General features: G+C 49.3%; 62 protein-coding genes and 1 pseudogene (2 of these 63 cut by a window edge). 20 read left to right on the top strand and 43 right to left on the bottom strand.

The annotated features are described in order from the left end of the window. Together ligD and ku are read right to left on the bottom strand one after the other, a co-directional pair. Window positions 1-710 carry the 5' end (the start) of a DNA ligase D gene (gene ligD / locus KJB30_RS11295; protein ID WP_214299206.1) on the bottom strand. 1,792 nt of this gene lie to the left of the window's left edge, so the window shows 710 of its 2,502 coding nt (coding positions 1-710); its start codon is at window positions 708-710; the stop codon falls past the left edge of the window. Between the two features lie 68 nt (window positions 711-778). Then, on the bottom strand, window positions 779-1,558 hold the full coding sequence (ku, locus tag KJB30_RS11290) for a non-homologous end joining protein Ku (protein ID WP_214299204.1): 780 nt from the start codon (window positions 1,556-1,558) through the stop codon (window positions 779-781). A gap of 193 nt (window positions 1,559-1,751) precedes the next feature. On the opposite strand from ku, the gene KJB30_RS11285 reads away from it, so the two are divergent. Further along, complete coding sequence (locus tag KJB30_RS11285) at window positions 1,752-1,913, top strand: DUF1328 domain-containing protein (RefSeq protein ID WP_214299203.1); 162 nt, start codon at window positions 1,752-1,754, stop codon at window positions 1,911-1,913. Further along, window positions 1,874-2,926, top strand: a complete 1,053-nt coding sequence (locus KJB30_RS11280) for a DUF535 family protein (RefSeq protein ID WP_367618972.1) — start codon at window positions 1,874-1,876, stop codon at window positions 2,924-2,926. Before KJB30_RS11285 ends, KJB30_RS11280 begins: the two co-directional genes overlap by 40 nt. A 5-nt stretch (window positions 2,927-2,931) precedes the next feature. Here KJB30_RS11280 and KJB30_RS11275 read toward each other — a convergent pair whose 3' ends face one another. After that, on the bottom strand, window positions 2,932-3,201 hold the full coding sequence (locus KJB30_RS11275; RefSeq protein ID WP_214299201.1) for a hypothetical protein: 270 nt from the start codon (window positions 3,199-3,201) through the stop codon (window positions 2,932-2,934). A 14-nt stretch (window positions 3,202-3,215) separates the two neighbouring features. Here KJB30_RS11275 and KJB30_RS11270 point away from each other — a divergent pair, with 14 nt between their 5' ends. Together KJB30_RS11270 and KJB30_RS11265 are read left to right on the top strand one after the other, a co-directional pair. Continuing rightward, complete coding sequence (locus tag KJB30_RS11270; RefSeq protein ID WP_214299200.1) at window positions 3,216-3,770, top strand: hypothetical protein; 555 nt, start codon at window positions 3,216-3,218, stop codon at window positions 3,768-3,770. Between the two features lie 113 nt (window positions 3,771-3,883). Then, complete coding sequence (locus KJB30_RS11265; RefSeq protein WP_246545641.1) at window positions 3,884-4,837, top strand: YihY/virulence factor BrkB family protein; 954 nt, start codon at window positions 3,884-3,886, stop codon at window positions 4,835-4,837. 79 nt (window positions 4,838-4,916) lie between these two features. Here the strand turns inward: KJB30_RS11265 and KJB30_RS11260 are convergent, their stop codons facing one another. Continuing rightward, complete coding sequence (locus KJB30_RS11260; RefSeq protein WP_214299199.1) at window positions 4,917-5,105, bottom strand: hypothetical protein; 189 nt, start codon at window positions 5,103-5,105, stop codon at window positions 4,917-4,919. Between the two features lie 261 nt (window positions 5,106-5,366). Between KJB30_RS11260 and KJB30_RS11255 the strand changes: the two genes are divergently transcribed. The 8 genes and pseudogenes from KJB30_RS11255 to KJB30_RS11225 all read left to right on the top strand — a co-directional run bounded on the left by KJB30_RS11255 (window position 5,367) and on the right by KJB30_RS11225 (window position 9,898). Then, a complete protein-coding gene (locus KJB30_RS11255) occupies window positions 5,367-6,038 on the top strand; it encodes an FAD-dependent oxidoreductase (RefSeq protein ID WP_214299198.1) in 672 nt (223 codons plus the stop codon). Next, window positions 5,966-6,247 (top strand): annotated as a pseudogene (locus KJB30_RS18465) (FAD-dependent monooxygenase); the annotation flags it as partial. The gene KJB30_RS11255 and the pseudogene KJB30_RS18465, both read left to right, overlap by 73 nt. After that, entirely contained in the window at window positions 6,248-6,574 is a 327-nt protein-coding gene (locus tag KJB30_RS18460) for a hypothetical protein (protein WP_246545640.1), read from the top strand. A 20-nt stretch (window positions 6,575-6,594) separates the two neighbouring features. Further along, window positions 6,595-7,311, top strand: a complete 717-nt coding sequence (locus tag KJB30_RS11245; RefSeq protein ID WP_214299195.1) for a methyltransferase domain-containing protein — start codon at window positions 6,595-6,597, stop codon at window positions 7,309-7,311. 76 nt (window positions 7,312-7,387) lie between these two features. After that, window positions 7,388-8,224 (top strand): M23 family metallopeptidase, encoded by an 837-nt coding sequence (locus KJB30_RS11240; protein ID WP_214299193.1) that lies wholly within the window; start codon window positions 7,388-7,390, stop codon window positions 8,222-8,224. Between the two features lie 78 nt (window positions 8,225-8,302). Next, the gene (locus KJB30_RS11235) at window positions 8,303-8,521 is read left to right on the top strand and encodes an outer membrane protein assembly factor BamD (protein ID WP_214299191.1); all 219 of its coding nucleotides are present in this window, start codon (window positions 8,303-8,305) and stop codon (window positions 8,519-8,521) included. A 7-nt stretch (window positions 8,522-8,528) separates the two neighbouring features. Next, the gene (locus KJB30_RS11230) at window positions 8,529-9,530 is read left to right on the top strand and encodes a glycosyltransferase (protein ID WP_367618971.1); all 1,002 of its coding nucleotides are present in this window, start codon (window positions 8,529-8,531) and stop codon (window positions 9,528-9,530) included. 77 nt (window positions 9,531-9,607) lie between these two features. Continuing rightward, entirely contained in the window at window positions 9,608-9,898 is a 291-nt protein-coding gene (locus KJB30_RS11225; RefSeq protein WP_214299189.1) for a DUF2288 family protein, read from the top strand. A gap of 347 nt (window positions 9,899-10,245) precedes the next feature. Here KJB30_RS11225 and KJB30_RS11220 read toward each other — a convergent pair whose 3' ends face one another. From KJB30_RS11220 to KJB30_RS11155, 14 genes are read right to left on the bottom strand one after another with little or no spacing between them, the layout of a single operon-like run. Beyond that, window positions 10,246-11,703 (bottom strand): NADH-quinone oxidoreductase subunit N, encoded by a 1,458-nt coding sequence (locus tag KJB30_RS11220; protein WP_214299187.1) that lies wholly within the window; start codon window positions 11,701-11,703, stop codon window positions 10,246-10,248. 42 nt (window positions 11,704-11,745) lie between these two features. After that, window positions 11,746-13,335: an NADH-quinone oxidoreductase subunit M gene (locus KJB30_RS11215; protein ID WP_214299185.1), complete on the bottom strand. Its 1,590-nt coding sequence runs from the start codon at window positions 13,333-13,335 to the stop codon at window positions 11,746-11,748. A gap of 36 nt (window positions 13,336-13,371) precedes the next feature. Beyond that, window positions 13,372-15,378 (bottom strand): NADH-quinone oxidoreductase subunit L, encoded by a 2,007-nt coding sequence (nuoL, locus tag KJB30_RS11210; protein ID WP_214299183.1) that lies wholly within the window; start codon window positions 15,376-15,378, stop codon window positions 13,372-13,374. Between the two features lie 56 nt (window positions 15,379-15,434). Beyond that, window positions 15,435-15,737 (bottom strand): NADH-quinone oxidoreductase subunit NuoK, encoded by a 303-nt coding sequence (gene nuoK / locus KJB30_RS11205; protein ID WP_214299181.1) that lies wholly within the window; start codon window positions 15,735-15,737, stop codon window positions 15,435-15,437. Between the two features lie 17 nt (window positions 15,738-15,754). After that, window positions 15,755-16,258, bottom strand: coding sequence for an NADH-quinone oxidoreductase subunit J family protein (locus tag KJB30_RS11200; protein ID WP_214299179.1), 504 nt, complete (start codon window positions 16,256-16,258; stop codon window positions 15,755-15,757). Between the two features lie 11 nt (window positions 16,259-16,269). Next, window positions 16,270-16,674 (bottom strand): NADH-quinone oxidoreductase subunit NuoI, encoded by a 405-nt coding sequence (gene nuoI / locus KJB30_RS11195; RefSeq protein WP_214299177.1) that lies wholly within the window; start codon window positions 16,672-16,674, stop codon window positions 16,270-16,272. A gap of 39 nt (window positions 16,675-16,713) precedes the next feature. Next, window positions 16,714-17,769: an NADH-quinone oxidoreductase subunit NuoH gene (gene nuoH, locus KJB30_RS11190; RefSeq protein ID WP_214299175.1), complete on the bottom strand. Its 1,056-nt coding sequence runs from the start codon at window positions 17,767-17,769 to the stop codon at window positions 16,714-16,716. 55 nt (window positions 17,770-17,824) lie between these two features. Beyond that, window positions 17,825-20,290 carry a molybdopterin-dependent oxidoreductase gene (locus tag KJB30_RS11185; protein ID WP_214299173.1) on the bottom strand — a complete coding sequence of 822 codons (2,466 nt, stop codon included), beginning with the start codon at window positions 20,288-20,290 and terminating at the stop codon, window positions 17,825-17,827. A gap of 56 nt (window positions 20,291-20,346) precedes the next feature. Further along, entirely contained in the window at window positions 20,347-22,128 is a 1,782-nt protein-coding gene (gene nuoF, locus KJB30_RS11180) for an NADH-quinone oxidoreductase subunit NuoF (RefSeq protein WP_214299171.1), read from the bottom strand. Between the two features lie 40 nt (window positions 22,129-22,168). After that, window positions 22,169-22,681, bottom strand: a complete 513-nt coding sequence (locus KJB30_RS11175; RefSeq protein WP_214299169.1) for an NADH-quinone oxidoreductase subunit NuoE family protein — start codon at window positions 22,679-22,681, stop codon at window positions 22,169-22,171. Window positions 22,682-22,708: 27 nt separating this feature from the next. Then, on the bottom strand, window positions 22,709-23,881 hold the full coding sequence (nuoD, locus tag KJB30_RS11170) for an NADH dehydrogenase (quinone) subunit D (RefSeq protein WP_214299167.1): 1,173 nt from the start codon (window positions 23,879-23,881) through the stop codon (window positions 22,709-22,711). Window positions 23,882-23,928: 47 nt separating this feature from the next. Then, the gene (locus tag KJB30_RS11165; protein WP_214299165.1) at window positions 23,929-24,414 is read right to left on the bottom strand and encodes an NADH-quinone oxidoreductase subunit C; all 486 of its coding nucleotides are present in this window, start codon (window positions 24,412-24,414) and stop codon (window positions 23,929-23,931) included. A gap of 42 nt (window positions 24,415-24,456) precedes the next feature. Continuing rightward, window positions 24,457-24,972 (bottom strand): NADH-quinone oxidoreductase subunit B, encoded by a 516-nt coding sequence (locus KJB30_RS11160; protein WP_214299163.1) that lies wholly within the window; start codon window positions 24,970-24,972, stop codon window positions 24,457-24,459. Further along, a complete protein-coding gene (locus KJB30_RS11155) occupies window positions 24,963-25,319 on the bottom strand; it encodes an NADH-quinone oxidoreductase subunit A (protein WP_214299161.1) in 357 nt (118 codons plus the stop codon). Before KJB30_RS11155 ends, KJB30_RS11160 begins: the two co-directional genes overlap by 10 nt. 262 nt (window positions 25,320-25,581) lie before the next feature. Here KJB30_RS11155 and hemL point away from each other — a divergent pair, with 262 nt between their 5' ends. From hemL to atpE, 5 genes are all read left to right on the top strand, one after another. Beyond that, complete coding sequence (hemL, locus tag KJB30_RS11150; protein ID WP_214299159.1) at window positions 25,582-26,868, top strand: glutamate-1-semialdehyde 2,1-aminomutase; 1,287 nt, start codon at window positions 25,582-25,584, stop codon at window positions 26,866-26,868. A 79-nt stretch (window positions 26,869-26,947) separates the two neighbouring features. Further along, complete coding sequence (locus KJB30_RS11145; protein ID WP_214299157.1) at window positions 26,948-27,181, top strand: AtpZ/AtpI family protein; 234 nt, start codon at window positions 26,948-26,950, stop codon at window positions 27,179-27,181. Next, complete coding sequence (locus KJB30_RS11140) at window positions 27,168-27,548, top strand: ATP synthase subunit I (RefSeq protein WP_214299155.1); 381 nt, start codon at window positions 27,168-27,170, stop codon at window positions 27,546-27,548. The genes KJB30_RS11145 and KJB30_RS11140 overlap by 14 nt, the downstream gene beginning before the upstream one ends. 4 nt (window positions 27,549-27,552) lie before the next feature. Continuing rightward, entirely contained in the window at window positions 27,553-28,242 is a 690-nt protein-coding gene (gene atpB / locus KJB30_RS11135; protein WP_214299153.1) for a F0F1 ATP synthase subunit A, read from the top strand. A gap of 59 nt (window positions 28,243-28,301) precedes the next feature. Then, on the top strand, window positions 28,302-28,577 hold the full coding sequence (gene atpE / locus KJB30_RS11130; RefSeq protein ID WP_214299151.1) for an ATP synthase F0 subunit C: 276 nt from the start codon (window positions 28,302-28,304) through the stop codon (window positions 28,575-28,577). 74 nt (window positions 28,578-28,651) lie between these two features. Here the strand turns inward: atpE and KJB30_RS11125 are convergent, their stop codons facing one another. The 18 genes from KJB30_RS11125 to larB all read right to left on the bottom strand — a co-directional run bounded on the left by KJB30_RS11125 (window position 28,652) and on the right by larB (window position 48,392). Beyond that, window positions 28,652-29,410, bottom strand: coding sequence for a fibronectin type III domain-containing protein (locus KJB30_RS11125; RefSeq protein ID WP_214299149.1), 759 nt, complete (start codon window positions 29,408-29,410; stop codon window positions 28,652-28,654). Window positions 29,411-29,425: 15 nt separating this feature from the next. Next, window positions 29,426-30,196, bottom strand: coding sequence for a hypothetical protein (locus KJB30_RS11120; protein ID WP_214299147.1), 771 nt, complete (start codon window positions 30,194-30,196; stop codon window positions 29,426-29,428). Between the two features lie 5 nt (window positions 30,197-30,201). Beyond that, the gene (locus KJB30_RS11115; RefSeq protein WP_214299145.1) at window positions 30,202-31,062 is read right to left on the bottom strand and encodes an ExeA family protein; all 861 of its coding nucleotides are present in this window, start codon (window positions 31,060-31,062) and stop codon (window positions 30,202-30,204) included. Between the two features lie 4 nt (window positions 31,063-31,066). Beyond that, window positions 31,067-32,443, bottom strand: coding sequence for an argininosuccinate lyase (gene argH, locus KJB30_RS11110; protein ID WP_214299144.1), 1,377 nt, complete (start codon window positions 32,441-32,443; stop codon window positions 31,067-31,069). 56 nt (window positions 32,444-32,499) lie between these two features. Further along, window positions 32,500-33,654 (bottom strand): hypothetical protein, encoded by a 1,155-nt coding sequence (locus KJB30_RS11105; RefSeq protein WP_214299142.1) that lies wholly within the window; start codon window positions 33,652-33,654, stop codon window positions 32,500-32,502. Next, complete coding sequence (locus KJB30_RS11100; protein ID WP_214299140.1) at window positions 33,647-34,111, bottom strand: NUDIX domain-containing protein; 465 nt, start codon at window positions 34,109-34,111, stop codon at window positions 33,647-33,649. The genes KJB30_RS11105 and KJB30_RS11100 overlap by 8 nt, the downstream gene beginning before the upstream one ends. Before the next feature lie 4 nt (window positions 34,112-34,115). Beyond that, window positions 34,116-35,339, bottom strand: coding sequence for an argininosuccinate synthase (locus tag KJB30_RS11095; RefSeq protein ID WP_214299138.1), 1,224 nt, complete (start codon window positions 35,337-35,339; stop codon window positions 34,116-34,118). Window positions 35,340-35,399: 60 nt separating this feature from the next. After that, the gene (gene argF / locus KJB30_RS11090; RefSeq protein WP_214299136.1) at window positions 35,400-36,320 is read right to left on the bottom strand and encodes an ornithine carbamoyltransferase; all 921 of its coding nucleotides are present in this window, start codon (window positions 36,318-36,320) and stop codon (window positions 35,400-35,402) included. A gap of 37 nt (window positions 36,321-36,357) precedes the next feature. Beyond that, window positions 36,358-37,548 carry an acetylornithine transaminase gene (locus KJB30_RS11085; RefSeq protein ID WP_214299134.1) on the bottom strand — a complete coding sequence of 397 codons (1,191 nt, stop codon included), beginning with the start codon at window positions 37,546-37,548 and terminating at the stop codon, window positions 36,358-36,360. A gap of 41 nt (window positions 37,549-37,589) precedes the next feature. After that, on the bottom strand, window positions 37,590-38,474 hold the full coding sequence (gene argB, locus KJB30_RS11080; RefSeq protein ID WP_214299132.1) for an acetylglutamate kinase: 885 nt from the start codon (window positions 38,472-38,474) through the stop codon (window positions 37,590-37,592). A 29-nt stretch (window positions 38,475-38,503) separates the two neighbouring features. Then, a complete protein-coding gene (locus KJB30_RS11075) occupies window positions 38,504-39,628 on the bottom strand; it encodes a hybrid sensor histidine kinase/response regulator (protein ID WP_214299130.1) in 1,125 nt (374 codons plus the stop codon). Window positions 39,629-39,659: 31 nt separating this feature from the next. Then, the gene (gene alaS, locus KJB30_RS11070; RefSeq protein ID WP_214299128.1) at window positions 39,660-42,296 is read right to left on the bottom strand and encodes an alanine--tRNA ligase; all 2,637 of its coding nucleotides are present in this window, start codon (window positions 42,294-42,296) and stop codon (window positions 39,660-39,662) included. 70 nt (window positions 42,297-42,366) lie between these two features. After that, window positions 42,367-42,843: a regulatory protein RecX gene (locus KJB30_RS11065; protein ID WP_246545639.1), complete on the bottom strand. Its 477-nt coding sequence runs from the start codon at window positions 42,841-42,843 to the stop codon at window positions 42,367-42,369. Next, window positions 42,830-43,984 (bottom strand): type IV pilus twitching motility protein PilT, encoded by a 1,155-nt coding sequence (locus tag KJB30_RS11060; RefSeq protein WP_214299123.1) that lies wholly within the window; start codon window positions 43,982-43,984, stop codon window positions 42,830-42,832. The genes KJB30_RS11065 and KJB30_RS11060 overlap by 14 nt, the downstream gene beginning before the upstream one ends. Window positions 43,985-43,994: 10 nt before the next feature. After that, window positions 43,995-44,999, bottom strand: coding sequence for a recombinase RecA (recA, locus tag KJB30_RS11055; protein ID WP_214299122.1), 1,005 nt, complete (start codon window positions 44,997-44,999; stop codon window positions 43,995-43,997). 200 nt (window positions 45,000-45,199) lie between these two features. After that, window positions 45,200-46,462 (bottom strand): competence/damage-inducible protein A, encoded by a 1,263-nt coding sequence (locus tag KJB30_RS11050; protein ID WP_214299120.1) that lies wholly within the window; start codon window positions 46,460-46,462, stop codon window positions 45,200-45,202. Then, window positions 46,459-47,640 (bottom strand): nickel pincer cofactor biosynthesis protein LarC, encoded by a 1,182-nt coding sequence (larC, locus tag KJB30_RS11045; protein WP_214299118.1) that lies wholly within the window; start codon window positions 47,638-47,640, stop codon window positions 46,459-46,461. The genes KJB30_RS11050 and larC overlap by 4 nt, the downstream gene beginning before the upstream one ends. 2 nt (window positions 47,641-47,642) lie before the next feature. Next, complete coding sequence (gene larB / locus KJB30_RS11040; protein WP_214299116.1) at window positions 47,643-48,392, bottom strand: nickel pincer cofactor biosynthesis protein LarB; 750 nt, start codon at window positions 48,390-48,392, stop codon at window positions 47,643-47,645. Between the two features lie 108 nt (window positions 48,393-48,500). On the opposite strand from larB, the gene KJB30_RS11035 reads away from it, so the two are divergent. Then, a complete protein-coding gene (locus tag KJB30_RS11035; RefSeq protein WP_214299256.1) occupies window positions 48,501-49,784 on the top strand; it encodes a 3-isopropylmalate dehydratase large subunit in 1,284 nt (427 codons plus the stop codon). Window positions 49,785-49,889: 105 nt separating this feature from the next. Then, a complete protein-coding gene (locus KJB30_RS11030) occupies window positions 49,890-50,417 on the top strand; it encodes a 3-isopropylmalate dehydratase small subunit (protein ID WP_214299114.1) in 528 nt (175 codons plus the stop codon). 107 nt (window positions 50,418-50,524) lie between these two features. Here KJB30_RS11030 and KJB30_RS11025 read toward each other — a convergent pair whose 3' ends face one another. Both KJB30_RS11025 and KJB30_RS11020 read right to left on the bottom strand, forming a co-directional pair. Next, the gene (locus KJB30_RS11025) at window positions 50,525-51,529 is read right to left on the bottom strand and encodes a DUF3187 family protein (RefSeq protein ID WP_214299112.1); all 1,005 of its coding nucleotides are present in this window, start codon (window positions 51,527-51,529) and stop codon (window positions 50,525-50,527) included. Then, a complete protein-coding gene (locus tag KJB30_RS11020) occupies window positions 51,522-53,216 on the bottom strand; it encodes a methyl-accepting chemotaxis protein (RefSeq protein WP_214299111.1) in 1,695 nt (564 codons plus the stop codon). The genes KJB30_RS11025 and KJB30_RS11020 overlap by 8 nt, the downstream gene beginning before the upstream one ends. Window positions 53,217-53,448: 232 nt before the next feature. Between KJB30_RS11020 and KJB30_RS11015 the strand changes: the two genes are divergently transcribed. Further along, window positions 53,449-53,637, top strand: a complete 189-nt coding sequence (locus tag KJB30_RS11015) for a twin-arginine translocase TatA/TatE family subunit (RefSeq protein WP_214299110.1) — start codon at window positions 53,449-53,451, stop codon at window positions 53,635-53,637. Window positions 53,638-53,715: 78 nt separating this feature from the next. Here the strand turns inward: KJB30_RS11015 and KJB30_RS11010 are convergent, their stop codons facing one another. The 5 genes from KJB30_RS11010 to hemE all read right to left on the bottom strand — a co-directional run. Continuing rightward, window positions 53,716-55,020, bottom strand: a complete 1,305-nt coding sequence (locus KJB30_RS11010; RefSeq protein ID WP_214299109.1) for a pyridoxal phosphate-dependent aminotransferase — start codon at window positions 55,018-55,020, stop codon at window positions 53,716-53,718. A 40-nt stretch (window positions 55,021-55,060) separates the two neighbouring features. Continuing rightward, window positions 55,061-55,633: an SH3 domain-containing protein gene (locus KJB30_RS11005; RefSeq protein ID WP_214299108.1), complete on the bottom strand. Its 573-nt coding sequence runs from the start codon at window positions 55,631-55,633 to the stop codon at window positions 55,061-55,063. Between the two features lie 72 nt (window positions 55,634-55,705). Next, complete coding sequence (locus tag KJB30_RS11000) at window positions 55,706-56,173, bottom strand: WbuC family cupin fold metalloprotein (protein ID WP_214299107.1); 468 nt, start codon at window positions 56,171-56,173, stop codon at window positions 55,706-55,708. Then, complete coding sequence (locus KJB30_RS10995) at window positions 56,173-56,526, bottom strand: VOC family protein (protein ID WP_214299106.1); 354 nt, start codon at window positions 56,524-56,526, stop codon at window positions 56,173-56,175. Before KJB30_RS10995 ends, KJB30_RS11000 begins: the two co-directional genes overlap by 1 nt. Before the next feature lie 27 nt (window positions 56,527-56,553). Next, window positions 56,554-56,711 carry the 3' end of a uroporphyrinogen decarboxylase gene (gene hemE, locus KJB30_RS10990; protein WP_214299105.1) on the bottom strand. The gene runs 865 nt beyond the window's last position, so the window shows 158 of its 1,023 coding nt (coding positions 866-1,023); its start codon lies off the right edge, out of view; its stop codon occupies window positions 56,554-56,556.

Here is a 56,711-nt window from a genome sequence, read left to right as displayed (position 1 = left end):
TCAGGATCATCAAATGCATTCACAACAGGGGTTGCCAGCATCGGTGCAACATGATGCGGCATCGGATCAGGAGGATCTTTGCGGTCTTGGTGCATCGCAGCTTTTGGTGCGTGGGCAGGGTCTTGCACTTTGAGTTCTTCCACCGTTTCATTACTGACAACCGAACGGTCCTTGAGAGTAATGTCCTCCGGCGTGGCAAAAGCATCATGTTTTTTGAGAAGCAGCCATGAGTTGCCTTTGCCCCCCGTGCGTGCATCACGCTGTATCTTCACCAGGGCAAATTCTCCCCGCAGCTTTTGTCCATGCAGAATGAACTTGATATCCCCCTTATTGAGTCCATTGCGAATGGCCGTTTCGCTGGCCGGCCTGTCCTGTGTGCCTGCCGCATGGTAGGTCCCCTGATCCCAGATGATTACCTCTCCGGCCCCGTAATTTCCAGGGGGTATGACACCTTCAAAGTTCCGGTATTCATAGGGATGGTCCTCAACCTGCATGGCAAGACGCTTGTGAGAGGGGTCAAGGCTTGGCCCTTTGGGAATTGCCCAGCTTTTGAGAACACCATCCAGCTCTATCCGGAAGTCGTAGTGTAGATGTGAGGCAGCATGTTTCTGGACCACGAAGCGCAAACCGGCTTCCGGTTTCTCTATCAGTGCGGGAGGTTCCTTGCTGCGGGAGACGTTTCTTTTCTTTGTATATTCTTCAAGACTCATCATGGCTCCGGTTTCAGATGTGCTATGGTTCCGGAGAAAGGGAGGGAGGAAGGATCAGCAACTGCTGGTCAGGCAGCTTTCTTCTGTTCTTTTTTGAGACTCTCTTTCAGAAGAGCCATCAGATCTATGACCTGAGCTCTCTGAACCTGTTTGACAGGTGGCTTCCTCTCAATGTGACGGGCTTTCTCCTCTATCAGGGTCATCAGTTCCTCTTTGTAGGTGTCCTTGTACTGGGCAGGATCAAAGCTTACCGACAGCTGGTCTATGAGCGTCAGAGCCAGCTTGACCTCCTGCTCTTTGATGTTTTCTCCCGCCGGAAGATTAAGTTCATTGAAACTGCGCACCTGGGTATTGTATCTGACACCGTTCAGCAACAGCATATTGTCCAGAGGCTTCACAATCCCCAGATTAGGCCGGTTCCTGAGCACATAGGAAGCGACCCCCACTTTGCCCGATTGTTTCAAGGCCTCACGTAACAGTGCATAGGCCTTGGTTCCGGTTCGCTCAGGTTCAAGGTAATAGGGCTTTTCGAAATAACGGCAATCGATTTCCTTTTCGTCAATGAAGTTAATGATATCGATTAAATGATTCTTTTCAGCATGCAGGTTTTCAAAATCCTGATCCGTCAGTACGATGTACTCGCCTTTGGAGTATTCATATCCCTTGACAATGTCGCTGTTGGAAACCTCCTTGTTATCATCCCGACAGACTTTTAAATACTTTATGGAACATAGGTCATCCTTTCGGAGCATATCCAGATCGACTGTAGCACTGTCCGAACCACTGAAGAGTTTTACCGGAATATTCACCAAGCCAAAGCTGATCGAACCTGACCACATTGCTCTCATATCGGTCCTCCTTTAACTCTGTTACTCGCTTAAAAAATCACAACCAGTAGGTACAAGAATTTTAACATAATTCCCCGCATTCTTCCTACCCATCCCTGGCGAGAATTTCGGTATGGCTTGAAATGGGATGTTCCTCTGATAGTATTGATTATAGATAGCAAATATTCCATCAAAGATTCCACTGGAGGTATGTATGCTGAGGTGGGGAATCATATTTTTTATAATAGCTTTGATAGCGGCTTTTTTCGGTTTCGTTGGAGTTGCAGGCGTCGCTATCGATATTGCTAAATTTTTGTTCTATGTTTTCCTTGTGTTATGCATCATTTCCTTTGTTTTCGTGCTGGTAAAACGCTGAACAAGAAAAGCAGAATACATATGAGTACCCTCAGATGCTTGGCAAGCTGCTTAAAAGCTCATAAAAATACTGGAATTATCAAATCATCTTTAAGGAAGTTACAGCAGTTGTTTTTATTTTGCGTCAATTTTAACGGGTATCTGGCCATAAGGAAAACCCTCTGCAGCCCTGGATTGTGCTGCATAATGCGGCACAATCCCAGGACACCCTTCAAGTTTGTCGGCAATTACATATCCCTCTCCCTTTCATGCACGAGCAGACTCAGTATGCTTCTGCATCATTATCGATTTATCGATACCCATTATGTTACCGCATTTTCATCCGACCTTCTCAAGGAACAGATCAACCTGTGGGAAACACAACGAGTTGATGACACCTATACTGTCGGTCTCACAATTTCCGATCACGACCTGGAGGGGGATCTGTCCCTGGTCCTGAAAAGAAACATGCAGAAGGTGTATGTGCTCTCCTTTACAGTTGTGCCGGGGGAGATAATTCAGGGATCAGGACATACCTTGTTCGTAAGTCGTATTCAGGGAATTAAAAATCCTGACATAGTTCGAACTGCGACCAAGGCACTCGGCGATGTATCTCCTCCAATGATATTGCTGACAGCGGCCAGAGCTATTGCCATGGCATCCGGGATCAGTTGCTTGGCCGGTGTCAGTTCTGCGACGCAGATTACTGTAGGCGAAGAAGACTCGCCCGAACAGGGATGCTACTTCAACTACGACGAGTTTTGGCACTCAAAAGGGGGCCTCAGAATGGACAACGGCCTCTTCCGGCTCAGCGTCGCCCCGCATAGCAAACCGGATGATGCCATAACAGGCAAACATCGCACCCGGACATTGCGCAAGCGCCGATTTAGCGATGAACTGCTGGAGAAGTGCCGGGAAAAGTTTGAACTGACCTATCTCAAGAAGGCCGAGACTGAAGCCGTAAAAACCAGCTGGTCAATGCACGTGGCCACACCTCTGGTAGCCTTAGTCACAGAAGCTCTTACGATCTGCTGAAAGATTCATTTTTTGATTGAACCTTCTCCTCTTTCCTTAAACAAATTCGGACAGACCCCTACTTTCAGGTGGCTGTGCGTGTGGTAAAAATTAAGCAACAGAGCCATGTTCTCTGCATCCAACTCATAGACAGGAGGAAGTTCGATGGAAAAAGCAAAAAGAATGATCTTTACAGCAGCCGCGTTGGTCGCTATTTCGGGATTTGCTTTCAGCGCCGGAGCTACCGGCAGCGGTTCAGGTCGAATGGGAAGCGGATCAAGCACCGGAAGTGGCACAGGTGGCTCCACCTATGGTACAGGCTCTGACTCGGGCAGCGGAACAGGCGGTTCCACTTCCGGCGGCATGGGTGGATCCAGCACTGGTAGCGGTACTGGCGGATCAACATATGGCACAGGTTCTGATTCAGGCAGCGGCACTGGCGGATCAACCTATGGAACGGGTTCTGATTCAGGCAGCGGCACTGGAGGTTCCACCTATGGAACGGGCTCTGATTCAGGCAGCGGCACTGGAGGCTCCACCTATGGAACGGGCTCTGATTCAGGCAGCGGCACTGGAGGCTCCACCTACGGCACAGGTGAATCTACCTACGGCACCGGTGGTTCCAGCGGCAGCGGAACAGGCGGATCAACCTATGGAACAGGCTCTGATTCCGGCACCGGTAGCGGTACTGGTGGTTCAACCGATGGGAGCAGCCGTGTTAGTCCCGGCGGTGGCAACAGAGGTGGGGCAGCGTATGGAACCAGCCCCGGCTACAGCACCGGAGCCACCGGAACAGGCAGTGGGACCGGACAACCTGCATATGGTGGCGGCATGGGCGGAAAAATGGACAATTATTCTTCCATGAGCGGTTCCAGAGGAATGAAGAAGAAGTACTAAACGGGATAAGCACCTGAGCGATGGCCTCCATGTGAGGCCATCGTCCTTTCTGGCAAGTAAAGAACTGTTTGAAATTTTAGATTGAGGGAGGTTTCCATTTTCTCCATACGTTCCTATTTCAAACTGGGCCGAATCAGCTATCTGACTTTGGCAAAAAAGGTGTACCACGAAGTTGTTAATGACGGATGCGCAGAATATGCCGCAGCCATGGCTTATTATCTGTTGCTGGCTCTTTTTCCGTTTTTCCTTTTCCTGACCACCCTGCTTGCCTATCTGCCTCTGCCGGATTTCCTCGAATCCATTTTAACGACCATCAAGCGAGTGCTGCCTAATGAGGTATTCGCCCTGTTGCAGGACAACATCCGCAAGCTTTTCTCCGACAAAAAGGGGGGACTTCTGTCCCTCGGATTTCTCCTTGCGATGTGGACATCCTCTAATGCTGTAACTGCAATTATGGAGGTAATGAACAGGCTCTACGAAGTAAAGGAGGGGAGGCCTTTCTGGAAGGTGCGGCTGATCGCAATTTCGTTGGTGATTCTGATTTCCGTACTATTCATTATCTCTCTAGTCCTGCTGATGTTTGGCCCGAAAATAGGAGATTACATTGCAAATCTTGCACAGCTTGGAAATGTTTTCCAGGTTTCATGGGATGTTCTGCTTGTACCCGTAATTCTGTTTCTGCTGATACTGGCCCTGGCTGTTATTTATTACCTGACTCCTGATGTAAAACAGGACTGGAAGTGGATCAGTCCCGGCGCGGTTTTCGCCATTCCCAGCTGGGTACTGGCCTCTTTGGCTTTTTCCTACTACATTAACAATTTCGGCTCCTATGACAAGACCTATGGCAGTATCGGCGCAGTTATAATACTGCTGCTGTGGCTTTATATCAGCGGCTTCATCATTTTGATTGGAGCCGAGATAAATGCGGTTATTGAACACGAATCGCAGGAAGGGAAAGATCCAGGGGAAAAAGTGGAGAATGAATCGGAGCATCGCCAGGATCGTTCCGGCGGTACACCCGACGCCTCGATATGAATGTCTCAAGCGCTAGCGAGGCTGCCAAGGGCGATCCAAGTAAAATCCCCACTGTGAATTCGTTCCCTGGCAGCAATAATTATTTTTGATTCCGGTGCGGAAGACCCTCAATCAAGGATCGAGCCTCCCTGACAGATCGTTCCATTGCCCGCAAATCTCTCTCCATCTGTTCGAAATTGTCCTCATTGAGATGAGATGCCTGCTCCCTTAAAGATCCAATATGCAGTGCCAGCACTTCCCGCACCCGTGATGTTTCCATTCGCGTCATGACGACTCTCCTTTGCCTTGCAAACTCAAACTGTGGACAATTTCGTGAGGCTGACCTGGCTGATCCTGGTGCTGAGGTGGGAATTTACTTGCTCTGCCATTACTATTCCTCCTCATATGCCTGGGTTATCTCTTTGTTTAAGTATATCCCCGAGGTATGGAAGTGCAATTGAGCTGGCCAACCGGGTCTGCAGAGACATAAGTCTTTCCGCTCCATCTGTTGCCATAGCCCTGTGCTCTTCTATACTTTGATATGGGGGTAATGATGCTAGACATCGATGTCATAGTAGTCGGCGCGGGACCTGTTGGCATGGTTGCAGCCCTGCTTGCGGCGAATGAAGGTCTGGAAGTTTTGCTGCTTGAGAAGTCAGACAACCGGCACGTACAGTCCCGTGCAATCGGGATTACACCTCCCTCACTTGAGATATTGCAACACATAGGTCTGACGGATCTCTTACTTGATAAGGGAATTTCCGTACGGTTTGTCCGGATCCACGATGAAACCAGACTGCTTTGCTCATTGGATTTCAGCCAATTGCCCGATACGTTTCCCTTTGTGCTTGCTATCCCTCAGCACAGGACCGAGACCCTTCTGGAGGAAGCAATTGCGCGTGTACCTTCCATCCACCTGCTGAGAGGTCACACTGTTGAGGATGTTTTCATTCAGGGAGAACAAGTGGAGGTGTACGGTGGGCACAGCCAGGGGGGGCGGTTTCATTTTATCTGTCGCTGCCTCCTTGGGTGTGATGGTGGCAGAAGTATCACCAGGGAGGCTTTGGAAATACCTTTTGATGGGGCTTCAGATTCTCAAACTTTTCTTATGGGGGATTTTGAAGACAACGGCACCAGTGGCGACGATGCGTGTTTTTTTTTACGCCACGCGGGTCGGTGGAATCATTTCCCCTACCCGGAGGGCAGCGCCGTTATGTTTTGAGAACAACATCACCTCCTATGCCCGCTTCTTCAAGGGATTATCTGCACAGAGAGCTGAAGGCCCGAGCAGGAATTGCCATTGGAAACGCACGTCAGACATGGGTGAGCAGCTTCGGTGTCCAGCGATATCTGGCAGGAACTTTTACCAGGAACCATGTTTTCCTGTGCGGTGATGCTGCCCACCTCATGTCACCTGTTGGAGGGCAAAACATGAACACTGGGTTTGCCGATGCCGAACTGGCTTGCTGGCTGACGCGATTAGTAATCGAGCGGGCAATACCGTTTGAACAGGCTGGTTCGCTTTACAACCGCGTACGCATGCAAGCAGCCCGCACAGCACTTCGGCGAGCTCATTACATGATGATGGCGGGCACATCAGGAGGATATATCTGGTCTGCTATACGCAATTCATTTCTGACTGCTGTTTTCCAGACACCACTGCGCAAAAAGTTGCTGCGGCAATTTAACATGCTGTCGATCCCTTTCCGCAATCTGGACCATTACAAAACTGTTTTTAAAGCAGAACTAAAACTTTGACACTGCTGGAGGATTGTTTGATGGGTATTATTCCTGACCTTAGAGAGAGGAATCTGACTGACAAGGAGGATATGGATCTTGCAGAGGCCAATGTAGCGACTTTACTGCGCACTGTACGACGGTTCAGGTTGATAAACATGCTGTTCAGCGCCAGCCGTAAAATCTTGCGTGATCATGTTTTCAGCATCATGGAGCGTGACCGACAACGGCACTATACATTGCTGGATGTAGGTGCAGGAGGGTGCGACATTGCGGTGTGGTGTGTACAGGAAGCTCGCCAGCGCAATCTCAGGCTCAAGGTAACTGCATTGGATAACGACCTACGGATCTTGCCCGTTGCGCAGCAGGCTGTCCGGACATATCCGGAAATTACTTTACAAGTTGGAAATGCACTTGAGCTTGAGAAGCTGGGGATGTTTGACTTCATTTTTTCAAATCACTTTCTTCATCATCTTGGATGGGACGAAATCAAGCTCCTTCTCATGCAGGCACTTACTCACACGCGACTTGCCCTGGTCATGAACGATCTCAGACGCACCCACTGGTCTTACCTGGGATGTTCACTTCTGCTTCCTTTTTTTAGCCACGGCAGCTTCGCATTTAAGGACGGGAGACTGTCTATCAGAAGAGGATTTACTGCCAGTGAACTCATTGATTTGATGGATTCCAGCTTCCCCGAAGTTAGGTATATTGTGAAGGAGGTCTTTCCTGCAAGGATAGTAATTGTTTCGTCGTGAGCTGCGGTCCGCTCTCCAGCGCTCAGACGTTCCGCTACTTTGCACACTAAAAATGTTTTGCAAGAAGCAGATTCAAATGATACAAATTTTCTCTCGACTGAATAAACCTCATCCTGCTCCCTCAGAAACATTGGCAAGGCTTCTGGTGCATAAAATCAACTTCAATTCCTGTACTTTCCTGCTGTGCCTGGGCATCATCCTGGCTATCGGCCTGCCCAGTCCGCTGGTTGCAGCGGACAATCCCTCCCTTTTTTTTTCATGGCCCATTGATTGTATCCCAGGGATGAACTGCGCTGGAAGACATTTTCGCATAGGATATCCTGATCTGACTGGTACCGGCAGATCATTTTCCTGCGGGCAGCCCGGTTATACTGGCCATCAAGGAACAGACATCATTGTTTCCTCCATTGAGCAGGATGTTACTGTACTTGCTGCTGCTGAAGGCGTTGTGCGCTGGACACGCGATGGACTTTTTGATCGCTGCCCTGATGCGAATCGGGAATGTGCAGCTGAACTCACCACACATCTTCCTGTGGAAGGGAAGCAGGCTGCCACCTTAGGTTTTAATGCAGGCAATTTCATAGTCGTGGAGCACAATTTTGGACTAAGTCGTTACTTAACCCTCTATGCACACCTTCGTTCAGGTTCCCAGTTAGTCAAGACAGGTGATCATATTGCGAGAGGCACCCGCATCGGAAAAGTTGGCAGTTCCGGTAATTCCATGATTCCACATCTGCACTTTGGGGTGTTTCGTTCAGTGAGCGGCTACTTCCAACCTGTTGACCCGTGGAACGGACCCTGCAACTCTTCCAGTAGTGGTTTATGGGACTCAGATCCACCGTATCAGCCGCTGATTGACAAGATCCTTTTCCAGAAAGATTCGACAGTGGAAGATAACTCGCAACTGCCCTGAAAAATTCTGCCTGATATGTTGAGTTTAATACTTATGCTACCTTATCGTTATCCCGTACGAGTACTTAAAGGAGAGCCCTTGAAACTTTCTCTGGTTAGTCTTTTTATCTTATGTCTCTTAGCCGTGGGCTGTTCCAGCGATAAAAAAGCCACTGAGCTTCTTGATACCGCGCGCTTTGAAGAAAAGCAAAATAATCGTGAACACGCGACCAAACTTTATGAGGAGATCATAAATAAATATCCGAGCTCCTCTGCTGCTGCTACTGCCAAGGCCCGGTTGAGTGAACTCAAACACTAGGATTTCTGTGCCTCGTATATCCATACTCATGCCGGTGCGCAATGAATCCCGCTATTTGAAGGAGGCACTTTTATCTATATTTCGCCAGACACTTGTCGATTGGGAGCTTATCGTAGTCGATGACGGCTCAACAGATGATACCCCAGACATTTTGGCTGCTGCAAGCAGGCAGGATTCCAGGCTAACTCTCCTGTCGACCGGTGGGGCTGGATTAGTTTCAGCTTTAAATATGGGAATTGCTGCTTGCAGCGCCCCTTTGATTGCGCGTATGGATGGTGATGACATAAGTCACCCACAAAGGCTCGAAATCCAGGCATGTTACCTTGATGAACATCCAGAAGTAGGCCTGGTTGCCTGCGGATTCCATCACTTCCCGCGCCATTCCATTAAAAGTGGTATGTCTTCATACGAAAAGTGGCAAAATTGTCTTTGCAGCCACGAAAGTATCATGCTGGAACGATTCGTCGAATCACCCTTCGTTCATCCAAGTGTTATGTTGCGCAAGGAACTGCTTATTAACGCAGGGGGGTATCAAAGTATGGGTTGGGCTGAGGATTACGATCTGTGGCTACGCCTTGCTTCTGAGGGTGTCGGTTTCTTCCGGATTCCGGATACCCTTTTTTTTTGGCGGGATCATCCAGAACGTGCCACACGTACCATGGATGAATATAGCCGTTCGGCTTTTAGAGCCTGCAAGTGTCATTATCTGCTGCTTGATTATCTTAGTGGTGAAAAAAACGTTACCATTGCCGGAGCTGGGCTAGAAGGCCGCGCCTGGCAACGACTTCTATTAAAAAATGGTATAGCTGTCACATGCTGGATAGATGTTGATCCACACAAGATTGGCCGCACCTTGCATGGTGCTCCCGTCATCAGCCCGGACCAGCTGAGCGACAACGGCAACAAGATTCTGGCAGCCATCGGTGTAAAAGGGGCACGTGAGCAGTTCAGAGAAGTGGCTTCGTCCAAAGGACTTGTAGATGGATTAAATTTTATCTGCGTGGCGTAAAGTAAATTCTGTTTTTATCTTATAAATAAGGATTATTACTGCAGTAACTTATAAATTATCTAAAAGAAGGGAGAAGTATGACAGTTAGCAGAGAGGAAATTGCACGGGCGCTGGATGTCGCTGATTGGCTATGTCTCAGGGCGCATCTTCAACGCGGCGGCGTAATCGTCGTTGATAAAGCACTTGAGCTGACAGAGATTGCCTGCAAAATTGCAAATAACGAAGCAGAATATGTGGCAAGCTTGATCAATGAAGGAAAACTCAGCAAACCGTCACATCAACAAATAAAACAATGGGATGCACAACCTGCAAAACTCTTTAACACGGCAATCATCAGTCCCTATGTAATAATCCAGGAACTGGGTTGAGGTTTCAGCCAAAATTCCAAAGGATTGTGCTTAAAATTTCCTGTCTTAAGGTTGAAAGCTATTTTAATGTCATACTCGCGTCTATCGTTCCTTCTCCTACCACCATTTAAAGATTGAAAAATGTCATTTGACACCATGTAATTCGAAACTCAGTTTCCCACCACTTTACCCCTGACGCTTACACAAGCTCTTGAATTCCACCAAGTTTCTAATTATTTTATAGGTTGTAACTACAAAGTCACAGAGCCGCTTCGATACTGTTAAAATTTTTCACCACTGCGACAACTGAGATAAAAAAAGGACAGCCAAAAAAGCTGTCCTTTGTATTAATATTTAACCGATTGTGTCTAGATCAGTTTTATTGCTTCCTGTGCATACTGCAGAATGATAGATGGCACAATACCAAGAACCATTGTACCAGCCACTGAGAGCACCAGACAAAGGGCAATGGGAGCAGAAACCTTTGTCCAGGCGAAATCCTCGGTAGGATCTTTCATGTACATGTACACCATTACACGCAAGTAATAGTACACGGAAGCTGCACTGTTAAGCACACCAATAACTGCCAACCAGATATATCCTTTCTGGATGGCACCCGAGAAAAGATAGAACTTGCCGATAAAACCGGCAGTTGGCGGCATACCAGACAAAGAGAAAAGAAAGATGGTCATTGCGACGGCAAGCATGGGGTGTTTGAAACCAAGGCCTGCGAAATCTTGAACGTTTCCGTTAGACTCACCTTTTTTACCGACCAGGATAATCACTGCAAAAGCGCCGATATTCATGAAGGTATAGGAAAGCATGTAAAAGAGAATGCCTGCTGTACCTGTACTATTTCCAGCTGCCATACCGACAAGTGCATAACCTGCATGTGCAATGGAAGAATAGGCTAGAATACGCTTGATGTTGTCCTGGCGGAGTGCAGTAATATTTCCGACTGTCATGGTGAGCACAGCAAGTACCCAAAGAAGCTGACTCCAATCGGCCTGGAGTGTCGGGAAAGCAATCAGAAGGAGACGCAGGGCAGCAGCAAAACCGGCTGCCTTAGGACCGGCAGACATAAATGCGGTCATAGGTGTCGGAGCACCCTCATAGACATCCGGGGTCCACATATGGAAGGGAACAACCGCAATCTTGAAACAGAAACCAGTTAAAATCAGCAGCATGCCGGCCAAAAACAGTATATTTCCAGAAGACATTCCCATTTGACCAGCTTGAGTTGCAATTACAGAAATGCGAGTGCTGCCTGTTGCGCCGTAAGTCAGGGCCATTCCATAGAGAAGAAAGCCAGTTGAAAATGCACCGAGCAAGAAGTACTTAAGGCCGGCCTCATTCGATTTTGTGTTAGCACGGTTGAATCCGGCCAGCACATAGAGAGATACAGACATAACTTCAAGACCAAGGAAAATGGTCATAAGGTCTGTTCCAGCCGCCATTAACATCATTCCGACAACAGTGAATAAAATCAGTGGATAAAGCTCACCGTGATTGCAATCTTCACGCTCCATGTACTGGTCGGCGATTAAAATGGCGAGGCCGGCAGCAAGAAGAAAGATCATTTTGAAAAAGGTAGCAAAGTTATCTTGGACAACTGCACCGCTGAAGCTTTCAATATGAGTACCCCAACCTGATCCAACCAGCACTGCGGTGCCAACAACACCGATGAAACTGATATAGCTAAGATACGTTTTTTTGCTGCTCTGTACGAATACGTTGATCAGCAACAGTGCCATTGCCAGTACAGACAGTATTATCTCTGGCAGGATCGGTGTGAGGTTGACAGCTGGAATAGTAATCATGTCCATCTAATATATCCTCCAGTCGGATTGACTCGTACTTCTCTTTACTTAGTGAGCGTTGCCAGCAGGGAGATTCTGTTCTGCAGCCGGGATCTCCATGCCGGGGTGACCGGCAGGCATTACAGGTATAGCTGCAGGGGCCTGTGCTGTCATAGACACAGGGCGCACCTGTGAAACGAGCTTCTTTATAGCAGGATCCATTTTATCAATGAAAGGTTTGGGATAAAGACCCATGAAAAAAATCAGCGCTATCAATGGCACCATGATGCCAACTTCACGAGCATTCAGATCCAGAAGTTTTTGGTTTTTGGGATTATCGAGCTCTCCAAACATGACTCTCTGAAAAACCCAAAGCATATAAACTGCTGATAGAATGACACCGCTTGTAGCTACGATCGTCCACCAGCGCAATTCGCTCTCGAATGCACCGATCAACACCAGGAACTCCCCAACAAAACCATTTGTGCCAGGTAATCCGATAGACGAGAAAGTAACAATCATGAAAATGGTGGCAAAAACCGGCATCTGCTTTGACAACCCCCCGAAATCAGTAATCAAGCGGGTATGTCGACGTTCATAAATAAAACCAACAATAAGGAACAGTGCTCCGGTGGAAACGCCATGGTTAAGCATCTGCAACATGCCGCCCGTAATACCCTGTTGATTGAAGGCAAACACACCCAACATTACGAAACCCAGGTGAGCAACTGATGAGTAAGCAACCAGCTTCTTTACATCCTCCTGCATCATGGCAACAAGAGAAGCATACACAATCCCAATCACTGCCAGTGTGGCGATCACAGGTGCAAATTTATGGGCAGCTTCGGGGAACAGCGGCATCGCAAATCGTACGTAACCGTAAGTTCCCATTTTCAACAGAATAGCGGCCAGTATTACAGAACCAGCTGTAGGTGCTTCAGTATGGGCATCAGGCAACCACGTATGCAATGGAAACATCGGTACCTTGATGGCAAAGGCAAAAGCAAAAGCCATAAAAAGCCATATTTGTGTTGAGAGGTCCAGCTTCAAATTGAACAGCTGCAGAAGACCAAAATCAGGTATACCTGCTTCGAGCCCCTTAAAGTACAAGAAAATCAGGGCTACAAGCATCAGCAATGAACCGACCATCGTGTACACGAAAAATTTAACGGCTGCATAGATTCTGTTTTTCCCGCCCCAGATGCCAATCATGAAGTACATTGGAATTAACATCACTTCCCAAAAGATATAGAACAGGAAAAGATCGAGGGAGATGAACGCACCCAGCATGCCTGTCTCAAGTAAGAGCAGGCAGATCATGTACTCCTTGACCTTCTCTTCAACTGCTGTGAAGGTGGAAAGAACCGCAATCGGCATGATAAATGTTGTTAGGATTACCAGCCAAAGGCTGATTCCATCAACACCGATGTTGTAGCGCATGACAAAAGGACCTGCTGCGATCCATGGCATGTTCTCAACAAACTGGAATTCGGCATTCGTCTGAAATCCGGTAAGTATCGGCAGTGATACTACAAAAGTCACTGCAGTTACAGCCAGGGCAACTCCTCTCAAAACTGACTTGCTGTCTTTTGGAACGAACAGCAGCAGTAGGACACCCAGTACCGGTAGGAATGTCGTCAGACTCAGTAGGTTACTCATGAATTCATGCTCCTTTATCAAATTGCAGAGTATCGTTTACTTGAAAACGTAGTAGCCAAGAATTACAACCACACCGAAGGCCATGGACCAGGCATAGTTTCCGATCAGACCAGACTGAATGAAACGGAAGATACCGCTAAAGCCCAAAACTACATTGGCAACACCATTAACAATTCCGTCAATCACTACAACATCGAAACCCTTCCAGAGGAACCGACCCAATGCTTTGCAGGGGTTAACAATGGCGAAGTCATACAATTCATCCATGTACCATTTGTTGTATACGGCACGATGAAGTGCTGGAAAGGTAGCAGTGAACTTGCCAGGAAGTTCCGTGTTCTTAATATAGAGCGTAAATGCAATGGTGATTCCGATCAATGCGATGACAACGGACAGCCCCATGAGCCCCCATTCGAGAGAATGGCTATGATGACCACCTGCATGAGCATACTGTGTGCTGTATTCATGTGCTTGCGCAAAAACAGGCTCAAGCCAGTGCTCAAAATAATTGGGAATGCCCCCAAGCATGTCACCAATCAGTTTAGGCAGACCTATGTATCCGCCAACAACTGCCAGCAAACCGAGTACCATCAAAGGAATGGTTATTACCAAAGGAGATTCGTGTAAGTGACCTTTTGCTTTTGGAGTGATGCGGCATTCCCCGAAAAAAGTCATGAATACGAGACGGAACATATAAAAAGCAGTAAAACAGGCGGCTATTGCACCAACGCCCCAAAGGACCATGTTCAATTGTCCATGAAAAGGATTGGAGAAGGCTTGCCAGAGGATCTCATCCTTTGAAAAGAATCCTGAAAAACCTGGTATACCGGCAATTGCTATAGTTGATACAAGGAAAGTAATGAAGGTGATTGGCATGGCAGATTTTAATCCGCCCATATTTCGCATATCTTGCGCATCATCGTGAGAATGGGCATGATGAAGTGCGTGATGCATCGAATGAATCACTGAGCCAGAACCGAGGAACAGACAAGCCTTAAAGAATGCATGTGTCATCAGGTGAAAAATGCCTGCAGTGAAGGCGCCAACACCCATAGCCAAAAACATGAAACCAAGTTGCGAGACTGTCGAATAGGCAAGTACACGCTTTATATCATTTTGCGCAGTACCAATTGTTGCTGCAAAAATTGCCGTTGCAGCGCCAATTACCGCAACCACCATCATGGTTTCTGGAGATTTGATAAAAACAAAGCTCATCCTGCCGATCATATATACACCGGCAGTAACCATTGTAGCTGCGTGAATTAGAGCTGAAACCGGAGTGGGGCCTTCCATGGCATCCGGCAACCATGTATAGAGGGGAAGCTGTGCAGATTTACCAGTCGCACCAAGGAAAAAACACAGAGTGGCGACGGTTACAACGCCACCATAGGGAAGCAAATGAGATGCTGCCTTAATTTCGGTGAAGTTGATGGTCCAGATATTGTGATTGCTGCCGAACCACCAGAACAAGGTAAACATACCGATAAGGAAACCGAAATCCCCCACCCTGTTCATAACAAACGCTTTTTTAGCGGCATCCCCAGCAGACTTTTTGTGAAAGTAATATCCAATCAGCAGGTAAGAACAAAGTCCAACACCTTCCCATCCGATAAACATGACAAGCATGTTGTTTCCAAGTACAAGCAGGAGCATTGACATGCAAAACAGATTAAGATAGGCAAAAAATCTATAAAAGCCCTCTTCTCCATGCATATAACCAATCGAGTAGAGATGAATGAGAGTTCCTACCCCGGTTACAACCATGATCATGACACAAGAAAGCGGGTCAAGCAGGAAGGCCATATCAACCTTTAGGTTTCCAGAATGAATCCAGGGAAAAACAACTTTCTCAAAGACTCTCTGTTCTGCCGGAAGACCAATCATCTGCATGAGAATTCCGCATGACACGATGAATGACAGAAAAATCATCAGTGTGCCAATTCCGCCAATAACTGCCTCATTCTTGATCTTCTTCCCGAAAAAACCATTGATCAGGAATCCGATGAGCGGGAAAAGCGGGATTAGCCATACGTTGTCAAACATGTAAGACTCCTTTTATGCAATCGTTAAACGTTTTCTGTATGGATTGTACTAGCGTGTTACCACTTCATCAGATTGACGTCATCGACGTCAATCGATTCCCTATTGTTGTAGAAGGCTATCATCAAGGCAAGACCAACAGCTGCCTCAGCAGCGGCTACAGTCATGACAAAAAACACGAACACCTGTCCGTCAAGATTGCCAAGATATCTTGAAAAAGCGACAAAGGTCAGATTGACGGCATTAAGCATCAATTCAATGCACATAAACATTACGATGGCATTTTTGCGGGTTAGCACGCCTATTGTCCCTATTGAAAACAATATGGCACTGACGATGAGATAGCTGTTCAGGTTTTCCATGTCAAAGATCCCTCAGTCTATATTTTTTTCTTGGCCAAAATTACAGCGCCGATAATAGCAACCAGCAACAGGATCGAAGTTATTTCGAAAGGAAGAAGAAATGTCGTGAACATTTCTTTGCCGATCAATTCGGTATGTCCAATTTGCTTTATGATACTTCCGTTATATGGACCCATAGGCATGGCGGCGCGACTTTTAAAAATCAAAAATGCAGTATTTATAAGAGTAAAAAGACCAATGATACAACCGAGGGCCACCTTATGAGTTTGCTTTTTATGAGCATCAACACGAACATTTAGAAGCATGATAACAAAAACAATTAAAACCATGATGGCTCCCGCGTATACCATGACTTGAACAGCTGCCATGAACGGGGCATCAAGCATCACGTAATACGTGGCCAGACAGAAGAAAGTTAGGATCAAAGATAAAGCGCTATTGATCGGGTTTTTGCAGGTGATCACCAGGATCGCTGACACAACAGCCACCAGCGTGATGATTGCGAAGAAAAGGGTTTCCATGCACTGCTCCTTTATTTCTTTTCTAAGAGTCGTTCCTTGGTGAACACAAAATCTTCACGGCTAAAATTAGCCAACTCAAATTGACCAGTCATGCGAATTGCATCAACCGGGCAAGCTTCAACGCAGTAACCGCAAAAAATACAGCGAAGCATGTCAATTTCGTATTTTTCTGCGTATTTATCGTGATTAGCGTCTTCACCAGCTTCGACAGTTATGCATTTGGCTGGACACACTGTAGGACAGAGATAGCAGGCAACACACTTGGCTTTGTTATGGGAAACATTCAGAGCATGCAGTCCTCTGTAACGTTGAGCCACATTGGGCCTCTCGTCCGGGTATTGCAGAGTGACCGGTTTTTTGAAGAGATGTGAAAGTGTGATCTTTAGGCCGTTTATGATCGGTGTAATCGGATTCATAATTCCATCCTTGTTCTTTAAGTTGCGTGACTGATTCTGCTACTTGATAACGTAACCAATGACACCGGTAACAACGATATTAATTAGGGAAAGAGGGATCATAACTTTCCATCCAAGGTGCATCAGTTGGTCGTAGCGATAACGGGGTAGCGTGGCACGTATCCACATGCAGAAAAACATGAGAGCATACACTTTGGCAATAAAGTAGACAGGACCAAGTAGCGCAAAGGAGCTAACAAACGGTCCTTGCCATCCACCAAGAAAAAGTGTCGCCGTCAGAGCACACACTGTTACCATATTGGCATATTCTGCCATGAAGAACATGGCGTACTTCATACTGGAGTATTCCGTGCAAAATCCTGAAACCAGTTCTGTTTCAGCCTCTGGGAGGTCAAAGGGTGTACGGTTAATTTCAGCCAGCGAGCAGATGAAAAAAAGGCAGAATGCAAGTGGTTGCTTGAATGCAAACCAAATTGTTGATTGCTGATTAACTATCTCACTTAGAGATAAGGTGCCGGAGAGCATAAAGACAGCTACAATAGAAAGTCCAGCAGACAACTCGTAGGAAATCATCTGGGCCGAGGCGCGCAAACCACCCATTAAAGAATACTTGCTATTGGAGGCCCAGCCAGCAAGAACAATCCCGTACACACCTAGGGAAGACATGGCAAGTATGTACAGAGCACCTACATTGAGATCATGTATCTGCCCGGTAGCGGTATCGATATAGCTAGCAACCTGCAACGGTATCTTGTACCCAGCAACCTCTATAACGCCGCCGAAAGGAATAACCGCAAAGGTTATGAATGCAGGAACAAGTGCGATCAAAGGAGCCAACAGGAAGGCAAAAGTGCTCGCTTGAGAAGGTATGATCTCTTCCTTGAAGAAGAGCTTAACTCCGTCTGCAATCGGCTGCAACAGACCATGCCAGCCAGTGCGCATCGGCCCGACACGTACCTGCATATGACCAATGATCTTCCGTTCGGCATAGGTAGCATAGGCCACGGTCAGCAGCACGAAAACAAATGCAACTAAGACCTTGGCAACCATGGCGATGTAATACATCATCGGTAGTCCTAAAATTTCCATTCCCATCTGACCCTCTTTCCCTTGGATTATTAAAAGTCCGAGAAGTGACTAATTTTCAAGGCTACTTATTCAGCGTTACCCACGTTACTTCTGTTCCGTTCCATGCCTGATTAACAGATGCAGAGCTAAAATGGTACGGAGTGAAGACAACGCCTTCAGACATACGTGGGGTTATCCGTGCCTTAAGCTGGACACTGCCGCTAGCAGAAGTAACCGTCAACAGATCATTTTCTGAAATTTTGTTATTTGCTGCATCCTTGCGGGAAATTTCAAGGTACCCTTCAGGACAAACATGCATTGGACCTTCACCATATTGAGACATAGTGCCGCAGTGATATAATGAGCTACCAGTCAACAGTGCAAGTTTACCTGCTTGCCTAGTCTGCCCGGGAGCCTTGACATCCACAAAGGCGGGTTTGATATCGACAGGAGCAAACGCTCCGGATTCACCAAGAGCAGCATAAGACATTCCCGCATAACCACTTGTATTTGAGGCAATTTCACTAAAAACGGTGGCTGATGACACCGGAACTTCACCTCCAAGTCTGGAAATTAAAACTCCGAATATTTCAAAATCAGAACGGCTCAGGCCGATTTTACGTATTGCCGGTTTTATATGCTGCACACGCCTATCTGCAGCAGTAAAAGTACCTTCTTTTTCTGCAAAAGAGCAGGCGGGTAACACCACGTCGGCCATTGCAGCTGTTTCGCTAAGGAACAGCTCAGATACAATCAGGCAATCAACCTTATCAAGCGCAGCCGCTGTTTTAGTGCGATCAGGGTACGACACTACCGGATTTTCTCCGGCAATAAAGAGAGTCTTTACAGTTCCAGAGGCACATCCGTCCAAAATCTGCTGGGCATTTTTTCCATCCTGAGAAGGGTAGAAACCCATGTCAACTGCACCTTGGCTATTATTTTTCTCTGACATACAGAGTACGCCGGAGCCTTCGCTTCCAATTTTGCCAGCAAGAATGGCCAAATTTGCTATGGCACTGGCCAACTCTGCGTTATGACCGGGGTATGCCAAACCCACAGGGAATACAATCAGAGCTTTTTCTGCCGCAGAGTAATCATTAGCGAGTTCGATGATATCGTTAACACTCACTCCGCATGTGGCAGCAACAGCTTCCACGGAACAATCGGAAAGGGACTGCTCAAGCTGACTGTAACCAACAACGGATGAAGCGATTCCTGCTGCTTTCTTCCCGTCGAGAATTACTTTTGAAAGAGCATTGACAAGAGCAATCTCGCTGCCTGGAACATGAAGCAGAGTCTTTGCGCCTGGAAGCTTGCCTAATTTTCCATGTTTGTCTGAAAGGATATTAAGTACGACACCTTTGTTTTTCACAGCCATGTTGATTTCAAAGCCTGCGACAGGATGTGTCTCATAGGCATCGCTCTTAATCACCAATAAAAAATTGCTTTTTTGAATGTCGGGTATTGTTGCAGGTGAAGCGGTTGTTCCGAAACTACGTGCAAAGCCTTCTGTAAGTGCTGAATGTGCATAACCAGCGGAATGATCAAAATCTTTAGACCCTGAAAGCTCCATTACTTTCTTGAACAATACAAATTCTTCATTGGTCAAGCGTGCAGTTGACAATGCAGCAACATTGCCTCCCTTGAGCTTTCCAACGACAAAATCTAGAGCTTCATCCCAGCCAACCGCAACCAAAGTGCCATTCTTGCGAAGCATTGGTTTAGTGAGCCGCTTTTCACTGTTAATGAACTGATAACCAAAACGTCCGCGTACACACAACTGACCTTTGTGAAACCCTTGCTCTTGATCATAAATGGTGGTCAGAACCTTATTGTCTTTAACACCTAAGGTAAGGTTGCAACCGGTTCCACAGTAACCACAGACAGTTTTTTGTTTGGTAAGAGACCAGAAACGTGCTTTGAATTTGAATGGCCTGGCGAGCAGGGAACCAACCGGGCATACAGAAACACAGGAACCACAAAATTCGCAGTTAAGAGCGCCATCAAACTCACAACCTATCTTTGTTTCAATCCCGCGATCTATAAAAGTGAGTGCTCCAAAGCTAACAATTTCATCACAGATACGCGCACATTTGCCACATAGGATACAACGGTTCATGTCACGTTCGATCAGAGGATTATTGTAATCGATTTGGTGGTGAAATTTTTCATCTGTAAAACGGTTGCCGTTGACTTGATAATCATACGTAAGGTTTTGAAGATCACAGTCCCCGCCCTTGTCGCAAACCGGACAGTCAATCGGGTGATTGAGCAGCAGCAATTCCAACACCATCTTGCGGGCTTTAATGATGTCAGGGGTAGCAGTATGAATTATCATTCCCTCTGTAACTGGTGTGGTGCATGCTGGAATTTGACGCCCCTTCATCTGTTCTACCTCGACAAGGCACATACGGCAGGCGCCGAAAGGTTTGAGCTTTTTGTCGTGGCACAAAATCGGGATCTTGATTCCATTCATCTCGGCCGCTTCGTAAATGGTCGCGGTCTTGGGTGCAGTAACCTGCCTGTTGTCTATCGTAAGATTTACCATCTCAACCTCTATCAGTGAGTTTGATCGTTAGTGTGTGGTTACAGTGTGGTTGCAGGTTATTCAATAGCCATGAACCGGCAGGCATCGTAGCAGGATTTGCATTTAGTGCATTTTTCCTTGTCAAGCCATGCCAACTGACCTTTCTCCCAGACAATGGCATCCACAGGACACGCTTTTTTACATGCGCCACACTTGACGCACTTATCCTCAACAACCTGCCATAGGAGTAGTTCTTTGCAGCAGTTTGATGGACAACGTTTATCGGCTATATGGGCTTCGTATTCTTCACGGAAATAATTAATTGTTGACAGAATCGGGTTGGGTGCTGTCTGCCCGAGACCGCACAGTGAAGCTTTCTTGATGGCGACACCCAGATCCTGCAGTGTTTCGATATCGCTCATCTCGCCGCGTCCCTCGGTGATGCGCTCGAGGATATCCAGCATGACCTTCAAGCCAATGCGGCAGGGCACACACTTGCCACAGGACTCCATCCTGGTGAAGTTGAGGAAGAAACGAGATACGTCCACCATGCAAGTGGTTTCATCCATAACGACCAGACCACCTGATCCCATCATGGCTCCAGCCTTGATAAGAGAGTCATAATCAACAGGGGTATCAAGAATATCGGAAGGAATACATCCGCCAGAAGGTCCACCGGCCTGTACTGCTTTGAACTTACGGTTATTTGCAATGCCACCGCAAACATCGTAGATAACTTCGCGAATTTTCATACCAGCAGGAACTTCTACCAGGCCTGTATGCTTTACCTTGCCCGTGACTGCAAAAATTTTCGTTCCTTTTGTAGTGTCGGTTCCGAGTGAAGCGTACCAGTCACCACCTTTGTTGATGATATGACGGACATTGCCGAACGTTTCAACATTGTTAATGTTGGTCGGTTTACCCCACAGACCTCGAACCGCCGGGAAGGGAGGGCGGGGACGACTCATGCCGCGATGCCCTTCAATTGAGGCCATCAGCGCAGTTTCCTCGCCGCAGACAAAAGCGCCGGCACCCATTTTTATGCGCATGTCGAAATCGAAATTCCAACCTTTTATATTTTTACCAAGGTAGCCCTGCTCATAGCAAATATCGATAGCGTGTTGCAAGCGCTGGACTGCCAGAGGATATTCAGCACGTACATACACGTAACCAAAATCACATCCGATTGCATAAGCGGCAATCATCATCCCTTCTATAATACAGAAAGGGTCGCCTTCAAGAAGTGAACGGTCCATAAAAGCGCCGGGGTCACCTTCATCAGCATTACAGATAAGATATTTGTGATCTCCAGGAGATGCTTTACAAAACGACCATTTCATGCCGGTAGGGAAACCACCGCCGCCACGTCCACGAAGCCCGGATTTCTTGACTTCCTCAATTACATCTTCTGGCTTCATGGATTTAATACATTTCTCAATGGCCTTGAAACCATCTTCCTCCATATAAGCTTCTATACTGTCAGGATCTATTTGCCCACACCCGGTCATAACAACACGCATCTGAGCATCAACAAATTGATTGTAATAAGGCTTAGCCTTACGTTTTTCAATGATTGTTTTATTGACGATATGTTCATCGATGATTTTTTCAACCTCTTCAGGCTTAACAAAATCATAAGTCACCCGCCCTTGATCAGGCGTGATGATATCAACAAGAACATCATTTGCACACAAGCCGCGACAGCCAGTCTTTATGACATCGCAACGCTTACCGACTACGGCGTTGACTCCTTTTTCATCAAGGAGCTTGACAAAAGCCGCCTCTACTTCTTTGGCGCCCATTGAAATGCCGCCTGTACCTTGGCAAATTAAAATTTTTACCGCTGCGTTTTCGCTCATGCTGAATTGTCCCCTACTGGAAAGTTTCGAGCTACTTACCTTATTTCAAAGGCCTCTGGTTATAATCAGCAACGATGTCATCGACCTTTTGTACTGTCATTGAGCCGTACGTAGAATCATTAACCATAGCCAGCGGTGCCATACCACAGGCTCCCAGACAAGCTACCTTCTCAAATGTATAACGAAGATCTGGGGTTGTTTCGGCATGACCAATTCCAAGCTTATCAAAGAAAGTTTCGACGATACGCGGAGCTCCCTGAACGTGGCACGCTGTTCCTACGCAAACTCGAATGATAAAGCGGCCGCGAGGCTTAAGATGAAACTGGGCGTAGAAGGTCAGAACACCATAAATCTGACTAGGATAGACGTTCAAACGCTCGGCGATATGATCTGCAACAACGCGGGGAATGTACCCATACTCATCTTGTATACCCTGAAGCACTGGCATTAGATTGCCGGATATATTGATATATTTGTCAATTACTGCATCGGCAATGGAAATATCTATTTCTGGTTCCTGCTCTTCAGTCTTCAGCTCTACCGATTCGCTCATGCGCGCAATCTCCTTTGAATCGTGCGATTATCGGTCAATTTCGCCAAGAACGATATCTAGAGTTCCGATAACTGCCACCAAGTCAGCGATCATTGATCCTTTTGCCATTTTCTCAATAGCCTGAAGATTAACAAAAGAAGGCGGCCTGATCCTCATGCGGTAGGGCTTGCTGCTACCATCGCTAACAATGTAGAAACCCAGTTCCCCCTTAGGAGCTTCGACGCCTTGATAGACCTCACCAGCCGGAACAGGATAGCCCTCAGAAGCTATCTTAAAATGGTGAATCAGCCCTTCAATTGAATTATATACATTCTCTTTGGGAGGGTAGCAGACCTGAGGAGAATCAGCCAAAACAGGACCGGGCTTAAGACGGTCAAGTGCCTGGTTGATGATCTTACAAGCTTCACGCATCTCTACAAGTCGTACTTTATAGCGGTCAAATGTGTCGCATTTCTCTCCAACTGGGACCTGAAACTGATATTCGTCGTACCCACTGTAAGGGTTGTCACGACGAAGATCCAAGTCTACTCCGGAACCTCTCAGAGCTGGACCGGTAATACCAATATCAATAGCATCCTCTGCGGAAATAACCCCGTTCCCAATAGTGCGCTTAAGCCAGATGGGGTTAGTGGTTAAAAGCCCTTCGTACTGATCAAGGTAGCCAGGCATTGAGCTTATGAAGTCGCGAACCTTTTTTTCAAATTCAGGCGGCACATCCATAGAGAGACCACCTGCTCGGAAAAAGTTCGAAGTCATGCGAGCCCCAGAGATCAGCTCATATGTTTCCATAATTGTTTCGCGTTCGCGAAAGGCATAAATAAAAACAGTCATTGCTCCAATATCGAGAGCGTGACAAGCAAGCCAAACCAGGTGAGACTTAAGGCGAGTCAATTCAGCAAGAATGATACGGATAACTTTAGCCCGTTCAGGCACCTCAATATCCAGTAGCTTTTCGACGGCAAGGATGTAGCCCAAATTATTACTCATAGGCGCCAAGTAATCGAGGCGGTCCGTAAGGGGCAGCACCTGATGGTATGTACGGTGCTCTGATAATTTTTCAACACCACGGTGCAGGAAACCAATGTCAGGTGTTATCTTGGTGATTACCTCGCCATCCAGCTCAAGAACCAGCCTCAACACCCCATGTGTACTGGGATGCTGCGGGCCCATGTTCAGAATCATTTTTTCCGTAGTAGCCATGTATCGCCTCTTCAATGTTATTCTTGACACAGTTAATAGAAATTAAGTCAGGACAGGCGACCTTTATATGGCTCTCGGTCGGGCCCCTGAAGCGGATAATCCTTGCGAAGTGGATACCCTTCCCATTCTGGAGTCATCAAGATGCGGCGTAGATCAGGATGATTTTCGAAAGTAATTCCAAAAAGGTCGTATACTTCGCGCTCGAGCCAGTTTGCTGTTTCCCAAACCTGTGTTGCACTTTGTATATGGCACTCACTCTCTGACACAGGAGCCTTTATTCGTAGTTTGTCCTTGTTTGGAATCGAATAAAGCTGGTAGACCATCATGAAGCGTTCGTCCTTTTTGCCCAGATAGTCAATAGCTGTCACATCTGTGAGCATATTGTACTGAAGTGACTGCTTTAAAAAGGAGAGAACATTCAGAATATCCTGTTTATGAACGGTTACTGTCACTTCACCCCGAAACTCAATTATTTCAATTATGGATGAAGCAAATTTCTCTTTCAGCCTGACTACCGCACGATTATCTGCCATGGTACCAACCCTTTTTTTAGGATTTATTTATTTATCGAGAAGTTAAGCCGCGGCCGATTCGATCCTTGTTCCAAGGCCGATTGAATTACCGAAAGAATTCTTATCCTTCATAATCTTGTCCTGAAGTTTCATGATCCCATACAGCAGCGCTTCAGGGCGAGGGGGACAGCCAGGGATATAAACATCAACCGGAAGGGCCTCGTCGATCCCCTGCACAACACTATAGGTATCAAAGACGCCACCAGAACACGCACATGCTCCCATGGCAATAACCCATTTCGGCTCCGGCATCTGCTCATAAACTGTTTTAATAACAGGCAACATTTTTTTAGTAACTGTACCAGCGATTATGATGCAGTCGGATTGGCGCGGGGATGCACGGAAAATGATTCCAAAACGGTCGAGGTCATTGTGGGAGGCACCGGTTGCCATCATTTCGATCGCACAACATGCTAGACCAAAAGTCATCGGCCATATTGACGATTTCCTGGACCAGTTAACCAGCGCATCCAGAGAGGTTGTTATGATGTTATCGCCTAACGGATTTTCTACTCCCATTCCAGTGCTCCTTTTTTCCATACATAGATATAACCGACAAAGAGGATCACGATAAAAAGTCCCATCTCTACCAATCCAAATACTCCAAGCTTCTTATAGAGGATGGCCCAAGGATATAGAAAGACTGCCTCTATATCAAAAAGTATGAACAGCATCGCAATCAGATAAAATTTAATGGAAAAACGATCCCGAGCAGTACCGACCGGCTCACACCCACTTTCATAAGGGGAGAGCTTGAGCGCCGATTTCTTTTTCGGACCTATGAGCGAGGAAAAAGTCAACGAAACAAGTCCGAAGGCTATTGCCACGATTACCAAAAGTAAAATAGGTAGATATGCTCCAAGCATCTAAACGTCCTCCTCGCCGCTGGGCGGTATACTGTATACAAAACGTGAGGAAAAGTATGTTATTTGGTTTTCTTTGTCAAGCATAATTTTTTTTTAATTTAAAGCGACAGAAGAGATGCTAACCAAGGTTTAATGATGGGAATTTTGTAAGTTATTTTGATGCTTTACCGTTGACAGCTATGCATACAGTATGCTAAAAAAAAATTCCATTTTCTTTGTTTTATTGTCACACAAAATATTCTTTATGCGCCAGGAGCACATTATGGAACATAACCGTTCAAGCCAGCTGTTTCAACAAGCAAAAAGATCGATACCAGGCGGAGTCAACAGCCCTGTCAGAGCGTTCAGGTCTGTGGGCGCCGATCCACTTTTTATCAAAAGGGCCAGCAATAGCCATATCTATGATGCAGATGGCAACTGTTTTATTGATTTTGTTGGCTCTTGGGGCCCTATGATTGTAGGCCATTGCCATCCGCAGGTAATTCAGGCGATAAAACAAGCGCTTGAAAATGGCTCAAGCTTCGGAGCCCCCACGGAGCTTGAAACAACACTCGCCGAAATGGTCATCAGTGCGGTGCCCTCGATCGAAATGGTACGCATGGTCAGCTCTGGAACTGAAGCCACCATGAGTGCCATTCGCCTGGCCCGTGGCTACACGGGACGCGACAAAATCATCAAATTTTCAGGGTGCTACCATGGCCACGCCGACTCTCTTCTTGTAAAAGCCGGCTCGGGAGCGGCTACTTTCGGCGTTCCCGACTCACCAGGAGTTCCTGCTGACGTGGCTAAACACACATTGACAGCGGAATACAACTCACTGAACTCGGTAAGAACTTTGATTGCGGAAAATAGCGGACAGATAGCCTGCATTATTGTAGAACCAGTGGCCGGAAATATGGGAACGGTTCCACCTAGAGAAGGCTTTCTAGAAGGCTTACGTGATATTTGTACTAATGAAGGAATAATTCTCATTTTTGATGAGGTGATGTCTGGCTTCCGTGTTGCCTATGGTGGTGCTCAGGAAGTTTATGGCATCACCCCTGATATGACCACTCTCGGTAAAATAATCGGAGGAGGTCTACCCGTTGGCGCTTTCGGAGGCAAACGGGAAATCATGGAAAAACTTTCTCCATCAGGCGGAGTCTATCAAGCAGGTACTCTTTCCGGCAATCCACTGGCTATGAGTGCAGGCATTGCCACTCTAAACCTTCTCAAACAGCCGGGATTTTATCAAAGCCTCGAAGAGAAGAGCCGTAAAGTTGCAGAGGGTATTGCTGCTGCGGCAAAAAAAGCAGGCTATCCGATCTACTCCACCAGAGTTGGAAGCATGTTTTGTGCATTCTTTTCAGCTAGCGAAGTCCATGATTGGACATCCGCTGCTGCTTGCGACACCGCTGCATTTGCCAAATATTTCATGGCGATGCTAAACGAAGGTATCTATCTTGCCCCGTCACAATATGAAACCGCTTTTGTTTCAGCTGCACACAGTGATTCCGATATTGACCTCACTATCGCCGCAGCAGAGAAAAGTTTTAAGTTAATCGCATAAATATTGACACATTTAATTTGACAATACCTTTGCCACCATGATAAGCAATACCGGTTTTGCCGCTATTGAATGAGTGAATATGAACCGAGAAAAAAGGGATCTTTTCAGAAGCTTGGCAATGGTTTCAAGCATGGGTATCTCGGTTGTTTTAGCTATCGGAATAGGAGTCTGGTTTGGCCTCACCCTGGATCGATGGTTTGGCACGAAGCCCTGGTTTTTCTATATTTTCCTGTTTATCGGCATAGCAGCCGGATTCAAAAACATATATGTAATAGCAGGCAGGGAGATTCACAGAGACGATGACAGCAATTGATGAGGAAAGTCTCTTTGCTTTCATAGTTAAGGGAAGTATTCTGCTACTCGTGGTTCTTACGCTGATCGGTTTCATTTTTTTTTCCACACCAACAGGGCTCGGAATTCTAGCAGGCGGTATAGTGGCAATAATTAATTTTCTCTGGATGCGCAATGTTCTCCAGAGGATACTCGGATTATTACCTGCCAAACCGCAACTTTATTCGCAGGTCCGTTTTATTGCTCGAATTAGCATTACCGGGGTAGTACTTTATTTCATAATTGTTTCTGGTATTTGCTCACTGGCCGGACTTTTGGTGGGACTTTCCATAATTGTAGCAAACATAATCGCACTTTCACTATATTGTGCTTTGCGCACAGGAGGTTAGATACATGGTTCACCCATTACTGTTTCTCGAATTTTTTCGCAAACTGTTGGCACCGCTCCACATCAATGACGCAAGTGCAGATGCCATTGCTTACACGTGGCTGATTATCGTTGTGCTCCTTGCCCTTTCAGCACTGGCCACCATGGCCCTCAAGACAGTTCCGGGAGGTCTGCAGAATTTCATGGAGGTTATTGTTGGTGGGGTCGAGAACATGATCGTCGAGACCATGGGTGAGCATGGCCGCTCATTCTTCCCTCTGATCGCAACCCTTGCAATCTTCATACTTGTCTCCAATTTGATTGGTCTGATTCCTGGTTTCTTTCCTCCCACGGCCAACATCAACACTACTGCAGCATGCGCAATCATTGTCTTTCTCTCTACCCATGTTGTTGGCATCAAACACCATGGTCTGCATTATCTTAAACACTTTATGGGCCCGATTGCTTGGCTGGCACCTGTCATTTTCTTTATTGAAGTCATCGGACATCTCAGCCGCCCGGTTTCACTCACGCTGCGTCTTTTCGGCAACATGAACGGTCACGAACTGGTCTTGATGATTTTCTTCGGTCTTGCTCCGTTTCTGGTTCCTTTACCAATGATGATGATGGGAGTACTAGTTTCCTTCATCCAGGCCTTTGTCTTTATGCTTCTGGCCATGATCTACATCCAGGGTTCTCTTGAGGAAGCCCATTAATCGATTCACGAATCCTATATTATTTAGGATATTAATCAAAAGAAGAGAGGAGAAGTAAAATGAGTTTTTTCACAATGTGCGTTCTGGCAGCTGGAATTGGTATGACATTGGGAACTGTGGGCACCGGCATTGGCCAGGGTCTCGCAGTTAAAAGTGCTGTTGAAGGCGTCTCCCGTAACCCTGGTGCTTCCGGAAAGATCCTGACCACCATGATGATCGGTCTGGCCATGATCGAGTCTCTGGCAATCTACGCCCTGGTTGTCTGCCTGATCATCCTGTTCGCTAACCCCTACAAGGATATCGCTGTCAAACTGGCTGAAACCGTTGCCAAGTAATTTTTAAAACAGCTTAAAAACTAAAAAGGCGCCCATCTCGGGCGCCTTTTTAGTTTTTGTAATGTCTACAAAACTCAGTCTTCGGACAGCTGGACTTCCACCGTGTCAGAAGCGGCACTTTCTGCAAGAGCTCCATTGGGCAAACGCACTACTGTTTTTGCAACATACGTATACATCAGTTGGCGTTGAAGCCCAAAATCAGAAAACACCCTAGAGACAACCGGTTCCTTGGTAAGAGGTCTGTATGGAAAAGGCTGTCCTTTTATGGCTCTGTAGATTGAGAAACCAACGAAAGTACCTGGTGCAGGAGATGGTGCCGCAAGCTCAAGGCGGACTTCTGTTGGTTCCGGGACCGCCTTAAGCGCAGGCGGCGCCAAAACCGGAACGACGCTCACCGTCACTGGCAGCGACGCGACACCATTGGTTCCATCCTGAAGAAAAGACTGCACGTAATAAACATAGTCAATTCCTGAATGCACCTGACTGTCAAGCAGAATGAAACGGTTGTCATACCGTTGCACTGCGGTGCCGGGATGGTCGAAAAAAACGGTTTTTGCAAGGAGGGCCTCGGAACTGCAGGCCTTGCATGCTCCCTCTTTGGTTGCATCTGTCACTTGCTTGAAAAGCTTGAATCCAGCAAGTTCTCTCAGGGGACGACCAGCAAGGTCCTTTTGGGGAAGCAGTAACGATATTTTTACTTCAGAGCCCGACTGAAGTGCGGTGACCTCAGCCGGAGCTGTTGGCGCCGCCATCTCAGGATAGATGAGAGCACCTCTCTTTCCACAGGATACTGTACAAATAAGTATAAGAAGCAGGCCTACAGGAAGACGCATCAACCTCTCCTATCATTATTTATTTAAAGGCATTCCTGCTGACACAAGAGAAATATCAAATGTTTTGCCATTCTGGGAAAAACGTACCCGGTCCTGCTGAATTTCAGTAATCCTGGCTCCTGAAACAACACTTCCTTCATGCAGCAGAAACCCATTTACAACTGCCCTGCGCGCACGGCGTTCATCCTGCCAAGCTATGCCTGAAACTTTAATATCTCCGGGGGCGGATATATTGTCCTGAGTTAAATTGTTCTGTTGCTGAGTCGGGTTCTGTTGCTGAATCGGGCTGGATGGGACAGTTTCAGAGTTCCGTGCTGCCCTGGATCTCCGGCGCCCCCTACCTTCACCCTCATCCATCTCTTCCGTGGCTGCTGGCGGCAGTGCATTCTGAGCCGGCTGAACACCAGGTGGAACCGGGCCAGATGGAGCAACGGCCTGGGTGGGAGCTGACGTAACGGGAGGCGTGGCAGGCAGAGGCACAGGTGAGCTTGCAGGAACCGGTAGCATGGAGGATATCGGAGGACTGGATGGCGGTAAGGCCTGTGACGCAACTGGTAGTGATGGAACCTTGTGTCCTTTTTTTTCCTTAAGCAAATACCAGGTCACACCGAATGTCACCAGTGAAGCAAGTATCACCACAATTAAAATTCTTACGTTATTACTGGTGCCACGATGAGATAAGTCATCGTTGAACAGCTCTCCGGAAAGGCTGGCCCTTCCGGCATGCCGTTCCTTTCTGGCCTTTTCACGTTCAGTTTTTTTCAACGCATCGAGGATATAACTCATATGGATCACCTTCCGGCTGCAAGCCAGTTTAAAAAACGCCGCATGATTCCTCGGCGGCGAAAGGAACCGGTCTCTGCGAGCACCTCGGCGACCATACCTTTTGTGATAGAGGTACGCTCTTGCGTCCAGGCCATGACCAAAGTCTGCTCACAGGCAATATTTATCAGGCGTGGAACTCCTTTAGAAAATCTGTAAATACACTTTACTGCTCCGCGAGAAAAGAGGTTCGGAATTCGACATCCTGAAACTTTCAAGCGGTGACTGATGTAGTCACCAGTGTCGTTCAGTCCCATGGGGATAAGTCTGCAACGAACAGTTATACGCTGACTGAGCTGGCGTAAGTCATGGCGGGCAAGAACATCTTCAAGCTCTGGTTGGCCAGCCAGAATTATCTGAATGAGCTTATCCTGCTCCGTTTCCATGTTGGACAACATACGTATCTGCTCAAGAACATCGGGAGCCATGTTCTGAGCTTCGTCAATCACTAACACGACAGTGGAACCTACTAAATGCTGATCCAGCAGGAAGCGGTTTAAAGCGTCCAGATAGCCGAAACGGCTCGATTCGACCGGCGTAATATCAAATTCGCGGCAAATAGTAGCCAGCAATTGTTCCCAGGAAAGGCATGTATTGAAAATCAATGCACTGCGATATTTGTCTGCATCCAATTGGGTCAGCAAAGTCCGCAGCAGGGTGGTTTTTCCAGTACCAACTTCTCCGGTCATGGCAATGAAACCGGCATGACTGTCCACACCATACAAGAGATGAGCAAAGGCTTCCCGATGATTACGACTCAGAAAAATAAATTCAGGATTGGGGGTGATTGTAAACGGTTTTTCTTTAAGTCCGTAAAAATCGCAGTACATGAGGTTACTTTGCTTCCCGGGACCTGACGATTTCGTCCCAAACGCGTTCCCGAGCAGTACCTCCAGGTACGTTGCGGGCATGTATACAGGCATCGACAGTGATTGCCTCAAAAATATCAGAATCGAAATATGGTGAAAAGAGCTGCCATTCCGCAAGCGACAATTCAGTTATATCCATCTCGTTTTCCACACAATATTTTACAGCATTACCTACCGCTTCATGGGCATCACGGAAGGGAAGTCCCTTGCGCACCAGGTAATCGGCAACATCAGTTGCAGTGGAGAAACCTTCCCCGGCAGCTTGGCGCATGTTGTCATCGTAGACTTTCATGTCCTTGATCATGTCGGCAAAGACTTTAAGACTACCTTTTACGGTGTCAATAGTATCAAAAAGTGGCTCTTTGTCTTCCTGCATATCCTTGTTGTAAGCAAGCGGCAAAGACTTCATCACTGTCAGCAATGCTATCAGGTTACCATACACACGGCCTGTCTTCCCCCTGACCAACTCCGGAACATCCGGGTTTTTCTTTTGAGGCATGATCGAAGATCCGGTGCAGAAGCTGTCAGACAGCTCAATGAATCTGAAGGCACTAGTTGACCAGATAATCAACTCCTCGGAAAAACGGGAAAGATGCATCATCAGAATTGAAGCATCGGCAAGGAATTCCAGTGAAAAGTCCCGGTCCGAAACCGCATCCAGAGAATTGCGTGTAATGAGGGGAAAATCCAGTTGTTCGGCCACATACTCCCGGTCGATTGGAAAGGTAGTTCCTGCAAGGGCCCCGGACCCGAGTGGCATAACATTGACGCGTTTCAAACAATCGTCGAGGCGAGCGCGGTCACGTTTGAACATTTCCACATAGGCCATGAGATGATGAGCAAAAAGAATGGGCTGCGCTGTCTGCAGATGCGTAAAACCAGGCATGATTGTATCAAGATTATTCTCCGCCTGGGTCAACAGCGCATCAATAAGAAGATCGATGTAGGTACAGATATCAATGATTTCATCACGCAGGTAAAGACGAATGTCCAGCGCTACCTGGTCATTGCGCGACCTTCCGGTATGCAGTCGTTTACCTGCTTCACCGATGGCAGCGGAGAGCCTAGCTTCGATGTTCATATGAATATCTTCAAGGCTGATGGAAAAATCAAAAGAACCGGCCTCTATCTGATGCAGGATCTGTTGCAGGCCATGCACGATATTTTCCACATCATCCAGAGAAATGATTCCCTGTTTGCCCAGCATGCGGGCATGAGCGATGGAGCCTCTGATATCCTGATGATACAGACGCTTGTCGAATTGGATTGATGCTGTGAACTCTTCTACAAACCTGTCAGTGGGCTGGGTGAAGCGTCCCCCCCACAGTTTATCCTTAGACATGGCATTCTCCATAACATGAAATAGCAGAGGCCCTGCCTCTTATTTGGTAAGAAGTACTATGCGCGAACAATCTCATAGTCTTCCTCATCAAAAGTAATCTTTCGCCACGCACCGGAATCATCAAGTTCCATAATCGTATGTATTTTAAGCGGAACTCGCGTGGTTCGCGGGTCAATTTCGTGCTGCTGCGGCAAGTTTATATAGATCAATCGGGTCCCGCTGCCAAAGCGCAGTCGGCAAACCGGCGCACCATCAAAATCATCCGTGATAAATTCTGAAAATTTTACCTGTGCAAGACGATGATTACGGTTGATGACTATACTGGAATTGCCGAAACCTTGACCAGCTTTGGCATCGCCGATTCTACTCTCATCAGATACATTGCCAAACACTGTCACCGTCTCACGGACTCCTGGTGTATTTTCCAAATACTCTCCATAAAACCCGCTGATCACATCACGATAGGCACGATGTTCCGGCTTGGGATTGCACTGGATCACAAATAGTGCGTCCAGCCCCTGCCGCGTAGAAAAGAAAAGATTGTTTGCATGGTCAATGATCTGCCGGATATTCGAGGTATACAAGTCCCGATAGAGGTAGTCGAGACAAATTATAGCCATGAAGTTGAAACAGGAGGGCCTGCTGCGAAACAGATAAAAATGTCTGCCTCGATAGAGGTCGTGGAACGTATCGATATACTCTTCGCCATGGAAGGGATGGCTTTTTGCTTCCAGAAAAACTCGAAGACTCCCGTTTGCTTCCTTGATGGCAATGCAGCACCAGTTGACCGGAACATCCAACACATCTCCGGCATCAATATCCTTGTCCACCAGCTCGATTGCCTCGGCATTGTCCTCGCGGAACCGCTCCAGCAGTGCCCGGTATTCATGCAGCCGGACATGCTCAATTCCAAAAACCGTAACTGTATTTGCTCTAAACTTTTGACTAATGATCGCCAGCAGATCGTCAAAACGCGAAGCCGGCAAGCTTGACTCAGGGAAGAGCAAAAAATGGAGCTTCTTGAGGTTTCCTTCACCGGAAATAACCAGATCAAGCACAGACCTTACCAGTTGCCACTTCTCTTGCGGATCAGTGATGGTGTATCCGGTACCGGCACGCTTAAGGCGATTGGGAATCTGGACAATCATGCAATGCAGATGATGGCCCAGGGGAAATTCAAGATTTACCCTTTTGTCAATGATCTCAGGCATCAACGGTAACCGGCAGGTCACAGAGGGAGAGTTCGGGAAAAACCTTGCCAAGAATAAAGCGGGCACCGGCGGGGAGGGTATAGTTCATAAGTTCTGAAGCAGGAACCCAGGCAGCCTCCGCCACTTCATCCTCGTTGGGATGAAGATCGCAGAAAACAGGCCGGCACCGATAATAGAGGATCACAAAGTGGCAATTTGCCTCCCCAGGCGTCAGGTGCTCAAATACGTCGATCAGCCCTTGTATCTCAATTTCAAGGCCGACTTCTTCATGCACCTCCCGCTTCAATGCATCAAGAATTTTCTCTCCCAGATCGATTTTGCCACCCGGCATTACCCACAGATCCTGGAAAGGGGCGATGTTTCTCCTCGTCAGAAGCACCCGCCCCTCTTCATCCACGATCACTGCAACAACCGAAGTGACAATATGTTCTTTTTTGTACAATCTGACCTTTGTCAATTCCCTACTTCTTTTTCGATGATTGCATCAACGATCTGATGCGCAGCCGCAGACTGTTGATCTTGATGAAACCTTCTGCATCAGCCTGGTTGTAAACCTGATCCATTTCAAAAGTAGCAAAATCGAGATTAAAGAGTGAATCGGTTTCGGATTTACGCCCGACAGTCCGGCAAAGTCCTTTGTAGAGCTTGACGCGGGCGACGCCATTAACGCATTTCTGTGATTCATCCACCAGTGTCTGCAACATCTGACGCTCTGGTGAAAACCAATAACCGGCATAGACAAGACGTGCATATTCAGGTATCAGGCCGTCACGAATGCGCATAACTTCCCGGTCCATTGTAATCTGCTCCACTGCTGAATGGGCTTCCCGCAGAATCGTGCCACCGGGGGTCTCATAGACACCACGGGATTTCATACCAACGGAACGATTTTCCAATAGATCCACTCGACCAATACCATGTTTACCACCCAGAGTGTTAAGGTGGGCCAGAAGTTCGGCAGGAGTCATCTGCTTGCCATCCACTGCCACTGCATTTCCGTTTTTGAACTCAATTTCAACGTACTGAGGAGTATCGGGAGCATTCTCCGGTGAACCTGTCAGCACATACATTTCCTCGGGAGCCTCAGCCCAGGTGTCCTCAAGAATACCACCTTCAAAGGAGATGTGCAGCAGGTTGCGGTCAGAGGACCAGGGACGTTTTTTAGTAACTGGAATCGGGATATCGTTCTTCTTGGCATACTCAATCAGGGCCTGACGGCTGTTCAGGTCCCACTCACGCCAGGGGGCAACGACTTTGATGGCCGGATTAAAGTGATAATATGCCAGTTCGAAACGCACCTGATCGTTACCCTTGCCGGTGGCACCATGGGAAACCGCATCGCACTGTTCCTTGGCAGCAATTTCCATCTGGCGCTTGGCGATCAGCGGACGGGCAATCGAAGTACCGAGCAGATAGTGCCCTTCATAAATTGCGTTGGCTCGAAACATCGGGTAGACAAAATCCCTGACGAACTCCTCTCTCAGGTCATCGATATAAACTTCATCTGCACCGGTAGCCAAAGCTTTTTCACGCACCGGATCAAGTTCTTCTCCCTGCCCCAGGTCGGCCGAAAAGGCTACAACTTTGCAGCCATACTCATTCTTCAACCATTTAAGAATAATGGAGGTGTCCAACCCGCCTGAGTAAGCCAAAACGATTTTTTGGATGTCCTGTTTCTGTGCCATGTAAGTCTCCTTATGTGGATAATCGAATTTGAACTTCAAGCTTGACCTGCAAGATTACTATTATTCCTGCCCGCTCATCAAGCGCACGAGAATTGCTTTCTGTATATGCAGCCGATTCTCTGCCTCGTCCCATACTACAGAATTTTTCCCTTCAATGACCGAATCGGAAATTTCTTCTCCGCGGTGAGCGGGCAGACAATGCAGCACGATACAGTCGGGTTTGGCTCGACCAAGAAGGTTATCGTCCAGACAATATCCCGCAAAGGCTTTTTCCCGCTCCCTCTGCTCCTCTTCCTGGCCCATGCTGGCCCAGACGTCGGTGTTGACTACATCCGCACCAGCCACAGCAACCGCAGGATCAGTCGTCAGAGTGACTCTTCCCGGGCTCTTAGCCTCCGCCCAGGCAAGAACCTGCGCGTCCGGCTCATATCCTTGGGGACAGGCTAGAACCAGATCGAAACCGCAAAGAGCGGCGGCTTCTATCCATGTGTTTGCCATATTGTTGCCATCGCCTACCCAGGCAAACTTCAGCCCTTCATATGACTTTTTATGCTCAATAACCGTCTGTAGGTCCGCAAGAATCTGACATGGATGGAACAGGTCCGTTAACCCGTTTATCACCGGCACACTGGAGTATTCTGCAAACTCTTCTGCTATTTCCTGTCCGAAGGTGCGGATCATGACACCGTCACAGTAACGTGACATAACACGCGCCGTATCCCTGATCGGCTCGCCTCGGCCAATCTGAGAATCCTTGTTGGAGATAAACAGACCGTGCCCACCCAGTTGATACATGCCTACTTCAAAGGAGATGCGAGTGCGGGTGGAAGATTTTTCAAAAATCATCGCCAAGGTCTTGCCCTTCAGCAGATGATGCTCAATCCCCTGCTTCTGCTTCTCTTTCAGCTCACCAGCCAGATCCAGCAGACCGTCCAGTTCATCCTTGGTGTAATCATGCAGTGCTAAAAAATGCCTGGTCATAACAGTTCCTGTTCATAAAAAGTAATCAAATTGAAAATTAGATTTTGGCGAAGATTCCGTCCAGCAGTTCAATCATTAAGTTGATCTCCTGCTTGGTCACTACCAGCGGCGGTACAAAGCGCAGCACCGTGTCATGGGTTACGTTCAAGAGGACACCACACTCATGTCCTTTTTTGACGATCTCGGCACCCGGTATCTCAAGGCTCATGCCGATCATCAGGCCGATGCCACGCACTTCCTTTACAAAGGAATACTTTTTGCCCAAGGTTTCCAGTTCGCCCAACAGGTATTCTCCGATTTCTTCGGTGCGATTAAGGATACCATCTTCCAGAATTGTCCTGACTGTTGCAATGGCGGCCGCGCAGACCAGTGGATTGCCGCCGAACGTTGAACCGTGGGTACCGGGAGTAAAGGCAGCAGCATATTTGTCGGCAGCAAGCATGGTACCGATTGGAGCACCTCCTGCCAGGGCCTTGGCAAGAGTCATTATGTCAGGCACTACATCAAAATGCTCATAGGCGAAGAGCTTGCCGGTACGTCCCATGCCCACCTGCACCTCATCAAAAATCAGCAGCAGACCATGCTGGTCGCAAATACGCCGCACCTCCTGAAAATATCCTGGCGAGGGTACATTAACACCCCCTTCACCCTGGATCGGTTCCAGCATAATGGCACAGGTATTAGGAGTAACTGCAGCCTCCAGGGCAGCCGCATCATTGAAAGGGACATGAGTAAAGCCGTGCAGCAGCGGATCAAAAAAACGTTGAACCTTCTCCTGCCCTGTTGCGGACACCGTTGCCATGGTGCGGCCGTGGAAAGATTCCGCAGCGGTAATGATTTCGTAACGCTGGGGGCCGTAGGTGTCACGGCTATACTTGCGGGCCAGTTTGATAGCCGCCTCGTTTGCCTCCGCTCCGCTGTTGCAGAAAAAAGCCTTGTCCGCAAAGGAGTGATTGCAGAGCAGTTCGGCCAGTTCGATTTGCTGGGGAATCTGATAGTAGTTGGAGCAGTGAAGCAACTCTCCAGCCTGCTTCTGCAGGGCAGCTACAACCTTCGGGTGGCAGTGGCCAAGGTTGTTGACCGCCACGCCGCCGAGGAAATCAAGGTACTCCTTGCCATCCGCATCCCACAGACGGCAGCCTTCTCCCCGTACCGGCACGATCGGATAACGTCCATAGGTTTTCATAATGTAGTTGTCCGACTTTTCTATCCATTGTTGGGAGTTCATTTTATTTTCCTATCTGAAACGCTGGGGGAAGGGCAGCGATTCTATTTCGTAATTTCAGTTCCTATCCCGATGTCTGTGAATATCTCAAGAAGTACGGCATGTGGAACTCGTCCGTCAATAATATGAGCTTTTTTGACCCCATCCTTGAGTGCATCGGCGCAGCATATTACCTTTGGAATCATGCCTCCGGTGATGGCTTCATCTTCTATCAGGCGGTGCAATTGGGCTACTGACAGGCTTTCCAGAAGTGTTCCTGTGTTATCTTTAACGCCATTGATGTCCGTAAGCAGAATCAGTTTTTCGGCGCCCAGAGCTGCGGCCACGCGCCCTGCAACTAGATCCGCATTTATGTTGTAGCTCTCCCCTTCCGGCCCTACACCCACCGGAGCAATAACCGGTATATATTTGCCGGCTTCAAGGGTAGCGATCAGATCAGTATTGACCTTGACCACATCACCAACATATCCGATATCAACCTGTTCGGTGGAACCATCATCATTCCTGATTTCCTGCAGCAGTTTTTTTGACAAGAGCAGTGTACCATCCTTGCCGGAAAGTCCTACGGCCCTGCCTCCGTGCTGATTGAGATACCCCACCACCTCTTTGTTCACCTGGCCGACAAGGACCATCTCAACAACGGCCATCGTGTCCTGATCGGTCACCCTCATTCCTTTTACAAATTCTGAAACGATGCCGTAGCGCTTGAGGGTTTCGTTAATCTGTGGCCCGCCACCATGAACGATGACCGTGTTGATACCCAGAGACTTGAGCATGATCACGTCAAGGGCGAAGGACTCCTTGAGCTTTTCATCAGACATGGCATGTCCGCCATATTTGATTACAAAGGTCTTGCCCGAGAACCGGCGGATATACGGCAGAGCCTCCATCAGATTATTGGCTTTTTCGATCAAATGTTCCTGGTTCATATCTTTTCCCTTACTTAGCGCGTTGAAGCTTATGCGGAAACTGTTGGCTGCACTGGCAGTGTAATGGTGACCGATGTCCCCTTGCCCGCTTCGCTTGCTATATCGAGATTTCCTCCATGCTGTCTTACAAATTCACGCGCATAGAAAAGTCCCAGACCAAATCCGCGTACCTGACCGGTATTATCCGGATCGATCTGGTAGAACTTGTCAAAGACCCTTGTCAGTTCTTCCTGAGGGATACCGGCACCCGAATCAGCTACAATCACAGTCAAATTGTCTTCGCCATCTCTGATATGTATGGAAACCCGACCAGTTTCTCCCGAAAACTTGTAGGCGTTGTCAATTACCTGCTGAAGCGCAAAAGCGATTTTTGCACGGTCGAGATAAATAGCAGGCAAATGCCTCTCACTAAATTCAGTCGTAACGCCCGGTTTGCGCAAGGCTTCCCGCGATCCCTGCAGTACATTCCCCACAATTATATTCAGATCACACGGCTCCACATGAAGAAGGCTGCTTCCTTCCATCATCTGGCTGAATGTAAGCAGGTCATTTACCATGCGGTTCAGATATGCCGCTTCTTCATTGATAAGGTTGACATTCTGAAGGAAGAGCGCATCGCTGGTATCGTATACTCCTCGCTGAATATTCTGGAGAAAAAGAGAAATGGCAGTAATCGGTGTTCGCAGCTTGTGAGAGATGAGAGAGAGAAAATTGCTCTTCAGGCGATCAAGCTGTTTCAGGGTTGCCAGTTCCTCTTTCAGCTGATTTCTGGCAAGGGCCTTTTCCATGACGGTCTTAAGCTGTAACAGGTTGAGCGGCTTGCTGATAAAATCATCGGCACCCTCTTTGAGAGCGTTAAGAATAATTTCCTTATCTGCAAAACCGGTCATGATTATCACTGCCGCGTTAGGGTCCAGCTTCTTGATCTGCCTGAGAAGCTGAATTCCATCGCCACCCGGCATCATGACATCGGCCAGAACCAGGTCAGTGCGTTCTTTCTCATAAACCCTGACGGCATCAGCGCAATTGCCTGCCTGGAAGACCCGGTACTCCATGAGCGCCCGGGCACATAGGTCACGAATCACCTTTTCGTCATCAACAATCAGGATCGAAGTTTGGGATTTGGCCTGATCATTCCGTTTCAGCACTGCCATCAGTTGCGCCTCCACACTGCACGCTCAACTCTCATGCTTTTGCCAGAACCTGGGAAGCGAGAACCAAAGCTTCTTCGAGCTTGTCAGGTTGAGAACCGCCAGCCTGGGCCAACTCGGGCTTACCACCACCGCTGCCCCCCACTACCGGTGCAATTTGCTTGATAATGTCTCCTGCCTTGACGGAAGAGCTCAATCCTTTGGTGACCGCAACAAGCAGGTTGGCTTTGCCGCCGATTGCCGCACCCAGTACGACGACCCCTTCTCCAATCTTCTCCTTGAGAGTATCGGAAAGATCGCGCAAAGCCTTGACATCCTCGACCTGGACCTGCACGGCCAACAGCTTGATGCCATTGATTTCCCTTGCCTGGGAGAGCAGGTCGCCTGAAGCGGCCGCATTAAGCCTGCCTTGTAACGATTCCACTTCACGCTGCAACTCTCTTTGGCGCACCAACAACTTCTCCAGCCTTTCCAGAGAATCGCCCCGTTCAGCCTTGAGCAAGGAGGCAATGGTTCGCTGCTCGTCCTCGATCTGTTGCACAAAAGCCAGGCTTCCTGTGCCGGTAAGCGCCTCGATACGACGTACGCCCGCTGCAATCCCAGCCTCGGAAATGATTTTGAAGAGACCTATGTCGCCGGCAGCGCGTACATGGGTACCACCACACAACTCCATGCTCACATCGCCGACTCGTACCACCCGCACCGCATCACCGTATTTTTCATCAAAGAGAGCCGTTGCACCCGCCTCGACCGCCTCGTTGATTGCCATCTGGGAGGTGACGACAGGATCGTTCCCCATGATGAATCCGTTAACAATGTCCTCCACCCGACGTATCTCATCGGCTGTCATAGCGGAAAAATGGGTAAAGTCGAACCGCAGCCGATCTGCTGAAACCAGTGAACCTGCCTGTTTGACATGATCCCCCAGAACCTTGCGCAGTGCTGTCTGCAACAGGTGCGTTGCCGTGTGGTTGCGGGCGGTAGCACTTCGCTGCGGGACTGACACCTTCAGATCGGCAGTATCGCCTTTTCTGAACGTCCCCTCCTTCACAACCGCACGGTGTACGATGAGATCCGTATAGGGGCGGCTGGTACCAACAACTTCAAGATGCGCGTTACCAGTGGAAATGATGCCGCAGTCCCCTTTCTGGCCACCTGATTCGCCGTAGAAGGGTGTGGTATCAGTAACGACCTCTACAATATCGCCAATCTGTGCACTCTCCACTTCAACACCATCTTTGACGATAACCAGGACCGCGCCATAGGCTGTCATTTCATCATAGCCAACGAACCCGCTGCGCGTGCCGCGATTGTAGAGTTCCTTGTAGATGTTGGCTATACCTTCCTCACCCGATCCCTTCCAGTGCTCCCGCGCCTGTTCACGCTGACGCTCCATGCAGGCTTCGAAGCCGCTTTCGTCGATAGTGAAGCCCTCACTCTCTACTATGTCGGCAGTCAGGTCAGAGGGAAACCCGAAGGTATCGTACAGCCTGAAAAGCACATCTCCGGGTATAACTTGCTTGCCTGCGACCCGCAGAGCCGCTACTTCGTCATTGAGTATGGCCAGGCCCCGATCCAGCGTTTCTGCGAAACGCTGCTCTTCAGCCAGAACAACTTTTTTGATGTAGCTTTCCCGCTCCAAAAGCTCAGGATAGGCTTCGGCCATCATGTCCCGCACCGCGTCAACCGTGTGGTAAAGCATCGGCTCTGCAAAACCGAGCATCTTGGCATGTCGGGCCGCACGGCGCATGATACGGCGCAGCACGTAGCCACGTCCCTCATTACTTGGCAATGCCCCGTCACAGATCAGAAACGTAACTGCCCTCGAATGATCAGCAATCACCCGCATGGATACATCATCCCTGTCACTGGCTCCGTAGCGCTTGCCGGAGAGCCGTTCCACATGTCGAATGATTCCCTGCAGCAGATCGGTATCATAATTGGAGATCACTCCCTGCATGACTGCAGTTATGCGCTCCAATCCCATTCCCGTATCGACCGATGGCTTGGGCAATGGCGTGAGAACGCCGTCTGCAGAGCGATTGAACTGCATGAAGACATTGTTCCATATCTCCATGTAACGATCACAGTCGCATCCCACGGTGCAGTCCGGGCTGCCGCATCCCGCCTGGGGCCCTTGGTCGTAGAATATCTCTGAGCAGGGACCGCAGGGGCCTGTGTCACCCATGGACCAGAAGTTGTCTTTTTCACCGAAGCGGAAGATGCGATCCCGCGGCACACCTTCCTGTTCATGCCAGATATCGGCAGCCTCGTCGTCGTCAGTGAACACCGATACATACAGGCGGCTTTTATCCAACTTCAGATCTGTGGTCAGAAATTCCCAGGCATATGCAATGGCTTCTTTTTTGAAATAATCGCCGAAAGAAAAGTTTCCCAGCATTTCAAAAAAAGTGTGGTGACGGGCAGTGCGCCCGACATTCTCCAGGTCATTGTGCTTGCCTCCGGCACGCACGCATTTCTGCGAACTGCAGGCACGGGTATAGTCACGTGTCTCCATCCCGAGGAAACAGTCCTTGAACTGGTTCATGCCGGCATTGGTAAACATGAGCGTGGGGTCGTTTTTCGGAATGATCCCAGAGCTGGACACGATTGCATGACCTCTGTCTGCAAAATATTTTAAAAAACGTGCGCGAACTTCTTTTCCTGTCATGCTGATCCCCGGAATGTTGAAATACGTGATTTAACTTTTCTTATGAAGGTAAAGAAAAGAGATGGATTGGTTACGACGGCTCCATCTCCCGCAAAACCTTGAAAATGACAGAAGTTTTCAATCCTCGCCGCTGCAGAAACCCAAGTACTCTGCGCTTCTCCTTGTCACTGGCGGTAGAGCTGGAAAAACCGGGAAAACGCCGATCCAGAAGCGCTTGCACTTCGTTCTCCTCGTCATGCTCATACCTGCTTAGTACCTCGCCAATCATTTCCTGAGGCACTCCGCGTCGCCGCAGCTCCAACCTGAGGCGAGGACCGAAGAAGCGGCCGGCTGCGAGGGAAGATTCTGCAAAACGTTCAGCAAAACGGCGATCGCTGATCCACTGTTCAGACTCCAGACGCGAAATGGCAGCCGCCACATCTTCTTTTGAAAACTCACGGGCAAGAAGCTTGTCACTCAGCCTTGCAGAGGTGTAGTCCCTCGCTGCCAATAGCCTCAGGGCATACTGCCAGGCTCGCTCAGCGGTAGACTGATCAGTATTTCTCAATCTCAAGCGGCTCTGGCTCAGCAACATCCGTTTCCTTATTCTCGAACCCTTCCCAGGAAGCGTCCGAGGTAGAAGAGATGCCGGAAACCTTGAGGGCAAAGTCGTCAGGGTTGGAACTCTGGCGCAAAGCCTCTTCATAGGTAATCAGCTTTGAGCTGTACAGTTTCATCAGGGACTGGTCAAAGGTCTGCATTCCATAGGTGATGAAGCCCTGGGAGATGGCGTCATTGATCTGCTTGGTCTTGTCCTTGTCATCAATGCATTCCCGCACCCGGGCGGTTCCGAGCATGATTTCGACTGCGGGAACGCGCCCCTTGCCGTCGATGCGCGGCACCAGACGCTGGGAAATAACTCCCTTGATCACGCCAGCCAGCTGAATACGTACCTGACGCTGGTGATAGGGTGGAAACACACCGATGATACGGTTAATGGTCTCGGCAGCATCCATGGTGTGCAGGGTGGACATAACCAGATGGCCTGTTTCCGCTGCGGTGAGGGCGGTTTCGATGGTCTCGTAATCCCGCATTTCTCCTACCAGGATAACATCAGGATCCTGACGCAGGGCTCCCTTGAGCGCGCCGGCAAAGGTGGGAGTATCAGTACCCACTTCCCGCTGGCTGATGATGCTCTTGTTGTCGCGATGAAGAAACTCGACCGGATCCTCAATGGTGATGATATTGCAGGTCCGGCTGTTGTTGATGTAATCGATCATTCCGGCCAATGTGCTGGACTTTCCGGATCCCGTGGTGCCGGTAACCAGAATCAGACCGCGCTCTTCCTGGCACATCTTCTTGATGACCGGAGGCAGGTTGAGCCCTTCAAGCGAAGGAATGACAAAGGATATCGAACGGAATACCATGGCCACTGTTCCGCGCTGGCGGTACACGCTGACCCTGAAACGTCCCAATCCAGGCACTGCGTACGCCAGGTCTACTTCCGAATTTTCTTCGAAAATACGACGCTGGCGATCATTCATCATGGACTTGGCCATGTTCCCGACTATGTCCGGCGACAGGCGCGGTGCATTGGGAATCGGATGCAGCCTTCCATCGATACGCACAATGGGAGGCAGTCCGGTCTTGATATGAATGTCCGAACCTTTTGCCTTGACGGCTATGGTCAATATCTCGTTGAGATCCATCTTTGCCCTCTTATGCCTTGGCGGCAGCAGGTGCTTTGAGCAGGTCCATCAATTTACCCTCTATTTCAGCCAGAGTTTCGGCATGCTCAGTCAGCCAGGTGCGGGAGTTTTCACGCCCCTGACCGATGCGCTCCTTGCCATAGGAGTACCAGGCCCCGCTTTTTTCAACAATCCCTTTGTCCACGGCCAGGTCAAGTACATCACCGGTGCGTGAAATCCCCTCACCATAGAGGATATCGAACTCCACCTCGCGGAAGGGAGGAGCCACCTTGTTCTTGACCACCTTGACCTTGGTGCGGGATCCGATCACCGCATCCCCCTGCTTGAGAGTAGCGATCTTGCGGATATCCATGCGCACAGATGCATAAAACTTGAGAGCATTGCCGCCGGTAGTCGTTTCGGGATTACCGAACATGACCCCGATTTTCATGCGGATCTGATTGATGAAAATAACGCAGCAGTTTGATTTGGAAATGATTCCGGTCAGCTTGCGCAGGGCCTGGGACATGAGCCGTGCCTGAAGCCCCATATGTGAATCTCCCATATCGCCTTCAATCTCAGCCTTGGGCACCAGCGCTGCCACGGAGTCAACCACAAGAACATCTATGGCGCCGCTGCGCACCAGGGTTTCGGCTATTTCCAGGGCCTGTTCACCGGTATCGGGCTGGGAGACCAGCAGATCGTCGGTTTTAACCCCCAGCTTTCGCGCATAACCTATGTCCAAGGCATGCTCAGCATCCACGAAGGCAGCGATACCACCCTGCTTCATGGCTTCAGCAACGATGTGCAATGCCAGGGTGGTCTTGCCTGAAGATTCTGGACCATAAACTTCAATGATCCTGCCACGCGGCACTCCTCCCACCCCCAGAGCCATATCAAGTGAGATAGAACCGGTGGGAATAGCCTCCACCCCGGGCAGCACTTCATCGTTGCCCAACCGCATGATGGCACCCTTGCCGAATTGCTTTTCTATCTGGCTGAGGGCCAGCTCAATGGCCTTGTTTTTTTCCTGCATGCTCTATCTCCCGGATGCTCTGTTAATTGAATAAAGGGGTAGAAAAATAGCATAGAGAGCCGTTTTTCCGCAAGGATTTATCTTCAGGACCCCTGTCAGTGATCCTGTGCTGTGGGGGAGTGAGGCGGGGTTGAGAACGGACTTCGGGAGAGCGTTAACAGCAGCAGAGGGATTTCCCCTGAAGGACAGGAGACACGTTGTCACTGATTCTTGCTCTGGCCCCTCATCAGCAGATAGCGTCTCAACCAATCCAGCGCTGTCCAAGTGGTAATGGTGCGTATTTCCTCGCGACTTCCGCCAAACTGGAAGCGTTTGGTCCAGCACCCGTCCGGCGCGGCCAGAGAGATATAAACCGTGCCGACCGGCTTTTCTTCCGTGCCCCCTTCCGGCCCGGCTATGCCGGTCACCGACAATGCCAGGTCGCTGCCTGCCGCCTCTCGCATGCCTTTGGCCATGGCCGAGGCGACCTCGCTGCTGACAGCCCCATTTTCCACCAAAAGTGTACTTTCCACATCCAGGCGGCTTGTTTTGGCGGAGTTGCTGTAGGTGACTGCCCCCTCCAGAAAGTAAGCAGAGCTGCCAGGTTCTGCGGTGATGGAAGCGGAGATCATACCGCCAGTGCATGACTCCGCCAGGGCAAGCGTCAGCCCCTGCTGTCGAAAAAGCGAGGCCACGGTCTCGCCCAAGGTTTCATCTCCCACAGAAAAGATAAATTCACCGACTCTTTGTCGCACCGCCTGTACAGCAGGCTTCAGGAGCGCCTGAGCAGTTTCCCTGCTGTCCCCTTCAGCCCGTAACGTGATACGCATGGCGGGGTAGGTCACGCAGATGCTCATCTGCAAGCCGGCTTCAGGGCGGGCGACCCCTGACAGCAGTTGATCAACCTCTGCTTCACACGTCCCGAAAAGATTGAAGACATCAGTACAGATACCACGCTTTCTACTTACCCGCTCCTCCAAAAAGGGGATTACCGTCTCAGCCAGCATAGGCCTCATCTCTCCAGGCACTCCGGGCAGGAAGAACATGAAACAGCCGTTGTGCATCAGGTGAAATCCGCAGGCAGTGCCGGTAGGGTTATGAATCAGGGTGGTCTTTGAAGGGATCAGTGCCTGCTTGTCGTTGAGCGGGCAAACGACCAGGCTGGCCAGCTTGCCTGACATGTTCCGGATATGGCTGCTGGCCTCTTCGTTCAGTATGAGCCTGCGTGCAGTGGCACGAGCCACGGCATGGGTGGTAAGATCATCAGCTGTAGGGCCAAGGCCACCGGTGGCAATAATCGCATCACTAATGTGCGCCAGATCCTCCAGTGCCGCTATGATATCCAGCTCGTTGTCGCCTACCGTCAGATGCCGCTGCACCCGCAGCCCCTTATCCAGAAGAGCCGCTGCAATAGCGGCTGCATTGCTGTCAACAATCTGGCCGGTGATCAGTTCATCCCCAATGCTCAAAGTAGAGATTCTCATGCCGTGTGCTCTCGCTCCAATTCAAATGAGGATACAACCCGCATCACCTCCTGCAAGGGAATGGATTGTTCCCGGGCAATCCTTCGGCAGTCCTCGTATTCGGGTGTGCACCGCAACAGACGACCATCATCAAAAATCAGCTTGAATCGGAGCATTCCGAAAGGCGTAGCTCTTTCCTCGATTTGCCGTTCCAGGACCATCCTTCCGGCAGGATAGTGACGTAGCCCGATGGCCGAAGTCTCAGTCAGCAGCAAGCGGGACAACCTGTTGAGCGATTCCGGACGGCAAATAAAAGAGAGCTTCACCCCGGGACGGTTCTTCTTCATCTGGATCGGCATGAAGAATACATCCAACGCCCCTTCCTCCTGCAGCAGATCCATCACATGCCCCAGCACTTCTGCCGTAGAATCATCGATGTTGCTTTCAACAACGATCACCTCGTCGCCTCCATTTCCCGAGCTTTGGCCGAAAAATGTCCTCAGAATATTGGGGCAATCGCTGAAATCCTTGCTGCCTGCACCGCAGCCGACCTTGGTCAAGGTCATCGCGGGGCGAGTGCCTGGGACGGTCACCAGGGCCGCGATAATCGCCGCTCCGGTTGGTGTAACCCTTTCCCCCTCAGCGAAGGCAGTATGCACAGTCAGCCCCCTTAGCAGCTCAGCCGTTGCCGGGGCTGGCACCGGCAGCCTTCCATGGGCGGTTTCCACGAATCCTCCTCCCAGCGGCAGAGGGGAAGCATGGACAGCCTCCACACCGAGATAGTCGAGACAGATAGCTGTCCCAACGATATCCACGATAGAGTCGACCGCCCCGACTTCGTGAAAATGCACCTGATCCACGGCCACGCCGTGTACCAGTGCCTCAGCTTCGGCCAGACGGCGAAAAATGCGGCGCGCGGTTTCCTTGGCATGATCAGTCAGAGAACTTTCCGCGATCATTGTGTCGATGCCGCTGTAGTGACGGTGGATATGATGATCATGCACCTCCACGTCAAACTTCAGCGCAGCCACGTGCCGCCGCTCGGTACGCTGGCTGGAAAGCGTGTAGGAGCCAGAAGGAAGCGCCAGCTTGGCCAATTCTGCCTTCAGATACTCCAGCGGCACCCCCAGATCCAGCAGGGCACCCACGGTCATATCGCCGGAAATACCGGCGTAGCAGTCGAAATATACGATTTTCATGTTCACATCCTGTTGATCAGATTGGCAGCACAGGCCGCGCCGAAACCGTTATCGATATTGACCACTGTCACGCCGGCTGCACATGAATTGAGCATTCCCAGCAGCGCGGCTATGCCGCCAAAGGCAGCACCATAGCCGATGGAGGTCGGCACGGCAATCACGGGCTTGTCAACAAGCCCCCCCACCACCGAAGGGAGCGCCCCCTCCATGCCTGCCACCACAATAAGTACCGAGGCGGCACAGAGCTGTTCACGCCGTGCCAGCAGACGGTGTATGCCGGCAACCCCCACATCATAGATATGGTCTGCCCGGTTTCCCAAGAATCGTGCCGTAATAAGAGCCTCAGCCGCCACGGGAAGATCCGAGGTTCCGGCCGACACGACAAGGATGGTTCCCCGGCAGTTCTGTTCAACCGATTTCTGTTCCAGAGTCAGGCAGCGAGCCTCCTCATAATGTACTGCCGTCGGGAATTGGATACATATCTCCCCGGCCTTGACACTATCAAGCCGCGTCACCAGGACATTGCTCCCTTTGTCGGTCATGGCCCTCATGATCTGTGCGATCTGCAGTGCAGTCTTGCCTTCGCCGAAAATTACTTCGGGCATGCCCTGGCGTAACTCCCGGTGATGATCCACCTGGGCACATCCCACATCCTGAGAAGGAAAGTGTCGCAGTTGTTCCAGTGCCTCGTCAACCGGAGTATCCCCTCCCTTGACAGCTTGAAGCAGAATTTTAAGCTGATCAGGATTCATCGCTTCTCCTTCCTGCCATTGTGACATAATCAAACATTTGTTCACCCGTTTACATCATTCTCTAATTCTGCTACAAACGTTTAATACTGCATTAAGAGAGGTATGAACATGGGAAAAACCACTGCTGAAAAGATTTTCGAAGCACATCTTGTTGATGAGCCCTTCCCCGGCACAAAAGTGCTCAGGCTCGACGTTGTTCTCTGTCACGAAATTACTACCCCCATCGCCATTGATGACCTGATTCGTCGCAACAAGGACCGTGTATTTGACGTGTCCAAGATAAAGGCCGTCATTGACCATGTCACTCCCAGCAAGGATACCAAGACAGCCACACAGGCCAAGATCCTGCGCGACTGGGCTCGCCGCCACGGCATCAAGGACTTCTTCGATGTAGGGGCTAATGGCGTCTGCCACGCTCTGTTTCCCGAGCGGGGCTTCATCCGTCCCGGCAATACCGTTATAATGGGAGATTCCCACACCTGCACCCACGGTGCTTTCGGCGCGTTCGCCGCCGGCATCGGCACAACCGACCTGGAGGTCGGCATTCTCAAGGGAGTCTGCGCCTTCCGTCAGCCCAAAACGATTCGGTTCAATATCAATGGGCAACTGCCTGCCGGTGTTTACGCCAAGGATGTTATCCTGCACATCATCGGGCAGATCGGCGTCAATGGTGCCACTGACCGGGTTATGGAGTTCCACGGCCCGGCAATCGACGCCATGAGCATGGAATCACGCATGACCCTGTGCAACATGGCCATCGAAGCTGGTGGCACTTCCGGTATCTGCATGCCGGATATGACCACTGTGGAGTACCTGTGGCCCTTCATCCAGAATGAGTTCGCCTCCAAAGAGGCTGCACTGGCTGAATACTCCAAATGGGTAGCCGATGCTGACGCAGAGTATGAAAAAGTAATCGAAATTGACACTGCTACCCTTCAGCCGACTGTCACCTTCGGCTACAAGCCGGACCAGGTCAAGACCATCTCCGAAATTGCCGGCACTCCGGTTGACCAGATTTATCTCGGTTCCTGCACCAACGGCCGCATCGAGGACCTCCGCATTGCAGCCCAGATTCTCAAAGGTCACAAACTCGCCTCCACGGTACGAGGCATCCTTTCTCCGGCCACCCCTAAAGTGTATCAGGAAGCTCTCAAAGAGGGGCTGATCGATATCTTCATGGAAGCCGGCTTCTGTGTAACTAATCCCACCTGCGGCGCCTGCCTCGGCATGTCCAATGGCGTACTGGCAGAAGGCGAAGTCTGCGCATCCACCACCAACCGCAATTTCATGGGCAGAATGGGCAAAGGGGGCATGGTACACCTGATGTCACCTGCAACGGCAGCGGCCACAGCCATTGAGGGCAAGATCGCAGACCCGAGGAAGTACTTGTAGTCAAATCCCCCTGCCCCCTTTGACAAAGAGACCCAAAGGGCCTAATGGGATTGAGGGGATTTAATTGCAAACAAAACCAATTCGACATGTAATAGGAGTCTTTATATGAAAACATTCGGAGGCCCTGTCCTCTTCCTCGACCGTTCCGACATCAATACCGATGAAATCATTCCGGCCAAGTACCTGACTGAAATCACCAAGGAAGACTTGAAACCATACATCCTGGAAGACCTGAAGCTGCCTGGATTCGACCCCAAGGGGCCGAAGACAAGGAATGCCCGCGTGATCGTCTCCCGCGCTAATTTCGGTTGCGGCTCCTCACGCGAACATGCTCCCTGGGTTTTCGAAGTCAACGGCATTACTGCAGTGATTGGGGAATCCTTTGCCCGCATTTTTCGCCAGAACATGTTCAACTGCGGCATGGCTGCCATTGAACTGCCCAAGGCCGATCTTGACCTGATCTTCTCCCACGCCCAGGACGATGATGCCGCCGTGAACATCGATATCGAGGGTGGGAAGTTGACCATGTCCGGTGGTGGAAAGGAAAAAACCTTCAACTTCGAGATATCTCCCTTTGACAAGGCTCTTGTACTGGCAGGTGGCTGGGTGGATTACGCGGACCAGAAATATTAAGGAAAGATAGTTTCTTCATAGCCTAACAAGAAAGCCCTCCTGTTGCCGGGAGGGCTTTCTTATTTTGCATTTATGTATTCCGGCCGTTGTTTCTCTGCCGGACACCTTCAAAACTTATGGCTCAGACCGAGATGGAAAGCCACATCAGGCGCGGTCGCGACAGCCACGTCCTCTGAAACGCCGATATCCAGCAGATATTCTCCAGGCAGCTTCAAGGCTCCTCCTGAAATAAGCATCAGCGAATTGGAAGAAATCTCGTCCAGAGAACTGCCGCGGTAGAAAGCTGTGTGCCCGTTGAGCTGGAACTTGAAAGAAATCCATTCTGCCGGCCCCCAGCCTATTCCCAACGAACCGAAAGCCGCCAGATTTTTCTGCTGATCCCGCAAAACATCACCATCGCTCATCGCCATACCACCCAGAGAGCCGAAAAGGCCAAGGCTGCCCCACTCGGTAAAGTTGTTCATTGCGCCGCACAGCGAAAGTGTAAAATCAGTGCTGCCACTGCCCCGCAATGACGAGCTCTCACCTGTGGGGAACTTGAGCGATGTTCTCAGTGCAAGCTGGTCATGGGAATTACTGTCGCGCCCTTCGTACAGATTCATACCGCCGGAGAGGATAATATCTCCAATACCGGAACCGGCCTTACTCATGCTTAGCTTGCGCACCCCGTCCTTTTCGTAGAAAAAATTCAGCCGATCTCTGGGTGCGGAATCACGCCCCCCCTGGGGCAAGCCGAAAACCTTGTGCCAGTCAACAATAAAACTATCCAGAAATCCCCCGCCATACACGACATAGGGTATTTCAAGCCCCGCCTCAAAACGTTCGCCAATTCCGTAACGTGCTGCAAGGGTCCAGCGATAGGATTCTCCATCGAGATTGATTCGTTCCCTGGTCGTTCTTGAGGTTGTGTAGTTGCTGGCAATGTCCTGTGTAAGATTCACCGTGAGCCGACCTGCTGGAGTTATTGCAGCCGATGACTCGCCAGGCAGACCATAAATCTGCACCAATGGGTTCTGATTAACCGTGCGGAAAGGGGTGATCTCCATGTCCTCAGCCAGGCAAGGCGCAGTCAAACTGCAGATCAGGATCAGAACCAGTACGAGCCTAGTCATAGTTGAGCGAGTCATCATCAAGTGTCACCGTTGTCCCGGTACGAAAATTGTCAATCAGTATGGTCAGAGTTTTTACACCACCCAATATCTTCTTGCTGTCAGCCGCATTAGAGGCGATCAGCTCTTCAACTCTGCCTACTGCATCCACAGCCTGCCTTACTACGGAAATGTGACCACCTGCCTCCTCTTTGAGCTCACGGGTCCGATCGTTATCTTCCATGACACTTTTCAGGTAGAGACGGTTCCCCTTGGCTTGTTCCTGAGCAGAAGTATTGATGCGGTGAGCCACCTCACGCATTTGTTCCAGATTTTTTACGATCTGGCTGGTGCCTGTCTGCTGATGCTCAGTGGCAACGGTAATCTGCTGGACCCGCTCAAGATTTTTCTCAGCTTCCTGGGTAATGCGCTGGAAAGCAATTGACTGTTCGGCAGTTTCACTGGCAATGCGGGCTACCATCTGTGATGCTTCCTCAGCGCTCTTATCGATAGTCACCAATGCATCATTGGCCATGCTCGATATTTTTACCCCTTCCTTAACCTTCTCTTTTCCCTGGGAAATTGAGCGTTGCACCGCAGCAGTTTCCTTCTTGATATTGCGAACGAGCTCTTCAATCTCCTTGGTCGAAGCTGAAGTTCTGTGTGCCAGAGAACGCACCTCTTCAGCAACTACGGCAAAAGCTTTACCGCGTTCACCTGCCTGGGCAGCAATGATGGATGCGTTCAGCGACAGCAGATTAGTTTGCTCAACCACATCCTGGATGATATTCAGAAATTCCCCCACTCGTACCGAGTGCCGAGAGAGATGACCTATAGATTCAAACGATTCATCACTGCTTTTAACAATTTCCTGCATGGCTTGCATGGTGTCAGCCATGCTTCTCAATCCCTGCTGCGCCTGGTCACGCACGCTTCCGGAAGCCGCAGCACCTCGTTCGGAATTTTCTCGCACGTTTGTTTGAGAGGCACTGATCTGATTAATAGCAGCCACTGTCTGTTCAGTGGAAATTGCAAGGCCTCGTATATTGCCAGCTGTCTCTTGGGTAGCACGTGCCATCTCTTCAATAGAACTGGAGGTTTCTATGACAAAGGAAGAATACTGATTGATATTTTCGGCAATGGTGTCCGTTGTTGCACTCATTTCAGCTGAAATAGAAGCACGTTCCTCAGTTCGATTTGACAACTCATCTATTTCAGCGATTACCTTGGCAAAGGCCTTACTCATATTTTCCATTGCAAACACTGCATCCTTGACTTGGGCAACCTCTTTGTCATCACCGGTCAGCATGTTGTGTATGATCAGCTTGAGCTGTTCTTCGGCAGAAATAACCTGATCCATCAACTGCTGACGCTCCTTGCGACGCGACTCAACGACATTGATAATCAGGTCGTCGAAAGAGTTCAAGGCCTTGATGTCATCACGTTCATTTTCAAAGGCTGAAATATCCTCCTTCAACTGGAGGCTGGCAACCACGGCTGCCTGGCTAGTTCTAATGCCAGCAATGACCTGAGTCAGATAGCTGATGCAGATCAGGGAACCGGCTAAAGCAACACAAATGACGCCAGTGATCGGCAGTGTCCCACTTCCATTAGCAAAGAGCAGCACACTGACAACTATGCCAAGGCATAATGGTAAAATCACCATTCTTTTGCGTAACGCGGAAAGACTTGTGTAATACGTGGCTGACATGACGGCCCCTTCACCCAAAAATATCACTGCTTGTATCATGCTGACTGAACAGTGTCAATGAAACAGGGTTTTTCAAAGTTCATTTTTAGCTTAAATGTCGGCATGTTCCGCAACGAAAGCAACCACCGACAGAGGAGGAATATGAGTGGGTAATCACCGTTGCAGGGAAGCTTGATTTTTAAACGTGCCAATGCGATACTGATTTAAATTAAGATCCTACAGGAGGACATAAATGTTTGGATTTGGCATGCCCGAACTGATCATCATACTGGTTATAGTTCTGGTGGTATTTGGCGCCGGCAGGCTTCCGGAGATCGGTGGCGCACTGGGCAAAAGTATCCGCAACTTCAAAAAGGCATCGGATGGTAAGGACGAGATTGAGATCACGCCAAAGAGCGAGGATTCCGACAAGAAGTCCTGACGTCAAAATCAAGACAGAAAAAGGGGGAAAGGCAGCAGCCTTTCCCCCTTTTTATTTGACTGCAGGAAAGCATCAGGTTTATGACGCCAGATACTCACCTATTTTCTCAGCCAGGGTACTGTAAATTCTGCGACATTCATTCTCGTCCTTTTCCAGCAAGGTTACCCGGAAACCCTGCAGCGGTGTTGAAAATGAAGAGAGCGGAACGATACAGATGCCGGTAGCAGCCAGGATATGATATACAAAGCGCTTGTCAGGTGATACCCCAGGCTGGTTGACCAGACCGTCGACCAGTGCTTTGACCTCCGCATTAGCGATCGGAATCGACTGGCGATTGTTCAGCAACCCTTCCTTGAAAGCCACAGCCATATAAAAAGCCCCATTCGTACGGTTGACCTGCAGGGCCGGCACCTGACTTAAAAAATCATAGGTAATGTTGCTCATCTTTTCATAGCCGGCAATGCGTTCTGCGAGATAGGACGCGTATTCCGGATGACCCACGATGGCCGGGATCACCGCCTGAGGCAGGGTTGTGGAGCATACTTCATTCATTTTGCCGGTCAGGATCAGGTTAATATACTTACGGAACTGTTCGTCCTTGTGACCGTTATATACCTCAATCCAGCCACAGCGTGACCCGGGCCAAGGGAATTCCTTTGAAATACCCTTCAGGGAAATGGCCGGCACGTCACCGATCACATCGCTAATGTGTACCGTCTTCTCGCCATTATAGACAATGTTTATATAGACCTCGTCGGCTATGATGAAGAGATCGTTTTCGCGGGCAATGGCCACGATCTCCCGCAGAGCCTCTTCGGTGTAGACCATACCGGTAGGGTTGTCAGGATTGATGATCATGATCGCACAGATGTTGGGGTTATACTTTATGTGATTACGTATGTCCTCCAGATCCGGATACCAGTTGTCATCGGCCTTTAGTTTGAACAGGGCCGGCGCGGCATGGGCATGCCCAACTTCCCCCAGGGTGTGGGTGGTGTACGAAGGCGACGGCATCAGTACACGTGCCTCTGCACGCAGGGCACCGTATATTTTAGCGATTGCGTCTCCCAGACCATTAAAGAAAATAATGTCATCCGGCGTTATCTGTGCCCCGCCGCGACTGTTGGTAATCTCACAGATGAACTCGCGGGTTTCCAATATACCCCGGGTATGACAGTAGCCCCAGGTTGTATTGTCCATGACCGCCTTGGAGACGATCTCCTTCATCCATGTGGGAATGAATTCGCCTTTGACAATGGGATCGCCGATATTTTCCCAGTTGATTTTGACACCATGCGCTTGGAGTTTCTCAGCCACATTGACGATATTCCTGATTTCGTAGGTCATCTCCCCGGTCCCGGGGCGCACCAGTTCAGTTCTCATTGCCTGCACCTCATTCTATTGTATGGATACCTTAAACATCTTATCGGGATGCTTTTTCCAAACCGACCAGAAGCCTGCCATCCTCATCCCGCCAGCGCAGCCAGCCGAGGTTCTTCTGGTCAGCCATCACCATCAGCCAGTCTCCCTCAACCCTGAGTACTTTGAAGATCTGCCGGGGAGTGACACTTGTCATGATTTCAGTTCCAGGCTGCTTGCAAAGCTGATAGAACCGCTTCTGCAATCCCGGCAAGGAATGTATGAATTGTCCTTTAAAGTAGAGACTCCAGGGAAGAAATTTACCTCTGCTTCCCGGGGAAAGCCATGCCTCACGGCCGGCATCGTCGTAGGTAACCTGCAGCCACTTTTCCTTGCGAGCCATCACAATGAAGGGCACGGTATGGCTGTTTGAGCCAAAGATCCATTCCTGGGAAGGGGGCTTGGAGATATTGAGTTGTCCTATGCGGGAAAGAGCCGGCTCTTCATACAGGTACAACGGCTCTGACCCTTCAGAAGCAATTGACAGCTGCAAAACGCCGATACCGGTGTATGGACGCATCTTAGGAATAGCCGCAACAGGAGGAGATGCCGGAAGTACAGACGGGAAGACCACCATGAACAATATCAGTATTCCACAAATGAAGCCGACATACCGGTTTCTAATCTGACACGCCCTCAACATACCCGCTTAGCCAAACAATCCACGGAGTTTTTCCAGATAGAGCTGCACGGAAGTTTCATCATCAGCTGGGGCCCAGAAAGCTTTTTCCTCATCCAGTAACGGCAGATAGGGACCTGCCTTGACTTCGTAAAAAACAGTGCCAGGCTCCAGACTAACTGCGGTGTGGTAGTTTCCGCTGGGGATATCGGCTGCCAGGTTGCCACTGTCGCGAGAAAGTTCAACCAATTCGGTCAAACCGCCATCATCAGCAAACATAATGACACCCAAGCGACCTTTCATGATGATAAAAGCTTCATCTTTTTCGGGGTCCAGATGCCGGTGGGGGCGGATGTAGGAGTCAGGCTCGATTGCGTTCAGCAAGCGATGGCAGCGGGATTCGTCGGAGGGGTGAATGTTGTGGTTCATGCGCAGACGTGGCGATACCCGCGCCTCACTGGTAACCTGCTGCAGAAGGTCGCCGGTGACGACCTTCATTACCTGTCTACCAGAGCAATCTGATTACCATCGGAATCTGCTATCACTGCCATCTTGCCCCAGGGACTTGACTCAAGCTGTTCCACGAACTGAACCCTTCCAGCCTTAAGAACATTGCACAGTTCCTCGATCTTATCCACCTTGAGAGTAATCCCTGTATGTCGGCCTACCAGCTTGCGCGCTTCATCCTGCAGCGCCAGGGCTACCCCCAGAGTTGTCGAGGCACCGGGAAGAAATTCTATTAACATCTCCGTCTGGCCAGCGACCGGCAGACCGAGCAAGTCGGCATAGAAAGTTTTCGCCTTGGCCAGATCAGTGACAAAGATGACGATATTTTTCATTGAAATCAACATGGAGCTCCTTGGGCGCAGCTTTGGCCTTTATTTTTGTGAAAGCCGGTGCACACATTCGACCATGAATTTTGCGTTTTCGGGCGGTACAGTCGGCAGAATGCCATGTCCAAGATTAAAGATAAGCCCAGGGCGCCCTGCATTCTCATCCAGAATGCGCTGGACCTCTCGCTCAATGATTTCTCTGG

This window comes from Pelotalea chapellei (assembly GCF_018531195.1).
GTDB classification, from domain to species: domain Bacteria; phylum Desulfobacterota; class Desulfuromonadia; order Geobacterales; family Pseudopelobacteraceae; genus Pelotalea; species Pelotalea chapellei.
This window is presented reverse-complemented; position numbering and strand designations above follow the sequence as displayed.

Bases quoted from the DNA above. Each gene is read 5' to 3' on its own strand.
- ku (WP_214299204.1), bottom strand. From the start codon at position 1,558: ATGAGAGCAATGTGGTCAGGTTCGATCAGCTTTGGCTTGGTGAATATT.
- KJB30_RS11285 (WP_214299203.1), top strand. From the start codon at position 1,752: ATGCTGAGGTGGGGAATCATATTTTTTATAATAGCTTTGATAGCGGCT.
- KJB30_RS11280 (WP_367618972.1), top strand. From the start codon at position 1,874: ATGCATCATTTCCTTTGTTTTCGTGCTGGTAAAACGCTGAACAAGAAA.
- KJB30_RS11270 (WP_214299200.1), top strand. From the start codon at position 3,216: ATGGTACAGGCTCTGACTCGGGCAGCGGAACAGGCGGTTCCACTTCCG.
- KJB30_RS11260 (WP_214299199.1), bottom strand. From the start codon at position 5,105: ATGACGCGAATGGAAACATCACGGGTGCGGGAAGTGCTGGCACTGCAT.
- KJB30_RS11255 (WP_214299198.1), top strand. From the start codon at position 5,367: ATGATGCTAGACATCGATGTCATAGTAGTCGGCGCGGGACCTGTTGGC.
- KJB30_RS18460 (WP_246545640.1), top strand. From the start codon at position 6,248: ATGAACACTGGGTTTGCCGATGCCGAACTGGCTTGCTGGCTGACGCGA.
- KJB30_RS11245 (WP_214299195.1), top strand. From the start codon at position 6,595: ATGGGTATTATTCCTGACCTTAGAGAGAGGAATCTGACTGACAAGGAG.
- KJB30_RS11240 (WP_214299193.1), top strand. From the start codon at position 7,388: ATGATACAAATTTTCTCTCGACTGAATAAACCTCATCCTGCTCCCTCA.
- KJB30_RS11225 (WP_214299189.1), top strand. From the start codon at position 9,608: ATGACAGTTAGCAGAGAGGAAATTGCACGGGCGCTGGATGTCGCTGAT.
- KJB30_RS11220 (WP_214299187.1), bottom strand. From the start codon at position 11,703: ATGGACATGATTACTATTCCAGCTGTCAACCTCACACCGATCCTGCCA.
- KJB30_RS11215 (WP_214299185.1), bottom strand. From the start codon at position 13,335: ATGAGTAACCTACTGAGTCTGACGACATTCCTACCGGTACTGGGTGTC.
- nuoL (WP_214299183.1), bottom strand. From the start codon at position 15,378: ATGTTTGACAACGTATGGCTAATCCCGCTTTTCCCGCTCATCGGATTC.
- nuoK (WP_214299181.1), bottom strand. From the start codon at position 15,737: ATGGAAAACCTGAACAGCTATCTCATCGTCAGTGCCATATTGTTTTCA.
- KJB30_RS11200 (WP_214299179.1), bottom strand. From the start codon at position 16,258: ATGGAAACCCTTTTCTTCGCAATCATCACGCTGGTGGCTGTTGTGTCA.
- nuoI (WP_214299177.1), bottom strand. From the start codon at position 16,674: ATGAATCCGATTACACCGATCATAAACGGCCTAAAGATCACACTTTCA.
- nuoH (WP_214299175.1), bottom strand. From the start codon at position 17,769: ATGGGAATGGAAATTTTAGGACTACCGATGATGTATTACATCGCCATG.
- KJB30_RS11185 (WP_214299173.1), bottom strand. From the start codon at position 20,290: ATGGTAAATCTTACGATAGACAACAGGCAGGTTACTGCACCCAAGACC.
- nuoF (WP_214299171.1), bottom strand. From the start codon at position 22,128: ATGAGCGAAAACGCAGCGGTAAAAATTTTAATTTGCCAAGGTACAGGC.
- KJB30_RS11175 (WP_214299169.1), bottom strand. From the start codon at position 22,681: ATGAGCGAATCGGTAGAGCTGAAGACTGAAGAGCAGGAACCAGAAATA.
- nuoD (WP_214299167.1), bottom strand. From the start codon at position 23,881: ATGGCTACTACGGAAAAAATGATTCTGAACATGGGCCCGCAGCATCCC.
- KJB30_RS11165 (WP_214299165.1), bottom strand. From the start codon at position 24,414: ATGGCAGATAATCGTGCGGTAGTCAGGCTGAAAGAGAAATTTGCTTCA.
- KJB30_RS11160 (WP_214299163.1), bottom strand. From the start codon at position 24,972: ATGGGAGTAGAAAATCCGTTAGGCGATAACATCATAACAACCTCTCTG.
- KJB30_RS11155 (WP_214299161.1), bottom strand. From the start codon at position 25,319: ATGCTTGGAGCATATCTACCTATTTTACTTTTGGTAATCGTGGCAATA.
- hemL (WP_214299159.1), top strand. From the start codon at position 25,582: ATGGAACATAACCGTTCAAGCCAGCTGTTTCAACAAGCAAAAAGATCG.
- KJB30_RS11145 (WP_214299157.1), top strand. From the start codon at position 26,948: ATGAACCGAGAAAAAAGGGATCTTTTCAGAAGCTTGGCAATGGTTTCA.
- KJB30_RS11140 (WP_214299155.1), top strand. From the start codon at position 27,168: ATGACAGCAATTGATGAGGAAAGTCTCTTTGCTTTCATAGTTAAGGGA.
- atpB (WP_214299153.1), top strand. From the start codon at position 27,553: ATGGTTCACCCATTACTGTTTCTCGAATTTTTTCGCAAACTGTTGGCA.
- atpE (WP_214299151.1), top strand. From the start codon at position 28,302: ATGAGTTTTTTCACAATGTGCGTTCTGGCAGCTGGAATTGGTATGACA.
- KJB30_RS11125 (WP_214299149.1), bottom strand. From the start codon at position 29,410: ATGCGTCTTCCTGTAGGCCTGCTTCTTATACTTATTTGTACAGTATCC.
- KJB30_RS11120 (WP_214299147.1), bottom strand. From the start codon at position 30,196: ATGAGTTATATCCTCGATGCGTTGAAAAAAACTGAACGTGAAAAGGCC.
- KJB30_RS11115 (WP_214299145.1), bottom strand. From the start codon at position 31,062: ATGTACTGCGATTTTTACGGACTTAAAGAAAAACCGTTTACAATCACC.
- argH (WP_214299144.1), bottom strand. From the start codon at position 32,443: ATGTCTAAGGATAAACTGTGGGGGGGACGCTTCACCCAGCCCACTGAC.
- KJB30_RS11105 (WP_214299142.1), bottom strand. From the start codon at position 33,654: ATGCCTGAGATCATTGACAAAAGGGTAAATCTTGAATTTCCCCTGGGC.
- KJB30_RS11095 (WP_214299138.1), bottom strand. From the start codon at position 35,339: ATGGCACAGAAACAGGACATCCAAAAAATCGTTTTGGCTTACTCAGGC.
- argF (WP_214299136.1), bottom strand. From the start codon at position 36,320: ATGACCAGGCATTTTTTAGCACTGCATGATTACACCAAGGATGAACTG.
- KJB30_RS11085 (WP_214299134.1), bottom strand. From the start codon at position 37,548: ATGAACTCCCAACAATGGATAGAAAAGTCGGACAACTACATTATGAAA.
- argB (WP_214299132.1), bottom strand. From the start codon at position 38,474: ATGAACCAGGAACATTTGATCGAAAAAGCCAATAATCTGATGGAGGCT.
- KJB30_RS11075 (WP_214299130.1), bottom strand. From the start codon at position 39,628: ATGGCAGTGCTGAAACGGAATGATCAGGCCAAATCCCAAACTTCGATC.
- alaS (WP_214299128.1), bottom strand. From the start codon at position 42,296: ATGACAGGAAAAGAAGTTCGCGCACGTTTTTTAAAATATTTTGCAGAC.
- KJB30_RS11060 (WP_214299123.1), bottom strand. From the start codon at position 43,984: ATGGATCTCAACGAGATATTGACCATAGCCGTCAAGGCAAAAGGTTCG.
- recA (WP_214299122.1), bottom strand. From the start codon at position 44,999: ATGCAGGAAAAAAACAAGGCCATTGAGCTGGCCCTCAGCCAGATAGAA.
- KJB30_RS11050 (WP_214299120.1), bottom strand. From the start codon at position 46,462: ATGAGAATCTCTACTTTGAGCATTGGGGATGAACTGATCACCGGCCAG.
- larC (WP_214299118.1), bottom strand. From the start codon at position 47,640: ATGAAAATCGTATATTTCGACTGCTACGCCGGTATTTCCGGCGATATG.
- larB (WP_214299116.1), bottom strand. From the start codon at position 48,392: ATGAATCCTGATCAGCTTAAAATTCTGCTTCAAGCTGTCAAGGGAGGG.
- KJB30_RS11035 (WP_214299256.1), top strand. From the start codon at position 48,501: ATGGGAAAAACCACTGCTGAAAAGATTTTCGAAGCACATCTTGTTGAT.
- KJB30_RS11030 (WP_214299114.1), top strand. From the start codon at position 49,890: ATGAAAACATTCGGAGGCCCTGTCCTCTTCCTCGACCGTTCCGACATC.
- KJB30_RS11025 (WP_214299112.1), bottom strand. From the start codon at position 51,529: ATGACTAGGCTCGTACTGGTTCTGATCCTGATCTGCAGTTTGACTGCG.
- KJB30_RS11020 (WP_214299111.1), bottom strand. From the start codon at position 53,216: ATGTCAGCCACGTATTACACAAGTCTTTCCGCGTTACGCAAAAGAATG.
- KJB30_RS11015 (WP_214299110.1), top strand. From the start codon at position 53,449: ATGTTTGGATTTGGCATGCCCGAACTGATCATCATACTGGTTATAGTT.
- KJB30_RS11010 (WP_214299109.1), bottom strand. From the start codon at position 55,020: ATGAGAACTGAACTGGTGCGCCCCGGGACCGGGGAGATGACCTACGAA.
- KJB30_RS11005 (WP_214299108.1), bottom strand. From the start codon at position 55,633: ATGGTGGTCTTCCCGTCTGTACTTCCGGCATCTCCTCCTGTTGCGGCT.
- KJB30_RS11000 (WP_214299107.1), bottom strand. From the start codon at position 56,173: ATGAAGGTCGTCACCGGCGACCTTCTGCAGCAGGTTACCAGTGAGGCG.
- KJB30_RS10995 (WP_214299106.1), bottom strand. From the start codon at position 56,526: ATGTTGATTTCAATGAAAAATATCGTCATCTTTGTCACTGATCTGGCC.